Raw genomic sequence first — 56,338 nt, 5'->3', positions numbered from 1 at the left:
GGCAGACCGACACCGCGCAGCTGGCCACCAGCATGCGGGTGCTGTCGGAGGCGTTCTCCGGGACGCCGCCGGAGATCCGCGGCGCCATCGACGGCGTCGGCCGGCTGTCGGAGACCCTGGCCAAGCGCGACGAGCAGCTCAAGCAGCTGTTCGCCGCGACGAACAAGACGACCAAGGTGCTCGCCGACCGCAACGCCGAATTCGAGAAGCTACTGGCCAACGGCGGGGAGCTGCTGGCGGAGCTGAACGTGCGCCAGCAGGCGATCTCGCAGCTGCTCACGGGCGCCAAGACGGTGGCCGCCGAGCTGACCGCGCTGGTGCACGACAACGAGGAACAGATCGGCCCGGCGCTGACGAACCTCAAGAAATCCATCGATATGTTGAACGACAACCAGCAGAACATCTCCAAGACGCTGACGCTGGCGGCGCCGTTCTACGGCCTGTACGCGAGCGTGCTCGGCACCGGGCGCTGGTTCGACGCGGTGATCGTCAACCTGACGCCGCCGGCGCTGCCGGAGATCCCGGGTGATCGTCCGCCGATCCGGAATCTGGGAGGCAACTGATGGCCCGCCGCGATCCGATGACCGCGTTCCGGCAGGCCGGGCGCGGGACCAAGATGCTCATCGCCGGCGGTATGGCCGCGGTGGTCGTCGTGGCCGGTGTGCTGTGGTGGATGTTCGACCACTACAACACCACCAAGATCACCGCGTACTTCGACAAGTCGATCGGCATCTACCAGGGTTCGGAAGTGCGCATCCTGGGCGTGCCGGTGGGCAAGGTCGATTCGGTCGAGCCGGTCGGCGAGCAGGTGAAGGTGACCATGCAGGTCGACCGGAAGTACGACATTCCGGCCGACGCCAAGGCCGCGCAGATCACCCCGTCGGTGGTGTCCGACCGCTACATCCAGCTCACGCCCGTCTACAAGGGCGGTCCGAAGATGCCGCGCACCGCGACGATTCCGAAGGAGCGCACCGCGACTCCGGTCGAGGTCGACCGGCTGTACAAATCCATCGCGCAGCTGTCGGACGCGCTGGGTCCCGAGGGCGCCAACAAGGACGGCGCGCTGAACGATCTGGTGCGCTCGTCGTCGGCGAATCTGGCCGGTAACGGTGAGGCGCTGGGCAACAGCCTGGCGCAGCTGTCGCACGCGGCGCGCTACCTGTCCGACGCGCGCGGCGACATCTTCGACACCATCAAGAACCTGCAGATCTTCGTGCGCATGCTCGCCGAGAACGACGCGCAGGTCCGGCAGTTCAATACGCAGCTGGCGGATCTGGCGGGATTCCTCGCCGACGAACGCCAGAACCTCGGGCAGGCCCTGAACCTGCTGTCGGTCGGGCTCGGTGACGTGGCCCGATTCGTCGACAACAACCGGGATCTGATCGCGGACAACGCCGAGGCGCTGACCCACCTCACCCAGACCCTGTCCGACCAGCGCCAGGACGTGGCCAACCTGTTGCCGGTGCTGCCGCTGGCGCTGAGCAACCTGATCAACGTGCACAACGGCGAATCCGGCACGCTCGATATGCGCGCCAACTTCACCGATCTGCAGAATCCGTTCGGCGCGGTCTGCAAGATGCTCGACCTCGGCCAATTGCGGCCCGGGGACCCGAAATTCGACGCCATCAGCAGGCAGATGCGCCCGATCCTGGATCAGTGCAAGACGATCACCGACCAGGTCAAACAGGGTGTTGTCACCCCGTCGCTGATCCTGCCGTTCGGCATCCTCTCGGGTGAGAACGAGCAGCGCGCCCCCGTGCCCGGCACCGTCCCGGGCACCCCGTCGAACCAGCTGCCGCCGTCCCAGCAGGAAGGTGGTCCGCGATGAGTGCCGTTGCGGGATTCCGGCCGAAAGCGCGCCGGAAAAAGGGCGGCAGGGCGCGAGGTTTCGCCGCGGCCGCGGTGATCGGCATCTCGGCCGTGCTGGTGAGTTCCTGTGCCTCCGACGGCATCTACAGCGTGGCGCTGCCCGGCGGGGCGGACATCGGTGACAACCCGATGCGCATCGACGTGCGGTTCGACGATGTGCTCGACCTGGTGCCGCAGTCGGCGGTGAAGGTGGACGGTGTGGCCGTCGGGCGCGTCGACAAGATCGATGTGGCGGCCGACGGCTGGACCGCGAGCGTGCACACGCTGGTCAATTCGTCGGTGAAGCTGCCCGCCAACGCGCTTGCCGAGGTGAAGCAGTCCAATCTGCTGGGCGAGAAGTTCGTGGAACTCACCGCGCCCAAACAGGATCCGTCCGCCGACCAGCTGAGGGACGGCGCGGTCATCCCGGTCGAGCGCACCCGGCACGCCACCGAGGTCGAGCAGGTGCTCGGCGCGCTGTCGCTGCTGCTCAACGGCGGTGGCGTGGCACAGCTGCAGCCGATCGTGGTGGAGCTGAACAAGGCGCTCTCGGGCCGCGAGGACAAGGTCCGCTCGCTGCTGGACCAGGCCGACACCCTCATCACCGGCCTGAATCAGCAGGTCGATGACATCCAGCACGCGCTGGACGGGCTGGGCACGCTCTCGACGCGGGTCGGCCAGCAGACCGAGCAGATCGGCAAGATCCTCGACGAGCTGCCCGCCGGCGTGAAGGTGCTCAACGAACAGCGCCCGCAGCTGATCGGACTGCTGCAACAGCTGGATCGAGTGGGCCAGGCCGGATTCGACGTGCTCGACAAGTCCAACGCGAACCTGATCCGCGACCTGCAGGCGCTGCGCCCGACCCTCCAGGAGCTGGGCCGCTCGGCGCCGGACCTGGTGACGGCGTTCCCGCTGATCCCGACCTATCCGTTCCCGGACGAGGCGATCAAGTCCGCCATCGGCGGCTCGGTGAACACCTGGCTGTCGGTGGACTTGCAGATCGGCACCACGCTGTCGAATCTCGGTGTGGGCAAACAGGATCCGGTCTACATCCCGCCGCCCTACGGCCCGCCGGTGCCGGTGAATCCGAGCAACCCGTATTACAACGGCAACGGTCCGCGGCCCGGGTGGCCGACGGTGTCGCTGCTGCCGCTGCCGCCGACCGTCGTCGCTCCGGCCGACGGTCGACCGGGTGACCCGATCGGCTCGATCCTGGAGCAGTTGGGAGTGAAGCCGCGGTGAGGACAACGAGACAGCACCCCCGGGCGACGGCGCCGAGCGTTGGCGAGGTGACGTCGTGAGTAAATTGGTGCGGTACCAGCTGATCGCGTTCGCCGTGATCGCGGTGGTCGGCGTGGTGTTCGTCGGCGGCAAGTACATCAAGCTCGACCACATGCTGGGCTTCGGCCAGTACGACGTGCGGGTGAAGATGAAGGAGACCGGCAACCTGTCCAAGGGCGCGGAGGTCACCTACCGGGGCGTCCCGGTCGGGCGCGTCGGCGCGCAGGACATCACCCCCGACGGGGTGGTCGTCCACCTCGAGATGGATTCGGGCAAGCCGAAGGTGCCGCAGACCGCGAAGGCCTCGGTTGCCAACCGGTCGGCGATCGGCGAGCAGTTCGTCGACCTGGTTCCGTCTACCTCCGGCGGCCCGTACCTGAAGGACGGGTCGGTGATCGACGGCGCCGAGATCCCGATCCGGGTGGAGGACCTGCTGGCCAGCGTCAACCACTTCGCGAGCACCACCGATCTGCGGGCCCTCTCCAGCACCGTCACCGAACTGGGCACGGCGCTCGACGGCCAGGGCGACAACCTGCGCATCCTCATCGACTCGCTGAACAAGTTCAGCCAGACCGGTGTCGAGGCGATGCCCCAGACCCTCGACCTGATCCGCGACGCGCAGACGGTGCTCGGCACGCAGAGCGAGCAGTCGCCCGCGATCCGCCGGTTCAGCGACGGCCTGGACAAGCTGGCGATCCAGTTGCGCGCCAACGATCCCGACATCCGCCGGCTGATCGGCACGGGCGCCGACGCGGGCAACGCGATCGGGAATCTGCTGACCCAGAGCGCCGACCCGCTGACCAAGGATCTGACCAACCTGCGGTCGCTGCTGCTGGCGGTCTCGCCGAAGTACTACGCGCTGGCGCCGCTGGTGCAGATGCTGCCGCTGCTGTCGATCGGCGGCTCGGCCACCGCGCCCGGCGACAACACCAGCCACTTCGGCCTGGTGCTGGAGGTCAACAACCCGCCCGCCTGCACCGTCGGCTACGAGGGCACCCAGCGGATCCTCGAACAGATGAAGGCGCAGAACCCCAACTTCGACGACACCCGCGACGACTTCCCGTTCAACACGGACGCGAAATGCACTGTGCCGTTCGGGAATCCGACCGCGGTACGCGGTGGTGAGCGCGCGGATCTGGCCGATCCGAGCGTGCAGCAGCCGTGGGATTCGACGCCGAAGACCGACCCGGAGAAGCTGAACCTGAATCCGGTTGCCGCCCAGTTGGCTCCCCTCATCGGGGTGACCCCGAAGCGGTGACGGCGGGCACAGCTCCGACCCGGGTCTATGAACCCGGAAAACCGACGACGCTAGGGTGTCGCTGTGAGTTCTGATCTGACCACCCCGCCGGCGCAGCCCGCGCCGGAGCCCGCCACCGCGGACGCCCCGCCGACTGCGGAACGCCCGGCCGATGCCGCCTCGCGCGGACGGCTGCGGACGGTGATCACCGCAGTAGCTGCGGTGTGGCTGGTCGTGGCGGTGGTCGCGGCCGCCTGGCTCGGCGGGGGATGGGTGCGCGCGGCGCTGTTCACCGACGGCCCGCGCGCCGACGCCCGCGACACCGCGCTGGATTCGGCGCGGCAGGCCGCGATCAACCTGTCCTCGATGAATCCGGACAACGTCGACGGCTCGATCGATCTGATGAAGTCGTCGATGACCGGGGACATGCTGGCCCAGCTCGACCAGAACCGCGACCGCATCAAGCAGGCCGCGCAGAACTCCAAGACCAAGATCGAGGCCAAGGTGCTGGGCGCCTCGCTGAACTCGCTGAACAGCGAGCGCGACAAGGCCTCGGCGATCGTGGTCCTGCAGCTCACCCAGACCGCGCCGAATGTGCCGGTGCAGTCCTTCCGGGCCACCTGGACGCTTGATATGGCCAAGGCGGGTGACGACTGGAAGACCGAGCAGGCGAATTCGCTCGGGCAGATGGTCCCGCTGAACGCGCCCGAGATGACCGGCGCCCCCGGCCAGCCCGCCCCCGGCCCCAACCCCGCGCCTGCTCCCGGCGACACCCCCGCGCCGCCCGCGCCGGGCCAGCCGGGATCGTAGGAGGTAGACGTATGAACTCGCGCCGACCCGTCAACAAGGTCTCCAACCGCCTCCGGCCGACCGAGGGGGCTCCCAAGAAATCGGAAGGCTCCGAGCGGCCCGCCCGCCAGGGCGCCGTGGCCGCCCGTCGCGCCAAGCGTGCGGGTGGTGAATCCCGTTCCACGCGTTCCACGTCCGATACGCCGGCCCGGTCTGTAGCCGGAGTGTCGTCCACCCGCCCCGCCCCTGCCGCCCCCGAAACCTCTTTTTTCCGGCGCGTTTTTGGCCGGAACCCCTCGAAAACGAGTGGGCTTCGGTCGTCGTGGGGCCTGGCGGCTGGGCTGCTGGTGGCGGCTGTGCTGTTGAGTGCGTTCGCGGTGGTGGCGTTCTTCCGGCCGGGGGTGGCGGATGGGAACGAGGCGTTCGTCGATACGGAGGCGACGCAGGAGGTGACCGCGGCGGCCGATCACGCGCTGAAGACGGTCTACTCCTACGACGTCAAGACCGTGGGCGGCTACAAGGACGCCGTGCACCAGGTCGTGACGGGCAAGATGCGCGGTGACTTCGACAAGTTCGCCGACACCACCGTCTCCGCCATCCAGCAGGCCCAGTCGACCGCGCAAGCGACTCCGGAACCGATCGGTGTGACTTTGCTCACCGGTGATCGCGCCGAGTTGCTGGTGAACCTGACGGTGAGCGCGACCAAGAACAATGTCCCGCAGGAGAGCGCCTCGGGGCCGGTGGTCCTCCACATGCAGAAGATCGACGGCCACTGGCTGGCCAGTGAAATCACCGACCGCTGAGCTAACGACTGGCAATCTCCACAGCTCAGCGGTCGATTCACCAGGGCGGTAGGGGAGTTCGAAGCGGGGTCAGCAGGGGATTTGCCGCCTCCTACACTTGACGAGTTTCGTCCGACCCGTCACGCTATTCACAACAGCGGCAGCTGTCACAGGGCCTGGGGCCCGGGTGGACGCGCCGCCGAGGGCCCGCTCGCAGCCAGCGGAAAACGGGTCCCGGCGCGCCAGCCGTCCGAAACGTGGTTCGGATGGTACTTTGACACCCCTTCTGTAAGGGTGTAGGTTAGGTCTTTGCGCTGGCTGCCTCCTGTCCTTACCTTGATCGCATCTACGAAAGTTCCACCGTCGAGGTGTTACTTCCGTTTTTTGCTGTTCGGGTTTCGTTCGGGTTGTGACCAGCGGAATTCGTAGCAAAGACAAGCGACGGTCGCTGTGGTGTCACGTACGTACTGGCACCACCGCGGCCCGCGTGAGGTGCTGGAAGGACGCATCTTGGCAGTCTCCACCCAGACCAAGGCCGGTATCCCCGGAGCCCCGAAGCGGGTGTCTTTCGCGAAGATCCGCGAGCCCTTGGAGGTTCCGGGTCTTCTCGATCTACAAACCGAATCGTTCGCCTGGCTGATCGGCTCACCGGACTGGCGGGAACGGGCTAGCGCCCGCGGCGACGTCAGTCCCGTCGGCGGGCTCGAGGAGGTGCTCGAGGAGCTCTCCCCGATCGAGGACTTCTCGGGATCGATGTCCCTGTCCTTCTCCGATCCACGCTTCGAAGAGGTCAAAGCCTCCATCGAGGAGTGCAAGGACAAGGATATGACCTACGCGGCGCCGTTGTTCGTGACCGCGGAGTTCATCAACAACAACACCGGTGAGATCAAGTCGCAGACGGTTTTCATGGGTGATTTCCCGATGATGACCGACAAGGGCACGTTCATCATCAACGGCACCGAGCGTGTGGTGGTGTCGCAGCTGGTGCGTTCGCCGGGTGTGTACTTCGACGAGTCGATCGACAAGACCACCGAGAAGCTGCTGCACAGCGTTCGCGTGATCCCGTCGCGCGGCGCGTGGCTCGAGTTCGACGTCGACAAGCGCGACACGGTCGGCGTGCGTATCGACCGCAAGCGTCGCCAGCCGGTCACCGTGCTGCTGAAGGCGCTGGGCATGACGACCGAGGAGATCGCCGAGCGCTTCGGTTTCTCCGAGATCATGATGTCCACGCTGGAGAAGGACAACACCGCCGGTCAGGACGAGGCGCTGCTGGACATCTACCGCAAGCTGCGTCCGGGCGAGCCGCCGACCAAGGAGTCCGCGCAGACCCTGCTGGAGAACCTGTTCTTCAAGGAGAAGCGCTACGACCTGGCCCGCGTCGGCCGCTACAAGGTCAACAAGAAGCTGGGCGTGAACGCGGGCGAGCCGGTCACCGGTTCGGTGCTGACCCGCGAGGACATCGTCGCCACCATCGAGTACCTGGTCCGCCTGCATCAGGGCGACCGGGAGATGACCGTTCCCGGCGGCGTCGAGGTCGGCGTCGAGGTCGACGACATCGATCACTTCGGTAACCGTCGCCTGCGCACCGTCGGCGAGCTGATCCAGAACCAGATCCGGGTCGGCCTGTCGCGCATGGAGCGCGTCGTGCGCGAGCGCATGACGACGCAGGACGTCGAGGCCATCACGCCGCAGACCCTGATCAACATCCGTCCCGTCGTGGCGGCGATCAAGGAGTTCTTCGGCACCTCGCAGCTGTCGCAGTTCCTGGACCAGAACAACCCGCTGTCGGGTCTGACCCACAAGCGCCGCCTGTCGGCGCTGGGCCCGGGTGGTCTGTCCCGCGAGCGCGCCGGCCTGGAAGTCCGCGACGTGCACCCCTCGCACTACGGCCGCATGTGCCCGATCGAGACGCCGGAAGGCCCGAACATCGGCCTGATCGGCACCCTGTCGGTGTACGCGCGGGTGAACCCGTTCGGCTTCATCGAGACGCCGTACCGCAAGGTGACCGACGGCCGGGTGAGCGACGAGGTCGTCTACCTGACCGCCGACGAGGAGGACCGCCACGTCCGCGCCCAGGCCAACTCGGCCGTAGACGCGGACGGCAACTTCCTCGACGACCGCGTGCTCGCCCGCCGCGGCAACGAGGAGATGGAGTTCGTCTCCCCGCGCGAGGTCGACTACATGGACGTCTCGCCGCGCCAGATGGTGTCGGCCGCGACGGCGATGATCCCGTTCCTCGAGCACGACGACGCCAACCGTGCCCTCATGGGCGCGAATATGCAGAAGCAGGCCGTGCCGCTGATCCGCGCCGAGTCGCCGCTGGTCGGCACGGGCATGGAGCTGCGCGCGGCGGTCGACGCCGGCGATATGGTCGTGAACGAGAAAGCCGGTGTGGTGGAGGAGGTTTCGGCCGACTACATCACCGTCATGCACGACGACGGCACCCGCCGCAGCTACCGCATGCGGAAGTTCTCGCGCTCCAACCAGGGCACCTGCGCCAACCAGCGTCCGATCGTGGACGAGGGTCAGCGCGTGGAGCACGGTCAGGTGCTGGCCGACGGTCCGTCCACCGAGAACGGTGAGATGGCGCTCGGCAAGAACCTGCTCGTCGCCGTCATGCCGTGGGAGGGCCACAACTACGAGGACGCGATCATCCTGTCGCAGCGCCTCGTGGAGGAGGACGTCCTCACCTCGATCCACATCGAGGAGCACGAGATCGACGCCCGCGACACCAAGCTCGGCGCCGAGGAGATCACCCGCGACATCCCGAACGTCTCCGACGAGGTCCTCGCCGACCTCGACGAGCGCGGCATCGTGCGGATCGGTGCCGAGGTCCGCGACGGTGACATCCTGGTCGGCAAGGTCACGCCGAAGGGCGAGACCGAGCTGACCCCGGAGGAGCGCCTGCTGCGCGCGATCTTCGGCGAGAAGGCCCGCGAGGTCCGCGACACGTCGCTCAAGGTGCCGCACGGTGAGTCCGGCAAGGTCATCGGCATCCGGGTGTTCTCCCGCGATGACGACGACGATCTGCCTCCCGGTGTCAACGAACTCGTCCGCGTCTACGTTGCCCAGAAGCGCAAGATCCAGGACGGTGACAAGCTCGCCGGCCGCCACGGCAACAAGGGCGTCATCGGCAAGATCCTCCCCAAGGAGGACATGCCGTTCCTGCCCGACGGGTCGCCGGTCGACATCATCCTGAACACCCACGGTGTGCCGCGTCGTATGAACATCGGCCAGATCCTGGAAACCCACCTCGGGTGGGTCGCCAAGGCCGGCTGGAAGGTCGAGGGCAATCCGGAGTGGGCGAAGGACCTGCCGGAGGAGATGTGGGGCCAGGAGCCCGATACCAACATCGCCACCCCGGTGTTCGACGGCGCCCAGGAGGACGAGCTGACCGGTCTGCTCGGGTCCACCCTGCCCAACCGTGACGGTGAGGCGATGGTGAACGCCGACGGTAAGGCGGTGCTGTTCGACGGTCGTTCCGGCGAGCCGTTCCCGTACCCGGTGGCGGTGGGCTACATGTACATCCTGAAGCTGCACCACCTGGTGGACGACAAGATCCACGCGCGCTCGACGGGCCCGTACTCGATGATCACACAGCAGCCGCTGGGTGGTAAGGCGCAGTTCGGTGGTCAGCGCTTCGGTGAGATGGAGTGCTGGGCCATGCAGGCCTACGGCGCCGCCTACACCCTGCAGGAACTGCTGACCATCAAGTCCGACGACGTGGTGGGCCGCGTGAAGGTGTACGAGGCGATCGTCAAGGGCGAGAACATCCCGGAGCCGGGCATTCCCGAGTCCTTCAAGGTGCTCCTCAAGGAGCTCCAGTCGCTGTGCCTCAATGTCGAGGTGCTGTCGTCCGACGGCGCGGCCATCGAGCTGCGCGAGGGCGAGGACGAGGACCTGGAGCGCGCCGCGGCGAACCTGGGAATCAACCTGTCCCGCAACGAGGCTGCGACCGTAGACGATCTGGCGCAGTGAGCCGATTCGGTCCCCGAGGGCGTATTGCCCTCGGGGGCGGTGGAACTAGCGAATTTTGCTCGAAACTCAACCCGAACAGGGGAAAGGAAGTTACGTGCTAGACGTCAACTTCTTCGATGAACTCCGGATCGGCTTGGCTACCGCCGAAGACATTCGCAATTGGTCTTACGGTGAGGTCAAGAAGCCGGAGACCATCAACTATCGCACGCTCAAGCCGGAGAAGGACGGCTTGTTCTGCGAGAAGATCTTCGGTCCCACCCGGGACTGGGAGTGCTACTGCGGCAAGTACAAGCGCGTGCGCTTCAAGGGCATCATCTGCGAACGCTGTGGTGTCGAGGTGACGCGCGCCAAGGTGCGCCGCGAGCGGATGGGCCACATCGAGCTGGCCGCTCCGGTCACCCACATCTGGTACTTCAAGGGTGTGCCGAGCCGGCTCGGCTACCTGCTGGACCTGGCGCCGAAGGATCTCGAGAAGATCATCTACTTCGCCGCGTACGTGATCACCACCGTCGACGACGATCTGCGCCACAACGAGCTGTCCACGCTCGAGGCGGAGATGGAGGTCGAGAAGAAGGCCGTCGCCGATCAGCGCGACGCCGATCTCGAGGCTCGTGCCCAGAAGCTCGAGGCCGACATCGCCGAGCTGGAGGCCGAGGGCGCCAAGTCCGACGTCCGCCGCAAGGTGAAGGACGGCGGCGAGCGTGAGATGCGCCAGCTGCGCGACCGGGCCCAGCGCGAGCTGGACCGGCTCGACGAGATCTGGAGCACCTTCACCAAGCTGGCTCCCAAGCAGCTGATCGTGGACGAGGTGCTCTACCGCGAGCTGCAGGACCGCTACGGCGAGTACTTCACCGGTGCGATGGGCGCCGAGGCCATCCAGAAGCTCATGCAGAACTTCGACATCGAGGCCGAGGCCGAGAACCTGCGTGAGACCATCCGGACGGGCAAGGGGCAGAAGAAGCTTCGCGCCCTCAAGCGCCTGAAGGTCGTCGCCGCGTTCCAGACCAACGGCAACTCGCCGATGGGCATGGTGCTCGACGCCGTTCCGGTGATCCCGCCGGAGCTGCGGCCGATGGTGCAGCTGGACGGTGGCCGCTTCGCGACCTCCGACCTGAACGACCTGTACCGCCGCGTCATCAACCGCAACAACCGCCTCAAGCGACTGATCGATCTGGGCGCGCCCGAGATCATCGTCAACAACGAGAAGCGGATGCTGCAGGAGTCGGTGGACGCCCTGTTCGACAACGGCCGTCGTGGCCGGCCGGTCACCGGTCCCGGTAACCGTCCGCTCAAGTCGCTGTCGGATCTGCTCAAGGGTAAGCAGGGCCGCTTCCGGCAGAACCTGCTCGGTAAGCGCGTCGATTATTCCGGTCGCTCCGTTATTGTGGTCGGTCCCCAGCTGAAGCTGCACCAGTGCGGTCTGCCCAAGCTGATGGCCCTCGAGCTGTTCAAGCCGTTCGTGATGAAGCGCCTGGTCGACCTGAACCACGCGCAGAACATCAAGTCCGCCAAGCGGATGGTCGAGCGGCAGCGCGCCCAGGTGTGGGACGTCCTCGAAGAGGTCATCGCCGAGCACCCGGTGCTGCTGAACCGCGCGCCCACCCTGCACCGCCTGGGTATCCAGGCCTTCGAGCCGCTGCTCGTCGAGGGTAAGGCCATCCAGTTGCACCCGCTGGTGTGTGAGGCGTTCAACGCCGACTTCGACGGTGACCAGATGGCCGTCCATCTGCCGCTGTCGGCGGAGGCGCAGGCCGAGGCCCGCATCCTGATGCTGTCGTCGAACAACATCCTGTCCCCGGCGTCCGGCCGCCCGCTGGCCATGCCGCGCCTGGACATGGTGACCGGTCTGTACTACCTGACCCGCCGCGTCGAGGGCGCGAAGGGCGAGTACCGGCCCGCCACCAAGGACGAGCCGGAGTTCGGCGTGTACTCCTCGCCGGCCGAGGCGCAGATGGCGGTCGATCGCTCCGAGCTGACCGTGCAGTCGCTGATCAAGGTGCGGTTGACCGACCAGCGTCCGCCGCGCACCGTCGAGGCCGAGCTGTTCCCCGAGGGCTGGCAGCCCGGTGACGCGTGGACCACCCAGACCACGCTGGGCCGGGTGCTGTTCAACGATCTGCTGCCCGCGGACTACGCGTTCATCGACGAGATCATGCCGAAGAAGCGGCAGGCGGCGATCATCAACGATCTCGCCGAGCGCTACCCGATGATCGTGGTCGCGCAGACCGTCGACAAGCTCAAGGACGCCGGCTTCTACTGGGCCACGCGTTCGGGTGTCACCGTCTCCATGTCGGACGTGCTCGTTCCGCCGGAGAAGGCCGACATAATGGAGCGGTACGAGCAGCAGTCCGACCAGATCGAGAAGAAGTACCAGCGCGGTGCCCTCGATCACCAGGAGCGCAACAACGCCCTGGTGAAGATCTGGCAGGAGGCCACCGAAGAGGTCGGTAAGGCGCTGCGCGCGCACTACCCGGCCGACAACCCGATCATCACGATCGTCGATTCGGGCGCCACGGGTAACTTCACCCAGACTCGTACCCTCGCGGGCATGAAGGGCCTGGTGACCAACCCGAAGGGTGAGTTCATCCCGCGGCCGATCAAGTCCTCGTTCCGCGAGGGCCTGACGGTGCTGGAGTACTTCATCAACACCCACGGCGCGCGAAAGGGTCTGGCCGACACCGCGCTTCGCACCGCAGACTCGGGTTACCTGACCCGTCGTCTGGTGGACGTCTCGCAGGACGTCATCGTCCGCGAGGAGGACTGCGGCACCGAGCGTGGCATCAACGTCCGGATCGCGGAGAAGATGCCCGACGGCAGCCTGATCCGCGACGCGCACGTCGAGACCAGCACCTACGCCCGGACCGCGGCCGTCGACATCGTCGACGCCAACGGCAACGTCGTGGTCGAGAAGGGCCACGACATCGGCGATCCGGCGATCGAGGCGCTGCTCGACGCGGGCGTCACCGAGGTCAAGGTCCGGTCGGTGCTGACCTGCACCTCCGGCACCGGTGTCTGCGCGATGTGCTACGGCCGCTCGATGGCGACCGGCAAGCTCGTGGACGTCGGTGAAGCGGTGGGTATTGTGGCCGCCCAGTCCATCGGTGAGCCCGGTACCCAGCTGACCATGCGTACCTTCCACCAGGGTGGTGTCGCCGGTGACGACATCACGGGTGGTCTGCCCCGCGTGCAGGAGCTCTTCGAGGCTCGTGTGCCGAAGGGTAAGGCGCCCATCGCCGAGGTGTCGGGTCGCGTGCGGCTGGAGGACGACGACCGCTTCTACAAGATCACCATCATTCCGGACGACGGTTCGGACGAGGTGCTCTACGACAAGCTGTCGAAGCGTCAGCGGCTGCGGGTGTACAAGCACGACGACGGCTCCGAGCGCCTGCTGTCGGACAACGACCACGTCGAGGTCGGCCAGCAGCTGCTCGAGGGTTCGGCCGATCCGCACGAGGTGCTCCGCGTGATGGGTCCGCGTCAGGTGCAGATCCACCTGGTCCACGAGGTCCAGGAGGTCTACCGGTCGCAGGGTGTGTCCATCCACGACAAGCACATCGAGGTCGTCGTGCGGCAGATGCTGCGCCGCGTCACGATCATCGACTCGGGCGCGACGGAGTTCCTGCCCGGTTCGCTGGTCGAGCGCGCCGACTTCGAGGCCTCGAACCGCCGGGTCGTGGCCGAGGGCGGCGAGCCGGCCTCGGGTCGCCCGGTGCTGATGGGTATCACCAAGGCGTCGCTGGCCACCGATTCGTGGCTGTCGGCGGCCTCCTTCCAGGAGACGACTCGTGTCTTGACGGACGCGGCGATCAACTGCCGCTCCGACAAGCTGATCGGCCTGAAGGAGAACGTGATCATCGGCAAGCTGATCCCGGCCGGTACCGGTATCAACCGCTACCGCAACATCCAGGTGCAGCCGACCGAGGAGGCCCGCGCGGCCGCCTACGCGGTGCCGTCCTACGACGACACCTACTACACCCCGGACGGCTTCGGCCAGACCACGGGTGCGGCGGTCCCGCTGGACGACTACGGTTTCAGCGACTACCGGTAATCCGGTAGGAGACACCAGCATTCGGCCCCCGCTCCAAAGAACGGAGCGGGGGCCCTTTGCGTCTCCGCGCGGGGCCGGTGTATATCGTGTGGGACCTGTCGTCGCGGGACCTGTGTATATCGTGTGGGGCCTGTGGTCGCGGGACCTGTGTACGTCGTGCCGGGCCATGTGCATGCGGGCACGGCCTCAGTCCCACCACAGGCTGACCAGGCCGTGGGTGTGGTGGCCCATGCCGAGGGCGTCGGCGGCCTCCTCGTCGGTGTGGACCGTGATGTCGTCGGGGTGCCAGCGCTCCTCGACGGCGAGGCGGGCCACCGTGCGCGCCTGGTAGCGGTTGTCGGTGAGGACGAAGAGGGTGTCGGCGTTCCAGTGGTTGCCGCGCAGGTCGCGGAGTTTGATCAGGGATCCGCTGGGCAGGCGCTCCGGGTCGTGGCGCCAGGTGACGCCGAGGCGGTCCATACAGGCCGCGAGCCAGAGATCCTCGTGCCGTTCGAGACTCGCGGCCACCCGGTGACCGTCGAAGGCGTTGAAGCCGGCGCGGCGGAGCAGTTCGAGCTGGATGTGCTGGGTGGTGGCGTCGGAAAGCGGCACGGTATTCATCGAATCCCCCCTTGTCGTGGCCTGCGTGACCAGGCTCGTTCACGGTAGCGCGGGGGACCGACAAGGTGTGGTCGCGCGCTAGCCGTCCTCGCCGCGGCGGACGATGACGACGCCGGTGAGAATCAATGCGCCGCCGAGGAATTGGAGAAGGCGGGGTGTCTCGCCGAGCAGCGCCCAGGCGAAGATGAGGGCGGCCAGGACCTCGCCGAGCGCCACGAACGAGGCCAGTCGGGATCCGAGCAGGCGGGTGGCGGCGATGCCGGTGACGTAGGCGATCGCGGCGGTCACCACGCCGAGGGCGAGAATCGGGACCCACCACGGCGTCTCGAAACCCCGGAACGTCACCGGATTCGCGGTCGCGGCCATCGGCAGGATGCCGGCGGCGCCCGCCGCGAGCAGGCCGAGGCCACCGATCAGCAGGCCGCCGGTGGCGAGGACGGTGCCGGGCAGCGAGCCGTCGCCGTGCGCCGACAACAGGAAATATCCGGCCGCGCCCACCATCGCGCCCAGCGCCCAGGCGATGCCCACCCAGCTCGCCGAGAGCCCGGAGCGGAGATCGAGAACCAGGATCAGGCCCAGGATTCCGAGTATCCCGCCGCAGACCGTCGCGACTCCCGGGCGCCGGCGATGGCGCACCCACAGCCAGCCCACCACCGCGATCGGGGCGGTGTACTCGATCAGCAGAGCCACCCCGACCTGCATATGCGCCACAGCGTTGAAGTAGCCGAGCTGAGTGCCCGCGACGGCGAACAGTCCGTAGGCGAGGATCAGGGAAGTATTGCGCCGCAGCAGGTTCCAGTCTCCCCGGAGTTGGTAGAGGGCGATCGGACCGAGTACGGCCGCGGCCAGCAACACCCGCACCGCCACCACCGTCGCGGCGCTCCAGCCCGCATCCATCAACCCGCGCGCCAGCGGCCCGGACAACCCGAACGACGAGGCCGACGCTCCCGCGAGAATCAGGCCGAGCCCAGTGCGCGCCCGTACCGGCCTGTCATTGGTCAACGTCGCCATGGCTAATGACGCTAAGACGGCCTTGGTAATCTGTCAACATGGCATTTGATCATGACACCGTGGATTCGATGGCCGCGGCGGTGGAGCTGGTGAATTCGGCGGAGGAGCCGGACACGCTGACCGAGATCGCCCAGCTCGACGCGTTCTTCGTCCGGCATGCCTACACCGGCGTCCACACCGGGACCGAAGCCGAGTTCGCGGAGGTCCGCGCGCTGCGCGCCCCGCTGCGCCGGCTGCTCACCAGCGACCGCGATACGGCGGTCCGGCTGGTGAACGGCATCCTCGCCGAGCATCGCGCGATACCGCAGCTGGTCCGCCACGGCGACGTCGACTATCACGTGCATGCCGTGACGCCGGACGCGCCGCTGGCCGTGCGCATCGCCGTGGAAACGGCCATGGCCATGATCGACCTCATTCGCAGCGACGAATTGAGCCGCCTCGCGATCTGCGCCGACTCTTCTTGCGCCGGAATAGTTTTCGATATCTCCCGCAATCGCTCCCGTCGTTACTGCAGTACCGCCTGCGGCAACCGGAACGCCGTCGCCGCCTACCGCGCCCGCAGGAAGTGAGCCCCGGCGCAGGAGTTCGCGCGGAGTTCAGAAGCGTGTCACCGCGACGACGATCGCCGCCGAGCACGATGGGCGCATGCGACGTATGCGAGCTCTCGGCATCGTGGCGGTGCTGGCGGCGGGGGCCGTGACCGCGGGATCGGCCACGGCCGACGGCCCGCGACCGTTCGATCTCCAGGCCCACCGCGGCGGGCTCGGGCTCGCGGTGGAGAACACCCTGCCCGCCTTCGCCAATGCCCTCGAGCTGGGGGTGAGCACGCTGGAGCTGGACGTGCAGATCACCGCCGACGGATTCCCCGTGGTCACCCACGATCGGGATCCTAGCCCGGCGAAGTGCGTGGATACCGTACCGGCCTTCCCCGGCGACCCGAGATTCCCGTACGTGCCGGGCACCGTGTACATCAAGGATCTGACGCTGGCGCAGGTGCGCACCATCGACTGCGGGGGTGCTCGAATGCCTGTGCTCTCCGAGGTTTTCGATCTGGTGCGGCGGTATCGCGCCGACGGGGTGATGATGAATATCGAGACCAAGGTGGAGGCCGGCGCACCCGGGCAGACCGCGCCGCGAGAGCAGTTCGTGCAGGTAGTCGCGCGGGAGATCCGCCGGGCGGGGATCGGGCGGCAGGTCACCGTCCAAAGCTTCGACTGGGGTTCGCTGATGCGGATGCGCGAGGTGGCGCCCGAACTGCCCCTGGTCGCGCTGACCAGCGGGCAGGATTTCTTGCGGGCGGGGGAGCCCGGGGCGTCACCGTGGCTGGGCGGGCTCGATATCGATGACTTCCCGGGTCTCCTCCAGGAGAAATTCGTCGCCGCGGCAGCGTCTTTCGGCGCCGCGGCGGTGTCCCCGGTGCACGGTGATCCGCAGGACGGCAAGATCGGCGACCCGGGCTGCCGGCCCTTCACGACCCCCGATCTGGTGCGCGCCGCACACCGGCGCGGTATGCGCGTAATCCCTTGGACGGTCGACGATCCGGCGACCATGACGGCGCTCCTGGATCTCGGCGTGGACGGGATGATCACCAATCGTCCGGACGTGCTGCGAAATGTGCTCTCCGACCGTGGGTCTCGGTTGCCTCCCTCCTATCCTCGGCCGTGAGAGTCGTTCCGGGACAACAGTGTGTCGACCACCTCGGTCAGTACGCCGGTATCGGCGGCAGCGTCGGTGCGCCAGGCGATGAAGCCGTCCGGTCGCACGAGGATTGCGCCGCGGTCGCCGATATGAACGGCCGCCGCCGCGGCATCGTTCAGGCAGGCGGCGCGCAGGTCGAATTCCATGGCGGCGGCCGTCTTTCGCGCCGCCTCACACCAGTCCTCGCCGCGTGGCCCGGCCAATACCGCGAACCGGGAGTCGTTGAGGTCCAGAGTGGATACGCCGGGAGCGATCCAGAGATGGGGCATGCGTGACCCCGGCGCGCCGTCCAGGGCGGCGGCGACGTCCTCGGTGGACGGAAGCGCGAGAACCGGATCGATCACCGCGGCCGACGCGTACCGGTAGCCCATGGTCACCATCGGCGCATTCCACACCCCGGCCGCCGCACGCTCGGCCACCGCGTCCGAATCCCAGTGCAGGCGTGGGTTGTCCAGGCGGAGCAGGGCCTGGCGAGTGACCAGTTCGGCGATCGCGTGCCGCTCGGTGTGATAGGTGTCCAGCAGCCCGTCGCCCGCCTCGCCACGCAGCACGGCGGCCAGTTTCCAGGCCAGGTTGTGGGCGTCCGCCACGCCGGTATTGAGCCCGAAAGCGCCGAGGGGAGAGACGGACCGGGCCGCGTCACCGACCAGAAAGCTTCGCCCGCTGCGGAATTCGTCGGCCATGCGCACCGTCGCCCGCCACGGTATCGCGCTGACGAGGCGCGCCGGCACGTCCGCGCCGATCGCGGTGCGCATCACGTCGGCGCAGTGCCGGTCCGGCATGGTCGTCTCGCCGGGCGGCAGCTGGACGTGCAGGGCCCAGCGCTGTTCGCCGACGGCAAGCAGGACTCCGGGCGCGTCCGGGTGGTCGATCTGAGTCATCACCGGCATCGAGCCGAAATGGGCGACCAGATCCGCGTCGAACAGGATGTTCATATTGGTGGGTCCGATCTCGCCGGGGCCCGTAGTGGTGATGTCCAGTTTCCGGCGGACCGTGCTGTTCACCCCGTCCGCGCCGATCAGGTAGTCGGCGTGGACCACTCGTCCGTCGGACAGCGTGACGGCGACCGAGTCGCGGTCCTGGGCGACCTCGGTCACCTCGACCCCGAATTCGACGGTGGCCCCGCGCTCGCGGGCGGCGGGTAGCAACGCCGAATCGAGCCTGTTCTGCGGGTAGTGCCCGCTCGGCGACTCGGGTGAGAAGTCCAGGCCCGCCGGAGGTTTCGGTTGCCGTGCCGTGCCCCGGTCGATCTCCGCGACGGTGCGTGCCTCCGCTCGCCACGGCTGCGCCGACCGGACGGCGACCCGGGCCAGGTCCTCGCGCAATCCGGCCTCGCGGAAGAACTCCAGCGTGCGCGGGCTGATGCCGAGCGCGCGCGGATGGATCGAGGGCCGTTCGCGGCGCTCGACCACCAGCGATCGCACCCCGTGCTGCCCGAGAAAGACGGCGGCGGCCAGGCCAACCGTTCCACCCCCGGCGATGACGACCGGCACATGAGACATGAGAACTCCTAACCGGGAACGCTGTTCCCTATATGGGAACACTGTACCCGACGCGTACGCTGTGCCCATGCCGACTCCGTCTCAGCCCGCGACGCTGGTGTGGATGCGCGACCGCGCGCGCGGTGGCCGCCCGGTCATCACCGAGGAGAAGATCGTGGCCGCCGCCATCGCGCTCGCCGACGCCGAGGGCATCGACGCGCTGTCCATGCGGCGCATCGCGGCGGAGATGGGCTCCGGCACGACCTCGCTCTACCGCCACATCGCCAACAAGGACGAGCTGATCGAGTTGATGGTCGACGCGGTGTACGCCGAAATCCCGCTGCCCGAGCCCGCCGGCGACTGGCGCGCGGGAACGGCCGCCCACGCCCGCGACTTCCGGGCACTGCTGCTGCGGCATTCGTGGCTGGCGCAGCAGGCCACTCGCCGTCCGGCGCTCGGCCCCAATGTGATCCGCCAGGCCGATCACGCGCTCGGCCTGGTGGACGCGGCCGCGAACGATGCCACCCGCGCCGCGTTGGTCGTGCACGCCGTCAACACCTACGTGATCGGTTCCGTCGCCACCGAATTGGCCGAACTGGAGGCCCAGCGCAGCACGGGCATGACCGAGGACGAGTGGCGAATGTCGGTCGGGCAATACGTCAGCCAGGTGGTCGACTCCGGCCGCTACCCGTACTTCAACCGCCGCGTCCTCGAGGCCGAGGACCCCGACGCCGAAGCCCGCTTCGAATTCGGCCTCACCGCGCTGCTCGCGGGCCTCGCGGCAACTCTCACCGCCGAATAGCTCTCCCTGTAGACGGCGCTGCGATGGACAGGGGTGGGGTGGCCCGGGTATGAAACTAGAACGTGTTTCAACTTGGAGGGAGTGGCGATGGGCAACGCGGCGCTGGGTGAACTGGGCGAGCTGGTGATGGCCGGGTTCAAGAAGCTCGGGTTCCTGCAGTACGCGGGGATAGACGGCGTCGAGTATCGGCCCGGTCGCAATGTGGTGGGGATGGAACCGAAGCCGGAGCATCTGAACCACAACGGCGATGTGCACGCCGCGATCCTGTTCGGACTGGCGGAGACCGCGGCGATGGGCGCCTCGATCTCCGGAATCGTGGATCTGATGGGGGAGACGTTCATCGTCGCCCGCGACGGCCGGATCGAATATCTGGCCCGCGCCAAGGGCACGGCCGGACCCTTCCACGCGACCTCCGAGCTGTCGGCGGAGACCATCGAACGGACGCGCGCCGATATCGCGGCCCGCACCCCGATCGAACTGGACGTACCGGTCGACATCACCGACAGCACCGGGAAATCCGTGGCCGCGGCCTCGTTCACCGCGGTGATCCGGCCGCGCCGCTGACCGGTCAGCGCTCGCTGTCGAGCATCTCCATCTGCGGCGCGGCGTAGCGGGTCCCGGCCACGCGGTCGGCCGGGGCGGCGGCCTCGACCTCCGCCAGCTCGTCGTCGGACAGCCGGATGTCGAGCGCCGCGGCGGCCTCGGTCCAGCGCTCGACGCGGCGGGCCCCGACCACCGGGACGATATCCGCGCCCCGCGACAGCACCCAGGCGATGGCGAGCTGGGCCACGCTGACCCGGCGCTGCTCGGCGATCTTCGCCAATGCCTCCACCAATTGCAGGTTGGCCGTGAGGTTCTCGCCCTGGAAGCGCGGGCTGTGCGCGCGGAAGTCGTCGGAGGCGAAGGTGGTCCGGCCGCCGCGCAGCGAATCGCTGAGCAGCCCGCGCGAGAGCACGCCGTAGGCGGTGATCGCGGTGCCGAGCTCGCGGGCCGTCGGCAGGATCCGGTCCTCGATGCCGCGGGAGATCAGGGAGTACTCGATCTGCAGGTCCGCGATCGGGTGCACGGCCGCCGCGCGCCGCAGCGTCTCGGCGCCGACTTCCGACAGGCCGATGTGGCGCACGTACCCGGCCTCGACCATCTCCGCGATCGCGCCGACGGTGTCCTCGATCGGGACGTCCGGGTCCAGGCGGGCCGGGCGGTAGATATCGATGTAGTCGACGCCCAGGCGTTGCAGGGAGTACCCCAGGAAGTTGCGCATCGCCGTCGGCCGGGCGTCTATGCCGCCCCAGCTCCCGTCCGGACCGCGCATCGCGCCGAACTTCACGCTGAGTAGGTAGTCCTCGCGTTTGCGGTCGGCGAGCGCGCGCCCGACGAGCGACTCGTTGTGGCCGAACCCGTAGAAGTCGCCGGTGTCGACCAGATTCGCGCCGGCGTCGAGGGCGGCGTGCACGGTGGCGACGGACTCCGCCTCGTCGGCGGCGCCGTAGGGTCCGGACATGCCCATGGCGCCCAGGCCGATGCGGCTGGTGACGGGCCCCGTGGCCCCGAGCTGAGTTTTCTCGATGGTCGTCATGCCGACATCGTGCGCGCCGGATCCCGGAGTCCGGGAGAGATCGCCTATCGGGGGATCGGCGATCCCTGGCTCGGTATCCGTCCGGAGAGGACAGTGGAGACATGGACCGCGACGATCTTGCCGACTTCCTGCGCCGCCGCCGCGAGCAGTTGCAGCCGGCGGACGTCGGCCTGCTCCCCGGCCTGCGCCGGCGCACCCCGGGGCTGCGCCGGGACGAGGTCGCGCTGCTCGCGGGCATGTCGACCGACTACTACACCCGCCTGGAGCAGGCCCGCGGCCCGCGCCCGTCGGTGCAGGTGCTGACCTCGCTCGCGCGCGCCCTGCGCTTCACCGACGACGAGCGCGACCATCTGTTCCACCTGTGCGGGCATCCCGCGCCCGATCGCCGCGGCGGCGACGGGCACGTCGGGCCGGGCCTGCTCTACCTCCTCGACAAGCTCGACGACACCCCGGCCTGCGTGGTGTCGGATCTCGGCGAGATCCTGGTGCAGAACCGCATGCACATCGCCACGGTGGGCGACTGCACGAGCTTCACCGGGATGGATCGCTACCTGCTGTGGCGGTGCTTCACCCACCCGCGGGACCGGAGGCGGTTCCCCGCGGAGGACTGGGATCGCATGTCCCGCAAGCACGTCGCCGACCTCCGAGCCACCGCCGCCCGCCGCGCGGGCGACCCCGACGTCGCCGAACTGGTCTCCCGCCTGCGCGCCGCCAGCCCCGAATTCGAGCGCCTGTGGACCGAACACGAAGTGGCCGTACGCGTCAGCGACGCCAAACGCATCGACCACCCCCAGGTCGGCTCCCTGGACCTGGTCTGCGAAACCCTGGTAACCCCGAACGCCTCCCAGTACCTCCTGATGTACTACCCCCGCCCCGGCACCGACGCCCAGGAGAAACTGAACCTCCTGCGAGTAATCGGCACCCAATCCATGGACGCCGAAACCTCCTCGGACGCAGCGACTCTCGACAGCCCCTAGAGCGCCGACTCTGTCATTCCAGCGTGCGCACCACCCATTTCCCGGCGTGCGCTCTACTCATTTCCCGGCATGCACACGACTCATTTCCCGGCACGCTTTTGGCCGGGATCCCTTGCCGCCGCAGTGGATTCCGGCCAAAAGCGTGCCGGAAAAAAGGGGGCGGCCCGGGCGCGCCGAAAATAGGCTCTGCGGAAGCGTGCCGGGCCGGGGTGCCGGGCTGATCAGCTGCCGAGGCGGCGCTTGCGGGGCTTCAGGCGGAGGTTGGGGAGGGGTGGGGCGGGGATGCGCTGGTCGGGGGTGTGGCCTGCGATATCGGGGAAGCGGGTGAGATCGTGGTTCTCCCAGTCGTTTCGGGCCGCGAGGATCTCGTCGTGGCTGCGGCCGACGAAGTTCCACCACATCACCAGGTCTTCGCCGAACGGCTCGCCGCCGATCAGCACCGCGTGCGCCCTGGACGCGCTGGTGAGGCGCAGCTCGTCGCGGCCGCTGCCCAGATACAGCAGGGGGCCGGGGCGTGTGGTGTTGCCCGCGGCGTCGACCTCGCCCTCGATCACCAGCAGGGCGTGCTCGAATTCGGTTCGCAGCGGGAGGATTACGTCGGCGCCCGGATCGATGCGCAGGTCCGCTCCCACGATCGGGGTGTAGGTGACGGCCGGCGAGGTCGCCGTGCCCAGCGAGCCCAGCAGCACCGTGGCGCGCAGGCCCGGCAGCTCCAGCACCGGCAGGTCGCGATGCTGTTCGAAGTGCGGGTCTATCTCGGTCCGGTTGCCGGGCAACGCGATCCAGAATTGCAGGCCGTGGCCCGCGGGCGCGCCCGGCACCGTGTACTCGGAATGGTCGATGCCGCGCCCGGAGGTCATCAGATTCAGCTGGCCGGGTGCGATCTCCACATCGGAGCCCAGGCTGTCGCGATGGCGGATCCGGCCCTCGAACGGCCATGTGACCGTCTGCAATCCGATGTGCGGGTGCGGATCGATATCCGGCGGCAGCTCGGCGCTCGCGGCGGGGGAGCCGAAGTGGTCGAGAAAGCACCACGCCCCCACGGTGGGCAGGTCGCGCTGGGGAAGTACACGCTCCACCGTGACGCCCCGCACGCCGCCCAGCGGTACCACCCGCGCCGGGTAGGAATCGGCGCGCGGACCGGGTGCGGGAGATGCCTCGCACAGCGCTTCGTCCGGATGAACCTCCAGGTCGCTCACGGTGCCACGATACCGGGGCCTACCGCTGGATGCCCTTTCCGACCACGTGCTCGTCGAACTCCGGATGCTTGTCGAGCCAGCTCTTGATGAACGCGCAGCGGGGCACCACGGCGCGGCCACGCGCGATCACGTCCGTGATCGCGTCGCGGGCCAGGATGCTGCCCAGTCCCTTGCCGCCGAACGCGCTGTCGATTTCGGTGTGGATGAAGACGGTGTCGGTGTCGCGCTCCCGGTATTCGGCGAATCCGGCCAGCTTGTCCCCGTACCACACCTCGTAGCGATGCTGCGCGTCGTTGCGGACGACGGCCGTGGTCACGGCCTGCTCGGTCATTGCCTCAGTTCTCCTTCCGCGCCCGGCACCGGCTGCCCGCTACTCGCGCCGCGTCTCGATCCGGATGCGGGGCATCGGCGTCGGGAGATTGCATATCGGGGGAATCGTAACCGGGTGTTGCACGGTTCGCTCGAGTCGTGTGGCCGGTCAGCGGCCGGTCGACAGCCGCCTGTTGACCTGGCTCAGACCGTCGGCGATCGCGCTCAGCTGGTCCGGCGTCAGCACGTCGAAGAACAGCTCACGAACGGCGGCGACATGTCCCGGCGCGGCCCGCTCCAGCGCGCGCTGCCCGGCCTCGGTGAGCACGGCGTAGACCGCGCGCATATCGGTCGGGCACTGCCGCCGCCGGACCAGCCCGGACTGCTCGAGCCGATCGATCTGATAGGTGAGTTTGCTCCGCGAATCCACCAGGGCGGAGGCGAGTTCGCTCATCCGGAGTTCGCGGTCGGGGGCGTCCGCGAGCCGGACCAGGATCTCGTACTGCAGGTGCGACAGCCCGGCGTCGCGCTCGAGCTGCTGATCCAGCCGCCGGTTCAGCGATCCGGCGGCGGTGAGAAAGGCCATCCACGCCCGCCGCTCCTCCTCGTCGAGCCAGCGCGGATCAGCCATCATCCCAGGTTACCGGGATTCCTTCGAAGTGGAATAACCGTCGCCCGCCTGCTGTTCAAATTTGAACATGAACGGCAGTCACAGTGGCGGCAGCGTACGCACCCGCGTCCGGATACCGCTCACCTTCGGCGACGGTTACTCGACCACCGCCGAGGCGGTCACCTTCGCCGGGCTCGACGACGGCAGGGAACATCTCGCCCTGATTCTCGGCGAGCTGTCACTCGATCGCACGCCGCTGGTCCGGCTGCATTCGGAGTGCCTCACCGGCGACGTCTTCGGATCGGCCCGCTGCGACTGCGGACCGCAACTGCGCGAGGCGGTGGAGCGCATCGAGGGCGTCGGCGGGGTCCTGCTGTATCTGCGCCAGGAGGGCCGGGACATCGGCCTGTACAACAAGCTCGACGCCTACGCGCTCCAGGACGCGGGCCTCGACACCTACCAGGCCAATACCGCGCTGGGCCTGCCCGAGGACGGCCGCGACTACACCGCCGCCGCCCAGATGCTGACCGGCCTCGGCCTCGTCGAGGTGGATCTGCTGACCAACAATCCGGACAAGCCGCGCCAGCTGCGGGCGCTGGGCATCCGGGTGCGCGAGACGCTGCCGACGGGAGTGCACGCGACTCCCGACAACGTGCGGTACCTGCGCGCGAAGGCCGACCACACCGGGCACACCATCCGGTTGATCGGCTGACCGCACCCGCCGCCGGCAGGCGGCCGTCGTCGAGGAGGAATCGTGCCGCATACCGAGGCGGCGGGCCGGATGCCCGCCCTCTACGTCAGCCACGGCGCTCCGCCGCTGGCCGACGATCCGCTGTGGCCGGGCCAGCTCGCCGCATGGTCGGCCGAATTGCCCAGGCCCACGGCCGTTCTCGTGGTGTCGGCGCACTGGGAGGACGCGCCGGTCACGCTCGGCGCGACGACCACGGTGCCGCTGGTCTACGACTTCTGGGGATTCCCCGAGCACTACTACCGCGTGCGCTACCCCGCGCCGGGCGCGCCGGATCTGGCCGCGAAGGTGCGCACACTGCTCGGTGATGCCGTGCACGAGGCGCCGGACCGGGGTCTCGATCACGGCGCCTACGTGCCGCTGGTCGAGATGTACCCGGGCGCGGACATTCCCGTGCTGCAACTGTCGATGCCCACGCTCGATCCGGTGGGCCTGTACGAACTGGGCCGCAGGCTGGCCCCGCTGCGGGACGAGGGCGTGCTGATCCTCGGCAGCGGCTTCTTCACCCACAACCTGCGGGAGATGACACCCGGCGCGGCCGTCGACGAGGCGCCGAACTGGTCGCGGGAGTTCGACGAGTGGGGACGCGAGGCGGTGGCCGCCGGTGACGTGGACGCGCTATTGAACTTCCGGCGCACCGCGCCCGCCGCGGACCGGGCGCATCCGCGCATCGAACATTTCGCGCCGCTGTTCGTCACGCTCGGCGCGGGCGAGGCGGACCTGTCGTCGCGCCGGACGGTGATCGACGGCTTCTGGTACGGGCTGGCGAAGCGGTCGATCCAGCTGGGCTGAGCGCCGCCGCGGCTCAGACGCCCTGGACGACCGGCTCGCTCGCGACGGTCATCTCGGTGACCCGGCCCTCGTACATCGTGATCTTGCGGTCCAGGACGGCCAGGGTCTGATTCAGCTCGTCGATGCGGTCCAGGACGTCGGCGCGGGTCTTGCGGAACATCTGCAACCGCTGCGGCGTGGTCGCGTCCCCGGCCCGCACCAGCTCGGCGTAGTGCAGCATGTCGGCGACCGACATGCCGGTCAGGCGCAGGCAGCTGATCAGGTGTAGCCAGCCCAGGTCGCGGTCGCTGAACCGGCGCTTGCCGCCGGAATCGCGGCCGACGTAGTCCATCAACCCGATCCGCTCGTACCAGCGCAGCGTGTCGCGGCTCAGCCCCGATCGCTCGGCGGCCTCGCCGATCGAATAGCGCGGCCGCTCGTACTCGATCGGGTCGATGTCCTGCTGTACGGGAGCACCCATCGGTATCGCCTCCTGTTGATCCCCTATGACGGTACCGACCTGGAGTGCACTCCAAGCAAGTGCTGTGTCAGTTCCGCGCGGGCAGCTCCTGGACGGCCCACTTGTTGCCGTCGGGGTCGGCGAAGTAGGTGAACAGGCCCCAGCCCTCGTCCTTCACCGGCGTGGCCTCGACGCCCGCGGCGACCAGCTGCCGGTAGGCGTCCTCGGCGCTGGGGACGACCATCTGCATGCCCACGACGCTGCCCGGCGCGGCCGGGGTGATGCCGCGGCCGATGCAGATCGAACAGCCCGAACCCGGGGGCGTGAGCTGGACGAAACGGATGTCCTCCGTGGGGCTTTGGTCGTGGTCGGCGTTGAAGCCGATACGGGTGTAGAACTCCTTGGCGCGGTCGACATCCGTGACCGGGATGGCGACGAGTTCGATTTTCCAGTCCATGGGTAGAGCCTCCCACCGAGCACCGACAGAAACGGGCGAACCGGCCTACCCTGAACGTATGGCCAAAGAGATCGACCGGATGAGGGCGCGTTCTGCCCTGGAGACGGTCAAGGAGAACCCGGTGATCGCCGCGATCGCCGCGGTACCGGTGCTCATCGTGCTGGGCGTGGTGTGGGCGCTGACCAACTGGTTCGTCGCGCTCGTGCTGCTCGTCCTGTTCGGCGCCGTGATCGTGGTGCGGGGGAAGCTGCTGCGCTAGCGCGGCACGTGGAAGCGCACCAGCTCGCCCGTGCCCGGATCGGCCCGCACCCACGGCCGATCGAACTCCAGGACGGCCAGCGCCGAGGTCGGGAACTTCCGGCTCAGTTCGGTGGCCGGCGCCGAGTCGCGGTTGGCCGCCAGTTCCCAGGCCGTCCACGGCATTCCGGGGGCGTGGCCGATCACCAGCAGGGTCTGCACGTCGTCGTCCACGAGTTGCACGAGGTCGATCAGTGCGTGCGGGGGCGCGTCGTAGATCGAGCGCTCGTACTCCACCGGCGCCGTGATACCGGTGGCGGCCAGCGTCTCGCGGGTGCGCACCGAATCCGAGCATCGCACCGCGTCGATCGGTGGCTGCGTATCGCGTAGCCAGTCTCCGGCCAGGCCCGCCTCGCGCCGGCCGCGCGGAGCCAGGGGTCGCTCATGGTCGTCGACGCCCGGCGGATAGCTCGATTTACCGTGCCGCATGAGGATGAGAGTCCGCACCATAGGCCTACCGTAGGCCGCAACCCGGCTAGTGGTGTGTTGCACGACACCCTCCTGAGCGGAGATGCAGCTCACTCTCGAGGCACACTGATGGGTGGTGTCACATCATCGGCTCGTGGCCGACACGTGTGACACGGCCCCCGTTCTACCCCGGGCGGGGGAAGACCATGGATGTTTCGAGGATCTGCGAGATATGGCCTATGTGATCACGCAGCGTTGTTGCAACGACGCCAGCTGCGTACCCGAGTGCCCGGTCGATTGCATTCGTCCCACTCCGGAGCAACCCGAGTTCGCGACGACCGAGCAGCTCTACATCGACCCCGATACCTGCATCGACTGCGGGGCGTGCGTGGATGCCTGCCCGGTGGAGGCCATCTTCTCCGAGGACGATCTGACGGCCTCGCTGGCCCGGTTCCGCGATATCAACGCCACGTACTTCGAGCGGCACCCGCTCGAGTCGAACTTCGACCCGCTGGTGACGCCCGTGCGTCCGCCGAAGGACCTCGGCACCCTGCGCGTGGCGATCGTCGGCGCGGGCCCCGCGGCCTGCTACTCGGCCGACGAGCTGTTGCGCCGGGCCGACGTCGAGGTGGAGATGTTCGACCGGCTGCCGACGCCCTGGGGGCTCGTGCGCGCCGGCGTGGCGCCCGACCATCCCGGCACCAAGACGGTGTCGGGCATGTTCGAGAGCGCGTTCCGCCGCGAGACCCTGCAATACCACCTGAATGTCGAGGTGGGCGAGCACATCTCGCACGACGAACTGCTGGCCCACCACCACGCGGTGATCTACGCCGTCGGCGCCTCCACCGACCGGCAGCTGAACGTGCCCGGTGAGGATCTGCCCGGCAGCCACTCCGCGACCGAGTTCGTGGCCTGGTACAACGGCCATCCCGACTACGCGGACCGCACCTTCGACCTGTCGGGCGAGCGTGCGGTCATCGTCGGCAACGGCAACGTGGCCCTGGACGTGGCGCGGGTGCTGACCCTGGATCCGGACGATCTGGCCAAGACCGATATCGCCGACCACGCCCTGGACGCGTTGCGCGCCAGCAATATTCGCGAGGTCGTGGTGCTGGGCCGTCGCGGTCCGCTGCAGGCGGCCTACACCTCGCCGGAATTCCTGGCGCTCGGGTATCTGAAGGGGATCGATGTGATCATCGATCCGGCCGAGCTGGAACTGGATCCGGAAAGCCGTGCGCTGCTGGACGATCCGGATATCGAGCCGTCGCTGCGGCTGAAATACGAACTCGCGCAGGAGTACGCGGCCAAGACGCCGAATCCGGAGAACAAGCGCATCGTATTCCGGTACCTCGCCTCGCCCACGGCCGTCACGGGTTCCGAGCACGTCGAGGGCGTGGAGTTCGTGCACAACGAGCTGTACTCGGACAACGGCCGCCTGGCCGCCCGCGCCACCGACCGGACGGAATCGGTGCCGGCCTCGCTGGTGCTGCGGTCCATCGGCTACCGCGGTGAGCCGGTCGCCGATCTGCCCTTCGACGATGCCGCCGGGGTGGTCCCGAACGAGCACGGCCGGGTGGTCGCCGACGCGGCCCACGTCCCCGGCGTGTACGTCTCGGGCTGGATCAAGCGCGGCCCGCGCGGAGTCATCGGCTCCAACCGGATCGATGCCCAGGAGACCGTCGAGCGCCTGATCGACGACTTCATCGCCGGGAAACTGGCCGCCCCCGAGGGCGACCGAGCCGCCCTCAAGGCCCTCCTGGCCGAACGCCAGCCCGACCTGGTCGGCCGCGAGGGCTGGAAGGCCATCGACACCGCCGAACGCTCGGCCGGCAAGTCCGGCGGCCGCCCCCGAGTAAAACTCACCACCCGCGAGGACCTACTCAAGGCCGCCCGGGGCTAGCACCCCCGAAGCCGCCCGGGGAGTACCTCCGAAGGCCGTACGGGGGGAGCGCCTCTGAAGGTCGTACGGGGGAGCGCCTCCGAAGGCCGCACAGGGGTAGCACCTCCGAAAGGCCGCAAGGCCCAACCCTTTCCCTGTGTCGGCCGCCTATTTCCTTTCCCTGCCTCGGCCGCCTCGCGGCCGGGGCAGGGATCAGGCAGTCAACGGCCCAACGCGCACGACCGTCGTCGTAACCCCTCCGACCACGAACCACAGCCGCAACACCGGACTCCCCGTCCGGTCACCCGGCTCGTAGCGGCTGCGCACGCTGATGTGCTGGCGCGACAGCACGGGCGCGTTGTACTCGATGACCGCCCGGTGCGGCCCGGCCACGAGCTTCGGGAAGTCGACCAGGAAGTGCTCGACCGCCTGCCAGTACACGGCGTTGTTGACGTGGTTGTACTCGTCGATATCCGTGGTGCGCACCGGAAACGGCAGGTCGGTATCCGATTCCGGCGGGGTGGCGTCGGTGAGCCACGGCCGCCAGCGCAGGCGGTGCTCACCGGTGGTGCGGGCCAGGTAGGCCATGCCCTCGTCGCTGATCCGGGTGGGCATATTGGTCGACTCGTTGATCTTGATCCAGAAGCCCTCGGTCTCGATCAGGCCGCCGTTGTCGCTGGTGATCTGCACCCGCATATTCGTCCAGCGGGTCGACAGCGCCGAGCACCAGCGCAGCAACCGGACGCGGTCGGGCCACACGATCGGCCGCACCACATCGATCACGGTGCGGCGCACGATCCAGCTCGGATCGGTGCGATGGAAGAAGCTCGCCTGCAAGTCCTCCCAGGCGATGTCCTGCAGATAGCGGGCCGCGGCATCCAGGCGCAGCCGGCTGTACGGATCTACGTCGCCAGCCCGCACGGGCCACGCCGAAGCGAAGCCCAAGCCCTCCTGGGGAAGCGGGGCGAGTGGCTGATCGAGTGACACTGGTGCTCCTCGCGCTGCACGGTGTGCCGCGTTCTCTTGCGTGCTGTCTGTGACATGACTTTACGGGTCTCATGTCACACCGCGACGCCGAGATGGTTCTACTCACACGTAACGGACGACCTGTCCGACCACACCGACCGACGTCGTGCGGCAGGTATGCCGGTCAGTAGCCGACGTATCCGCCACCCCCGCGCATCGCCGCGATGCCCGGGACGCTACTGAGGGAGCCGTACCGGTCGATGGAGTAGCGGGAGGCGGCGATGATGTTGTCCACAGGGTTCCAGATATCGTCGTGACCGGCGACTTTGTAGCTGTTGAAGGTGCTGTCGATGGTTTGCATGAGGCCCTTGGACGGGTGGCCCGCGGCGGCGTTGCTGTCCCAGTTGTTGATCGCGTGCGGGTTGCCGCCGGACTCGTGCTCGATGATGGCCGCGATGATCGCGGCGTCGGAGTCCTTGACGTCGTAGCCCTGTTCGCGCAGGACCCGGATGGCCTCCTTGATCCACTCCGCCTGGGTGCCGGTGGGCATCGGGCCGACCGGTCCGCCCGAGGATCCACCCGACATCGAGGTCCCGCTGTGCGAACTGCCGGAGTAGCTGGTGCCACCGCCGTGCGAGTTGCTCACCGGCTGGTAGGCGGGGCTGCCCGAGTGCGGCCGCGGCGTGTCCGCGGCGGGCGGGGCGGAGACCGCGGCGGGAGCGACGGGTGCGGGTGCGGGCGTGACGCCGCCGGCGCCGGTCACCGGGTCGCCGAGCCCGGCGTAGGCCTGATCCACCTTCCCCTTCGCGGTGTTCACCGCCAGTACCGCCGCCTCGGCCACGATTTCGGCCTGTTTGAGGGCGTTGGTGATCTCGCTCTGGTGAATGCCCGCCTTCACGTCCTCGTCGAGCTTGTTCTTGTCCTTCTCGTCCTGTCGCAGGCCGGATTGATTGTCCCAGTAGGCTTTTCGGGCGTTCGCCGTCACCACGCCGTTGTCCGCGACCTCGAAGCCGTCGGGCGGCGGGGTCTCGGCGGGATGCAGGGCCCGGTCGCGGGCATCGGTGACGGCCTTCTTGGCGTTGTTCAGGTTCTCGACCTGCTGGCTCAGGGCTGTCTGCAGTTCGAGCAGGGCCTGGCTGACCGCGGAGGCGCGTGACTTCTCGGTATTCATCCGGTCGTTGGCGGCGCCCGCGGCGGCCCCGTCCCACTTGTTCTCGTCGCCGAGTTGCTGGGTCTTGGTGACGCCGTCGAGGATCGCCTGATCGAGGTCGGTGCTCAGCTTGCCGACGGCGGTGGACGAGGTGGTCAGCTGATCGGGCTGCCAGCTCGCGACATCGGGGATCGACAGTGTCATGACCGGAGTCCGATCTTCGCCAGCTTGTCGCGGAGTTCCTGATCGGTGAGTTCGAGCGCCTTGCCGGCGTTCTGCACGCTGTCGGCGACCTTCGTGAGGCGGTCGCCGATGCGGTGGAGCGCGTTGTCGACGCTGTCCTTGGCCTGACCGCAGGTGGCGCTCCACTGGGTGCCGGGTAGCGCACCGGCGGCGTCGGCGAGGCCGGACTGCAGGCTGCCGATACTCGTCGCCTCACCACGCAGGTTGTTCGCGAACGTTTGTAGCGCACCGACATCCACGCGCATCGCGGGCGCCTGCGGATCGTTCGGTCCGGCCATGAGTCCCCCTCACCAGCTCAGCTCAGCGGCCCTGAGCTTAGCAAAGACCGGTCCCGTGGACAGGCACATGCGAAGACCGGTTAACTTGTTGGCGAGAGCCCCGACAGGAAGGTCGATTCATGCGTGCAGCCCAGGTGAGCAAGCTCGAGGGGCCGGAAGCCATCGAGGTCGTGGAGATCCCGGAACCGGTGTCCTATCCGGGCGGCGTGGTCATCGATGTCCACGCGGCAGGGGTGGCGTTCCCCGACGTGCTGATGACGCGCGGGCAGTACCAGATGAAGCCCGATGTGCCGTTCGTCGTGGGCGGCGAGGTCGCCGGCGTGGTGCGGTCGGCGCCCGAGGACGCGCACGTGCGGCCCGGTGATCGCGTCATCGCGCTGACGATGCTGGGCAATGCCGTAGCCGAGGTGGCGGTGACGACTCCGCAGATGGTGTTCAAACTCCCGGACAACATCTCGCTCGAGGCCGGGGCCGGAATCGTGTTCAACGATCTGACCGTGCACTTCTGCCTGCGCAACCGGGGCCGCCTGGCCGAGGGCGAAACGGTGCTGGTGCACGGCGCGGCCGGCGGCGTCGGGACCTCGACGCTGCGGATGGCGCGGGCGCTGGGCGCGGGCCGGGTGATCGCGGTGGTGAGCACCGAGGAGAAGGCGGAGGTCGCGCGGGCCAACGGCGCCACCGACGTGGTCCTCACCGAGGGCTGGCTGGCCGCGGTCAAGGAGCTGACCGAGGGCCGCGGGGTCGACATCGTGCTCGATCCGGTCGGCGGCGACCGCTTCACCGACAGCATCCGTTCGCTCGCGCCGGCGGGCCGCCTGCTGGTGGTCGGCTTCACCGCGGGCGAGATCCCGACGGTGAAGGTGAACCGGCTGCTGCTGCGCAATGTCGAGGTGGTCGGCGCGGCCTGGGGCGAATGGGTCCTGACCCACCCCGGCTACCTGCAGGAACAGTGGGCCGAGGTGGAACCGCTGCTCGCCTCGGGCAAGATCGCCCCGCCGCGGCCGGAGATCTACCCCCTCGAGCAGACCGCCGCCGCGGTGTCCTCCCTGGACAACCGCACGGCGAAGGGCAAGGTCGTCGTCGCCGTTCGGTGAGTGCGGTGGTGTAGGGATCCCGGCCAAGAGCATGCCGGGAAATGTGGTTGGGCCCGCCGGTGAGTACGTGGTTGGGTCGCCGGTGAGTAGATGGGCGGCGAAAACTGTTACGTAGCTGTCGGACCGCCGACCTATGCTGCGAGGCATGTTGACGCCGCCCGATTTGCCCGAGGACGCGTTGGTTGCTGTGCTGGGCGCGCAGTGGGCGATCGAGGTGGCGGCGCTGGAGTACGTGCCGCTGGGGTTCGGCAGCCATCACTGGCGGGTTGCCGGGCCGGACGGTCAACGCTGGTTCGTGACGGTGGACGAAACCGGGGATCCGGCGCAGGAATTCGAGCGTTTGCGAGCGGCGCTGGGGACCGCCCGGGGTCTGCGGGACGCGGGGCTGGATTTCGTGGTCGCGCCGATTCGGGGTATCGATGGCGAGGTGATCGCCTGTGCCGGAGAGCGATTCGCGGTGGCCTGCTACCCGCTGCTCGAGGGACGCCAGTTCGACTGGGGTGAATTCCGCGACGAGGAGCATCGGCAGGCGGTCTTCGACATGATCGTCGCGGTCCACCGGGCACCCCCTCCGGACGCGGCGCTCACCGACGACTTCGGCATCGCCTACCGCGACGAGTTCGCCTGCGCCCCGAGGGCGGACGCCGGACCGTACGCCGCGGCGACGGCCGACCTGCTGGCGGACAACGAGCAGGCGATCCAGGCGGCGTGGGCGCGCTACGACGACCTGGTCGCCGCGGCCCGCAGGAGTCGTCCACGCCTCGTCGTCACCCACGGCGAACCTCACGCGGGCAACACCGTGCGGACGGCCGGGGGATGGCGGCTCATCGATTGGGACACAGCACGTCTCGCCCCGCCGGAACGTGATCTGTGGGACCTCGATCCGGGCGACGGATCGCTCTGGCGCGCCTACGCGGCGGCCACCGGCGTGACCCCCGACCCCGCTCTGATCGAGTTGTACCGCAGGCGCTGGGATCTCACCGACGCCGCCGAGTACGTCCACCGCTTCCGCCGCCCGCACACCGGCTCCGCCGACGACACCGAATCCTGGAACGGCCTGTGCGAGGTCGTCTCCCGCATGGCCACCACCGCGCCGCTCTCCGAAAGGCCGTCATGACAGCCGATGTCGTCTCGAATCGAACGCTGAACCGGACGCTGCTGGCCCGTCAGCACCTGCTGGAACGGTCGGCGCTGACGGTGCCGCGGATGTGCGAGTACCTGGTCGGCCTGCAGGCCCAGGATGTACCGCCGCCGTTCATCGGATTGTGGAGCCGGATAGCGGATTTCGACCACGACGCGGTGTCCTCCGGTCTGCTGGACCGGTCGCTGGTGCGAATCACGCTGATGCGCGGCACGATTCACCTCGTGACGGCCGCCGACGCCGTGCGCATCGCCCCGCACATCCAGCCCGAACTCGAGAAGGCGCCCTTCCGTAAGGGTTTCAACTACGGCGCGATGGTCGGCCTCGACCCCGAGACGGTGCGCCGCAGCGGGGAGAAGGCGCTGGGCGACGAGCCGATGTCGGCGGCGGACCTGAGAATCCGTGCGGCCGAGGAGTTCCCCGACCGCGATCCGGGCGCGGTGACGCAGACCTGGCTGTACCAGCTGCCCGTCCTCCAGACGCCGCCGCGCGGCCTGTGGAAGAACAACAGCCGCCCGGTCTGGTCCCGCATCGAACCCTGGCTGGGCACGCCGCTCGATCCCGGATATCCGCTGGAAGAGTTGGTCATTCGCTATCTGCGCGCCTTCGGCCCGGCCGCCACCATGGACGTGCAGACCTGGTCCAGACTGCTGGGCATCAAGGAGGCGGTCGACCGGCTCGGCGATCGCGTCCGCACCTACACCGACGAGCGCGGTCGCACCCTCTACGACGCCGCCGACGCCGAACTCACCGACCCCGACGTGCCCGCGCCCGTCCGCTTCCTCGGCTGGTACGACAATCTCTACCTGTCCCACCAGGACCGCGCCCGGATCATCCCGGACGGCGCCCCGGCGCCGCTGCAGCGCATGGCGACCCAGGTCTCGCCGGTCCTGGTCGACGGTTACCTCGCGGGCGTCTACAAGATCTTCACCGACCGCGAGCGAGCCCGGCTGCGCCTCGTGCCCCGCCGCGCGTGGACCGCGGCCGAGCGATCGGCGGTGGAGGCCGAGGGCGCTGCCCTGCTGGCCTTCCTGGAACCGGACCGCGCCCCGAGCGTCGAGATCCTCCCGGTCGACGCGGATCTCAAACCCTGACACGACCGGAACACGGCGTAACCGCGGCGAAATACGCCGTTATTAGGCTCTGCGCCACGTCGTTCATGGCTGAAACGGACGACAGGCACCGCTGATCCGGCGGGCGAACCAGCCGCGTTTCCGAGAGGAATGCCGCATGGTGCGCAACCGCCCGCAGTCCGTCGTCGTCTCCGACACCACCGTCTACGCCGCCACCGATACGGGTCCGCGCTGGCTGCCCGGCTGCGATGTCGTCGTCGAGGACGGCATCGTCACCGCTATCGGTCCCGGCGCGGGTTCCGGATCGCCACTGCCGATCGTCGACGGCCGCGGCGGCCACCTGCTGCCCGGCTTCGTGAATACCCATACCCACCTGCAACAGTCGATCCTGCGCGGCGCCGGTGAGGGGCTGCCGCTGCTGGACTGGCTGCGCTGCGTGGGCGAGCACACCGTGGCCGCCACGCCCGAACAGACCTATCTGGCCGCGCTCGCCGGCGGGCTGGAACTGCTGCGCGGCGGGGTCACCACGGTCGTGGAACACATGTGGCCGAACCCCTCCGAGGACGTGCACGAGGCGGCGCTGAGCGCGCTGGCCGAACTCGGTATCCGGGTGATCTTCGGGCGCGGCGTCGCCGATCGCGCCGACGCCACCCGGCGCTGGGGCCTCGATCCGCGTCTGATGCAGCCGCTGCCAACGGTTTTCGATCACATCGACGCGCTCGACCACCGCCTCGACGGGACGCGGATCACCACCGCCCTGGCCGTGCCGAATCCGCGCTGCCTGACGCCCGACGGCATGACGGCGGTCGCGGACTACGCCCGGCGCACCGGGAAGACGATCTCGATCCACCTGTCGGAGACCACGACCGACGACGACATGTGCCGGTTGCACACCGGCCGCCCGGCGGTCGACTACCTCGATCAGGGCGGCCTGCTCGGCCCGCGCACGCTAGCGGTGCACTGCTGCCACCTCGACGAGTACGCCCGCCACCTGCTCGCGGATCGGGACGTGGCGGTCTCCTACAACCCGCTGAGCAATATGCGTCTCGGCAGCGGCGTCGCGCCGGTGCCGCAGCTGCTGCGCGCGGGCGTGGACGTGGGTCTCGGCGTCGACGGCGCGGCGAGCAACGACACCCAGGACATGCTGCTCGCGCTGCGAATCGGCGCCTACCTGCAACGCGTCGCGCACACCAGCGCCGACGTGCTGGGGTTCGAGGACATGATGCGGATGGCGACCCGGGGCGCCGAGGTCGCGCTGGGCCGGCCCGAGGCGCCGACCGGGCTGGCGGACGGCGATCTCGGGGATCTGACGCTCATCCGCTTCGATCGCGACTTCGCCTGCCTGCCGGTGCGCGATCCCGGTGCGGTGCTGCTGACCGCCGCGTCCGCGCGGGTGGTGGACACAGTGTGGGTGGCCGGGGAGGCCGTGATCCGCGACGGGCGCAGTACCCGGATCTCCGAGGCGGATCTGGTCAAGCAACTGAGCAACATGCAATAGCTCGTAACTAATTGGAAATCTCCCTTCGACTGCATGTAATCACTCGGCGAGATACTGAGTTCAAGCCGACGTATGCACGTAAGTTGGCTCGAAAGTAGGTGAACGATGCTTCTGCACGACCCCCTCCACGCGACCCGGCCGGGCGATCCGGCGGCGGGCGCCGCCGTCTCCCTCTCGGGAGTCCACAAGCGCTTCCCGGATCGCGGCGGCGACGGCGTGACCGCGCTCTCCGGCATCGACCTCGATATCGGGACCGGTGAATTCGTCACCGTCGTCGGCCCGTCCGGATGCGGGAAGTCGACGCTGCTCCGGATGGCCGCCGGGCTGGACCGGCCGACCGCGGGAACCGTTGCGGTGCACGCGGAGTCGATCGGCTTCATCTTCCAGGAGGCGACCCTGCTGCCGTGGCGGAAGGTGCGCCGCAATGTGGAACTGTCCGCCGAACTGCGCGGCGTCGACCGGGCGACCCGGCGGGGCCGCGCCGATCGGGCGCTCGCCGCCGTCGGACTCGCCGATGTCGCGCACCGGCTGCCGAATCAGCTGTCCGGCGGGATGCGCATGCGGGTGTCGCTGGCCCGCGCGCTGGCGCTGGAACCCGATCTGATGCTGCTGGACGAGCCCTTCGGCGCCCTGGACGAGATGACCCGGCTCGAGATGCAGGAGGAACTGCTGCGCCTGTATCGGGACAACGCCTTCACCGCGCTGTTCATCACCCATTCGGTGTCCGAGGCGGTATTCCTCGGTGCGCGGGTGGTGGTCATGTCTGCCCGGCCGGGCCGCGTGCACGAGGTGATCGATATCGGCCTGCCCTACCCGCGCGATCGCTCGGTGCGATTCGATCCGGCCTTCACACACCAGGTTTCGCGCATCTCCGAATCGCTGCGGGAGGCGTGCTGATGGTAGGACTAGCCGCACCCGCGCGGGCGGGCCTCGTCCGCGCGGCCACCCGTCGCACCCCGCGACCGCGCTCGATGCTGACCGGTATCGGCGCGCCGGTGCTCTCTTTCGGGATCGTGCTCTCGCTGTGGTACCTGGTCTCGCTGGTGCTGCTGGCGCCGGATCGCCGCTTCCTGCTCCCGCCGCCGCATGTGGTGCTCACCGAATCGCTGATGAAACCGGCCAAGCTCGAGGTGATGCTGGAGGCGCTCACGGTCACCGCCCGGGTGGCCGTGACCGGGCTGGCCGTGTCGGTCGCGCTCGGCGTCGGCATCGGCGTCCTGATGAGCCAGGCCCGGGTGCTCGAACGCATCGTGTACCCGCAAACCGTTGTGCTGCAAGCTGTTCCGGTGCTGGCCGTGGTGCCGCTGATCGGTCTGTGGTTCGGCTACGGGATTACCGCGCGCACCATCGTCTGCGTACTCATCGCCGTGCATCCGATCATCGCGATGACGCTGTTCGGGATTCGCTCCGTCGACCCGAACCTGCGGGAGCTGTTCCTGCTCGGCCGCGCGAGCCGCGCGCGGCGGCTCGTCTCCCTGGAACTGCCGGCCGCCCTGCCGTCGATCCTGACCGGACTGCGCACCGCCGCGGGCCTGTCGGTGACCGGCGCCATCGTCGGCGACATGTTCTGCGCGCAGGGCCGTCCGGGCATCGGCACCCTGCTCAACACCTACCGGGCCCGGCTGCAATCGGAGGATCTGCTCGCCGCGCTGCTGCTGGCCGCCCTGTTCGGCGTCGCGGTCTTCGCGATCTTCACCCTGGCGCAACGCCTCACCGTCGGCCGCTGGCACGCCTCGGGCCGCTGACCCACCGTTCGGAGAACCTCATGTCATTCACACCGCGCCGCGCCGGCGTCGCCGCCCTGGCCGCCTTGGCCGCCGTCGCCCTCACCGCCTGCGGCGGATCCGATTCCGGCACGGCGCCGATCAGCCTGCCCGCCGCGCCGCCGGAGCAGCAGCTGTCCGGGATCTGCCCGGGAACCGTTGTGGCGCAGCTGCAATGGGAGCCCGAAACGGACGCGGGTCCGCTCTTCGGCCTGCTCGGCCCGGGATACCGGGTCGATGCCGAGCACAACAGCGTCACCGGGCCGCTGGTCGTCGACGGCAAGGACACGGGGGTGAAGCTGGAGATTCGCGCGGGTGGCGCGGCCATCGGATTCCAGACCGTGCCCTCGCAGATGTACGTCGATCCGAGTATCACCCTCGGGCTGGCCCACTCCGAGCAGGCGATCGCGGCCGCCGGGCAGCAGCCGATCGTCGCGGTGACCACGCTGCTCCGCTACAGCCCGCAGCTGCTCATGTGGGATCCGAAGACCCATCCCGACTGGCACGGCATCGCGGATATCGGCAGATCCGGTGCGCCGGTGGTGGTTTCGCAGGGCCAGCTGTATCCCGACTGGCTGGTGTCGCGCGGCCTGCTGAAGCCCGCGCAGATCGACGCGTCCTACGACAACTCGCCGTCGCGCTTCGTCTCCGATCCGTCCTTCGCGCAGCAGGGGTTCCTCAACTCCGAGCCGTACGTGTACGAGCACGAACTACGCGCCTGGGGCAAACCCGTTGCGTACCAGACGCTTCGGGACGTCGGCTACGAAGGCTACGCGCGCACGGTCAACGTTCGCGCCGACCGGCTGAACGAGCTGCGACCGTGCCTGCGGCGGCTGGTCCCGATGATCCAGCGCTCCACCGCGCAGTTCCGCGCCGATCCCGGCCGGGTGAACGACATCGTCACCGATGTGGTCGCGCAGAGCCCCAATTTCACTCCCTACAGCGCCGACCTGGCCGCCTACGCCTCGAAAGCGCTGATCGACGGCGGGCTGATCGGCAACGAGACCGACGGTGTGCTGGGCAGTTTCGATCCGGCGCGGGTGCAGCGGGTGATCGACGAGTTCGCCCCGATCCTGCGCCGCGGCGGCGCCACCGTGCCGGACGGGCTGCGCGCCGCCGACCTGGTGACCACCGAATTCCTCGATCCGACCGTCAACGTCGGCAGCTGATCCACCGAAGAAAGGACGATGATGACCGCCAGTTACGACCTGTCCGAGGTGTCCCGGGAACAACAGATGGGCGGGCTCGGCAGCGAGACCGACGATCGCGAGATCCGCGTGATCGATCTGACCGACTTCGACGCGCGCCGCGCCGAGATCACCGACGAACTGTGGACCGCCGCGACCGAGATCGGGTTCTTCCAGCTGTCGGGGCACGGTATCGCCCAGGAGACGATCGACGGCGTATTCGACCTCACCGCACGGTTTTTCGCGCTCCCGGACGCGGTGAAGGCGCACTATCCGCTGGTCAAGGCGAACAATGCCGGGTGGGAGAGTATGAGCCAGGTCCGCCCGTCCATCGGCGTGCCGGATCAGAAGGAGTCCTACCAGATCACTCGCCCGCATATGGCCGGGCTGTGGCCCAGCGAGAGCGAGCTGCCCGGATTCGTCTCGGCCGTACGGGATTTCGAGTCCCGGTGCTGGGCCGTCGCCATGCGGGTGCTGTCGTGTTTCGCCGACCGGCTCGGCCTGCCCCGCGACCATTTCACCACCGCCCATAACCCGGCGTCCGAGGAGTATCAGAGCACGCTGCGGCTGCTGCACTACTTCGCCGTTCCCGCGGAACTGCGCGGGGTGCCCGGCCGGTGGCGGGCCGGTGCGCACACCGACTTCGACTGTCTGACACTGCTTTTCCAGCGCGACGGTCAGGGCGGCCTGCAGGTGTGTCCGGGCAAGGAGATGCGGGACCAGCGCTGGACGCCCATCACGCCGTCCTCGGCGCTGATCACCTGCAATATCGGCGACATGCTGACCCGCTGGAGCGATGATCTGCTGCCGTCCAATTTCCACCGGGTCCGCGGTCCGGGGCCCGAGGAATACCAGGGTGACCGCTACAGCATTGCCTATTTCGCCCAGGCGGATCGGGACGCCGTGATCGCCGGGCCGCGCGGGACCTATCCGCCGGTGACGGCGGCCGACTTCCTCGCTCAGCGGGTGCGCGCCAACTACCGTCCCGAACAGTAGCGTTGTCGCCGACAGGGAAGGAAGCGCGATGACCGACGCGGCCGCGGACGGCGCGCTGCTGGGCGAGTCCGTCCACCGGCAGCTGCGGCAACTGGTGCTGTCGGGGGAGTTGGGGCCGGGCACGGCGCTGAGCGTGCCCGGCCTGTCGGCCCGGCTCGGCGTCAGCCGCAGCCCGGTGCGGGAGGCGGTGCAGCAGCTCATCTACGAGGGGCTGGCCGTGGCCGTCCCGCATGCTGGCGCCCGCGTCGCCACCATCGACGACCGGCAGGTGTGCGACGTGCTCGCGGTGCGGGCGGTGCTCGACGGTCTCGCGGCCGCCACGGCCGCCGTCCGCGTCACGGCCGCCGAGCTGGCCGAACTGAACGCGATGCTGAGCGCACAGGAGGCCAATCTGCGCGCCGCCGCCGACGCCGCCCGCGACACCGAACTGGACCTGGAATTTCACGCCTTCATCCGGGACCGCTGCGGAAACCGCACGCTCGCCGACGAACTCGCCCGCATGGAAGCACAGGCCCACCTCTACCGAGGCGACCTCTGGCGCTCGGAATCCAACCGCCGCACCGCACTCCGCGAACACCGCCGCATAGTCGAAGCCCTGGAATCCGGCCACCCCGACGACGCCCGCGCAGCCGCCGAGGCCCACGTCCGCGGCCTGATCACGAGGCTCGGCCGTCGGTAACAGTGCTCAGCTGTGGTTGCGGTAGGCCGGGGCCTTGCTGGTGCCGGCGGGGGTGAGGGTGCGGAGGAGGGGGAGGGTGCGGTGGGTGACGACCGTGGACAGGACGATCACGCTGTGCGAGCGGACGACCGCCGAGCTGCGGTCGATGCTCAGGAGGACCGATTGCAGACCGGCGTGCGAATCCGCGCCGAGGCGGCACAGTACGTCGCCGGAGCCGGTGGTGGCGTAGGCCTCGAGCACGCCGGGGATGGCCTCCAGATCGGCGGCCACGGCGTCCAGCGCGCCCTGGGCGATCTCCAGGGTGACGAATGCCTGCACGTCGAATCCCGCCGCGGTGACGTCGATCTGCGGATCATAGGAGGAGATCACCCCGGACTCCTCCATGCGGGCGATGCGCGACTGCACCGTCGCACGCGCGACGCGAGTACGCCGCGACAGCTCGAGAATGCCCGCCTTCTGGTATTCGTGCATGGCGGACAGGATCGCGAGATCCAGCTCGTCCAGCCGGGCGGCAGTGCGTGCCATCGTCGTCTCCATCCGTGCTCGTGATCTATTCAAATTGTCCAGCATCGACCCCGCCTTGGTGGCGCAATTCGCCATGATGTCTACCGAATTTTGCCGATATTGCTCAGTCGAGCGATCGGGCGATTACCTAGGTGCATGACTGTCGAGCAGATGAACGTCGCGGCCCGCCCGGAGCCCTCGGAGACCCACCTGGTCGGGCTGGTCGACCACGATGCCGCCGCCGACCCTTTCCCCGTCATCGGCTGGGACGCGCTGGTGTGGGTGGTCGGCAACGCCACGCAGTTCGCGCACTATCTGGAGTCGGCGTTCGGGATGCGGCTGGAGGCGTACTCGGGCCCCGAGACCGGCGACCGCGACCGCAAGTCGTTCGTCCTGCGCAGCGGCGGCGCGCGATTCGTCGTGACCGGTGCGGTCGATCCGGCCAGTCCGCTTGTCGCACATCATGATCGGCACGGCGACGGCGTCGTCGACATCGCGCTCGAGGTCCCCGATGTCGACAAGTGCGTCGAGTGGGCGCGGGCGCACGGCGCCACCGTCCTCGTCGAACCGCACGACGACACCGACGAATTCGGCACCGTCCGCTCCGCCGCGCTGGCGACCTACGGCGAGACCCGGCACACGCTGGTCGACCGGTCGCGCTACGACGGGCCGTACCTGCCGGGCTTCGTCGCCAGGACGTCCGGCTTCGTCCCGCGCGAGGGCGCGCCGCGGCGGGTGTTCCAGGCGATCGACCACGTCGTCGGCAATGTCGAACTCGGGCAGATGGACGAGTGGGTCGAGTTCTACCGCCGCGTCATGGGTTTCGAGAACATGGCCGAATTCGTCGGCGACGATATCGCCACCGAGTACTCGGCGCTGATGAGCAAGGTCGTGGCCAGCGGCAACCACCGGGTGAAGTTCCCGCTCAACGAGCCGGCGGTGAGCCGCAAGAAGTCCCAGATCGACGAGTACCTGGAGTTCTACCGCGGTCCCGGCGTGCAGCACATCGCCCTGGCCACCGGCGACATCCTCACCACCGTCGACGCCCTGCGCCGCGAGGGCGTCGAATTCCTCGACACCCCGGACGCCTACTACGAGGATCCGGAGCTGCGCGCCCGCATCGGCCGGGTCCGAGTCCCGGTGGAGGAGCTGCGGTCTCGCGGCATCCTGGTCGACCGCGACGAGGACGGCTACCTGTTGCAGATCTTCTGCAAACCGCTCACCGACCGCCCCACCGTCTTCTTCGAACTGATCGAACGCCACGGTTCCCTCGGCTTCGGCAAGGGCAACTTCAAGGCCCTGTTCCAGGCCATCGAGCGCGAGCAGGAGGCCCGCGGCAATCTGTGAGGCCGCGCGGCGACCAGTACAGTCTGGGGCATGCGGATCACGTCGGCGATCGTCACGGGGACGGCCATCGCAGCGCTGCTGACGGCGTGCGGGTCGGGCGACAATGCGGACAGCGGGACGCCGCTCGTGCGCCCGCCGCTGAAGGTGGCCGCGCTGGGCCCGTTCACGGGGGAGTGCGGCGGTGCCACCGACGACGAGGTGCGCGATCTCGGCCAGCTGGGGCAGATCTCGCGGTCGTTCAAGAATTCCGTCGGCTGTAACTGGCAGTCGGCCGGCGCCTCCTCGCCCAGCGTCACCTTCGCCTCCTACCGCGGCAGTCCCATCGAGCGCGAGCGGGCGTGGGTGACCGCGCAGGGTCGCAATCCCGAGAGCATCGAGGTCGCCGGGCATCCGGGCTTCCAGGACGCCACCGCCGACGGCAGCATCTGCGATCTGGCGGTGCAGCTTGGCGACGACTTCTTCGAATGGTCGACCTCCAGCGGGTTGTTCGGCACGATCGGCGGCGATCCGTGCCTGAAGAACCGCAAGCTGGCCGAGCTGACAGTGCAGCGGCTGAAGTGAGAGCGGCGACCGACGTGAGGGGCGAGATGCGTACGCGAGCAGCGAGGACGCGGGCGGCGGCGATCGCGGCCGTCGCCGTGGCGGTGGCGATGACGGCCGGCGGCTGCGGCCGCACCGTCACCGGATCCGCGCAGCCGGCGGGCGGGGGCAGCTCGGTCAACATGAACTTCGACAAGTTGCTGCGTGAATGCGAGGTCGTCCAGCAGGACGAGATCGCCAAGGCGACGGGCGCGCAGTACGCGCAGAGTTCGTTCAACGGCGCGGTGTGCATGTGGGACCTGCAGGGCACGCCGGGCGGCGACGGGATGGCGACGCTCAACTGGTACGAGATGGGCTCGCTGCCCAACGAGAAACAGAACAACGATCGGCTCGGCTACACCACGACGGACATCAACGTGCAGGGCCGGCGGGCACTTCAGGTGCACCGGCCCAACGATCCGGACGCCTGCGGCGTGATGGCGCCGGCCGCGGATACCGGGGTAATCGGCTGGTGGGTGAACTACCGTGCGGGATCCGGTCATCCGGATCCGTGCGAGGGAGCCCAGAAACTGGCAGAGTTGACACTGAACCTGGCCCGCTGACGACACGCTCCACAACCGGATACCGCCTTCCGGCGCCGTGGCCCCGCTACCACGGGGTACCCGCTTTTGCTCCCCGCCGCGCCGACGGGTATCGTGGATCGCTGTGCCCGGAAGCTGCGGGCAGGTTTGTGTGCAGGACGTAAGCCAGCGAAAGCGGCCGACCGTTTCAGCGTGCCCGGAAAAGTAGGTATGTACTGCGCGCGACACGCCCGACCTCGGGACGCGGGGAACGCGGTCCGGGTGGACGGGTGACAGCTCGAGAACACAGACGTGAAGACATTCCAGACACCTGGTTACTGAATAAAGAAAGCCGGTATATGCCAACCATCAACCAGCTGGTCCGCAAGGGTCGCAGCGACAAGGTCGCGAAGACGAAGACCGCGGCTCTCAAGGGGAGCCCGCAGCGTCGTGGCGTGTGCACCCGCGTGTACACCACGACCCCGAAGAAGCCGAACTCCGCGCTGCGTAAGGTCGCGCGTGTTCGCCTGACCAGCGCGGTCGAGGTCACGGCCTACATCCCGGGTGAGGGCCACAACCTGCAGGAGCACTCGATGGTGCTCGTGCGCGGTGGTCGTGTGAAGGACCTCCCCGGTGTGCGCTACAAGATCATCCGCGGTTCGCTCGACACCCAGGGTGTGAAGAACCGCAAGCAGGCCCGCAGCCGCTACGGCGCCAAGAAGGAGAAGAGCTGATATGCCGCGCAAGGGCCCCGCTCCCAAGCGTCCGCTGATCAACGACCCGGTCTACGGGTCGCCGCTGGTGAGCCAGCTGGTCAACAAGATCCTGCTGGACGGCAAGAAGTCCACCTCCGAGCGGATCGTCTACGCCGCGCTGGAGCAGGCGCGCGAGAAGACCGGCACCGATCCGGTCGTCACCCTCAAGCGCGCGCTCGACAACGTGAAGCCCTCCCTGGAGGTCAAGCCCCGCCGTGTCGGTGGCGCCACCTACCAGGTGCCGGTCGAGGTGCGGCCGGGCCGCGCCAACACCCTGGCGCTGCGCTGGCTGGTGAACTTCTCCCGGCAGCGTCGTGAGAAGACCATGGTCGAGCGTCTGGCGAACGAGCTGCTGGACGCCAGCAACGGTCTGGGCGCTTCGGTGAAGCGTCGCGAGGACACCCACAAGATGGCCGAGTCGAACCGGGCCTTCGCGCACTACCGCTGGTGAATCGGTTCCCGGATCGCCGAGGAACGGCGCCGGGAGGCGAGTCACAGTCGGGCGTGGCACTCCGGCGCCACGCCCGACGTTGAAAAAGTGATGGCCTCTGGGCCTCCGAACGGAGCCAGGGTCGTTCCCGAAAATCCCAACTAGCTACGAGCGGGGAAGATTTCCGTGGCACAGGACGTGCTCACCGACCTCAACAAGGTCCGCAACATCGGCATCATGGCGCACATCGATGCCGGTAAGACCACCACAACCGAACGCATCCTCTTCTACACCGGCATCACCTACAAGATCGGTGAGGTCCACGACGGCGCGGCCACGATGGACTGGATGGCCCAGGAGCAGGAACGCGGCATCACGATCACGTCGGCCGCGACGACCTGCTTCTGGAAAGACAACCAGATCAACATCATCGACACGCCGGGTCACGTCGACTTCACCGTCGAGGTGGAGCGATCGCTGCGCGTACTCGATGGCGCGGTTGCGGTCTTCGACGGAAAAGAGGGCGTTGAGCCGCAGTCCGAGCAGGTCTGGCGGCAGGCCGACAAGTACGACGTCCCGCGCATCTGCTTCGTCAACAAGATGGACAAGCTGGGCGCCGACTTCTACTTCACGGTCCAGACCATCAAGGACCGCCTCGGTGCCAAGCCGCTGGTCATCCAGCTGCCGATCGGCGCGGAGAACGAGTTCGAGGGCATCATCGACCTGGTCGAGATGAACGCGAAGGTCTGGAAGGGCGAGACCAAGCTCGGCGAGTCCTACGAGACCATCGAGATCCCGGCCGATCTGGCCGAGCGCGCGGAGCAGTACCGCCAGGAGCTGCTCGAGACCGTCGCCGAGTCGGACGAGGCCCTGCTGGAGAAGTTCTTCGGCGGCGAGGAGCTCTCGATCGAGGAGATCAAGGGCGCGATCCGCAAGCTGACCGTGAACTCGGAGCTGTACCCGGTGCTCTGTGGTTCGGCGTTCAAGAACAAGGGCGTGCAGCCCATGCTCGACGCCGTCATCGACTACCTGCCGACGCCGCTGGACGACGGTGGCACCGACGGTCACGTCCCCAACAAAGAGGACGAGATCATCCACCGCAACCCGGACACCACCGAGCCGTTCGCGGCCCTGGCGTTCAAGGTCGCGACGCACCCGTTCTTCGGCAAGCTGACCTACGTCCGCGTGTACTCGGGCAAGGTCGCCTCCGGCGCCCAGGTCATCAACTCGACCAAGGGCAAGAAGGAGCGTCTGGGCAAGCTGTTCCAGATGCACTCCAACAAGGAGCAGCCGATCGATGAGGCCCAGGCGGGCCACATCTACGCGGTCATCGGCCTGAAGGACACCACCACCGGTGACACCCTGTGCGATCCGCAGAACCAGATCGTGCTGGAGTCCATGTCCTTCCCGGACCCGGTCATCGAGGTGGCCATCGAGCCGAAGACCAAGGCCGACCAGGAGAAGCTGGGCACCGCCATCCAGAAGTTCGCGGAGGAGGACCCCACCTTCAACGTGAAGCTGGATCAGGAGACCGGCCAGACCGTCATCGGCGGCATGGGCGAGCTCCAGCTCGACATCTACGTCGACCGGATGAAGCGCGAATTCAAGGTCGAGGCCAACATCGGCAAGCCGCAGGTGGCCTACCGCGAGACGATCACCAAGGTCGTCGAGAAGCACGAGTTCACCCACAAGAAGCAGACGGGTGGCTCCGGCCAGTTCGCGCGCGTGATCATCGCCCTGGAGCCCTTCGTGGGCGAGGACGGCGCGACCTACGAGTTCGAGAACAAGGTCACCGGTGGCCGCGTGCCGCGCGAGTACATCCCCTCGGTGGACGCCGGCATCCAGGACGCCATGCAGTACGGTGTCCTCGCTGGTTACCCGCTGGTCAACCTGAAGGCCAAGCTGCTCGACGGCGCCTACCACGAGGTCGACTCCTCGGAAATGGCGTTCAAGATCGCGGGTGCGCAGGCCCTGAAGGAAGCGGCCCGCAAGGCCGGTCCGGTGATCCTCGAGCCGCTGATGGCCGTCGAGGTCACCACGCCCGAGGAGTACATGGGCGACGTGATCGGCGACCTGAACTCCCGCCGTGGCCAGATCCAGGCCATGGAGGAACGCAGTGGTGCCCGTGTCGTCAAGGCGCTGGTTCCGCTCTCGGAGATGTTCGGCTACATCGGTGACCTGCGGTCCAAGACCCAGGGCCGGGCGAACTTCTCCATGGTGTTCGATTCGTACGCGGAGGTTCCGGCCAACGTGTCGAAGGAGATCATCGCCAAGGCGACCGGCGAGTAGTCGACCGGCCTCCGGGCCGCTCGGCTACCCGATCGGCCCCGGCCGGTTGTCCCCGCAACGCTTTTGGCGGGGACCGGTCACCGCACGACCAGAAATTACAAACCGCACTGCTGCATAGAGCAAGCACCAACAAGTCCAGGAGGACATCAAGTGGCGAAGGCGAAGTTCGAGCGGACGAAGCCCCACGTCAACATCGGCACGATCGGTCACGTCGACCACGGCAAGACCACGCTGACGGCGGCTATCACCAAGGTTCTGCACGACAAGTACCCGGACCTGAACCAGAGCTTTGCGTTCGACCAGATCGACAAGGCTCCGGAGGAGAAGGCTCGTGGTATCACGATCAACATCTCCCACGTCGAGTACCAGACGGAGAAGCGGCACTACGCCCACGTCGACGCGCCGGGCCACGCCGACTACATCAAGAACATGATCACGGGCGCGGCCCAGATGGACGGCGCCATCCTCGTGGTCGCCGCCACCGACGGCCCGATGCCGCAGACCCGCGAGCACGTGCTGCTCGCGCGTCAGGTCGGCGTGCCCTACATCCTGGTCGCGCTGAACAAGTCGGACATGGTCGACGACGAGGAGATCCTCGAGCTCGTCGAGATGGAGGTCCGCGAGCTGCTGGCCTCGCAGGAGTTCGACGAGGAGGCTCCGGTCGTCCGCGTTTCCGGCCTGAAGGCGCTGGAGGGCGACGAGAAGTGGGCCGAGTCGATCCTCGAGCTGATGAACGCGGTCGACGAGTCGATCCCGGACCCGGTTCGTGAGACCGACAAGCCGTTCCTGATGCCGATCGAGGACGTCTTCACGATCACCGGTCGTGGCACCGTCGTCACCGGTCGTGTCGAGCGTGGCGTGGTCAACGTCAACGAGGAAGTCGAGATCGTCGGCATCCGTCCCGACAAGACCAAGACCACCATCACCGGCATCGAGATGTTCCGCAAGCTGCTGGACCAGGGCCAGGCGGGCGACAACGTCGGTCTGCTGGTGCGTGGCATCAAGCGCGAGGATGTGGAGCGCGGCCAGGTCGTCATCAAGCCGGGCACCACCACCCCGCACACGGAGTTCGAGGGCCAGGCGTACATCCTGTCGAAGGACGAGGGCGGCCGCCACACCCCGTTCTTCAACAACTACCGCCCGCAGTTCTACTTCCGCACCACCGACGTGACCGGCGTCGTGACCCTCCCCGAGGGCACCGAAATGGTCATGCCGGGCGACAACACCGAGATGAGCGTCAAGCTGATCCAGCCCGTCGCCATGGAAGAGGGCCTGCGCTTCGCGATCCGCGAGGGTGGCCGCACCGTCGGCGCCGGCCGGGTCACGAAGATCATCAAGTGATCTCGCTCCGCGAGATCACCCCGGCACGCTTTTAGCCGGGGTCCCGCAAGCCAGCTCGCGGAGATGACCACAAAGGGCCGTTCCCCCAAGGGGAACGGCCCTTTTCACGTCTTCATACCCCCGGTACACCCAAAAGCATCAGGTCTGCTCGGTAGCGGCTAATAGGGCCTCGGCGAATTGGCGCATCTGGTCGGTGCCGCCGAACCAGGCGGAGACGAGGTCGACGGCTACCGTGCGGGTGCGGTGGGCGGCCTGGATGAATTCGGTGAGGGAGACCTCGCCGGCTTCTGCTTTCTTGGCGATGGTTTCGAGGTTGCTGCTGGTCAGCAGGAGTCGCATGATCAGGTGGACGTCGACCGTGGTGGGGGAGTCCTCCAGGGGCGTGGTGTGGCGGGCGGCGCGGCGGGCCGGGGCGAATTCGGGTGTGGGGCGCGAGAGTTCGCTGTTGTTGCGAGGGGTCTCCGTGCGCGAGCGCAGACCCCCTTGCGGGCGTCGCGTGGGCTCGGTGGGGGACGTGGTGGCCGCACGAGGGCCGAAGGATTCGTGTGTCGTAGTCGCCGGTTCACCGGGTGCGGTGCCAGGTTCACCGTGCCGGCCGGAAGCCCCGGAGTGCGGGATTGCCGAATTGTTCCGCGGCGAGCCGGAATCGCGGTGCGCGGAGAGTGAATCGTTGCGTGGTGTGGCGGAATCGCGGTGCGCGGAGAGTGAATCGTTGCGTGGTGTGGTGGAATCGCGGTGCGTGGAGAGTGAATCGTTACGCGGAATGGTGGAATCGCGGTGCGCGGAAAGCGAGTCGTTACGCGGAATGGTGGAATCGCGGTGCGCGGAAAGCGAGTCGTTGCGTGGAGCGGTGGAATCGCGGTGTGTGGAAAGTGATTCGTTGCGCGGTGTGGCGGAATCGTGATGTGCGGGGAGTGAATCGTTCCGCGCCGCGGTGGATTCGCCACGGGGAAGAAGAGATTCGTTCCACGAAGCGATGGATTCGCTGTGGGAGGCGGCCGAATCATGCAGCGGAGTAACGGATTCCGCGCGCGAAGTATCGGAAAGGTTCGCGTCGTTGCGCGGGGGAACGGATTCGGCCCGCGGCAGGATCGCGTCGTTTCGCGGAGTAATGGTCTCGCCGGGAGGGACGACCGATTCGGTGCGCGGAGTAATGGATTCGGTGCGCTGGACGGGTGCGTCGATGCGCGGGTTCAGGGATTCGAACGAATTCGGCGCGGTATCGGTGGAGAATCCGCCTGCGCCGTTACGAAACCCACCGGTATCCGCCCGGAACGGGCCGGTGTCGGCCGACGAGAGCGCGGACGAATCGGGCCGGATCGCCACGGAGTCGGGTGCGGAGGTGAAGGATTCCGCCCGGGGGGCGGGCTCGGGCGGCGGGGTCGCCGAGGGCGTCGCCGCATTGGCCCACTGGGTGGCGAAATCCGGCTGATTCCACTGCATCTCGGGACCGAAAGGGCTGTGCGAATTCAGGTCGATGCCGGTCAGCGAGTTGGTCGGGGCCGGACCCGAGTTGTTGACCTGGGTCAGGCGAGATCCCTCCGGTCGTGCACGCTGGGGTTCCCCGAAACTGGCGAAATCGGCATCCGTCATAGTCGCCATGCTAACGCCGAGCCATCGCGACTTCAGTCCGTGCCCGCCGAGGTCAACTCAACAGTTCGACGGCGCGGGCTCGCCGCGGAACCGGGCATCCAGCCAGTTGACCATCCACGGCACGCCGAGTACGGCCGCCGAGAGATGCTCCGGCGAGGGGACGAGATCTGCCTGTAATCGCACGCCGGCGGCGCAATACCGGCGGTTGGTGTTCACGATCGCGTCGATCGGGATCAGCGGATCCGACGGCGAATGCCACTCGAACACAGGCATTTCGGGAATTCCGTCGAACAGTTCCAGGCTGTTCTCCTCGACCACGGCCCAGGCGTCGGGGCTGTCCACCAGATCCGTGCTCGTGGCGAATTCGCGGGCGCTGCGCCCCGCCCCGGCGGCCAGGATCTCGTTGGTGCAGCCGTTGGCCATCGCGTTGCGCGCGACGATGCCCCGCGGGTTCAGATAGTCACTGATGGGCAGCCGGTCCGGATACTCCCGCTCCAGCCCGATCGCCGCGGCCATCGCGAGCCCGAACGCCGGATGCGAGTTCATGCCCAGGGCCCTGACCATCGTGACCATGTTCATCGGCACGCCGCCCGTGGCCGCCCCGGCGATATCCAGCTCCGGCGCGTACTTCGGCTGCATGGCGGCGGCCCACGCGGTCGCCATGCCGCCGCCGGAGTAGCCGGCCATGGTCACCCGGCTGCCGCCGACCCGGAGTTCGGGCACCCGCTTCACCGCGCGAATGCCGTCCAGGGTGATCTGCCCGCCCAGACGCGCGGCGCCGTAGGCGAACTGCGGGCCCAGATGATCCGGCAGCGCGACGCTCCAGCCGCGGAGCAGGAGCGCGTTCAGGGCCGGGGCCTCGCGCACCTGAAGATTCGGGTCGGCCGTGTACAGCACGTGCGAGACCGCGCAGTCCGCGCCGAGCCCGTTGATGATGTGCTGGTACGACACCAGCGGATCGTCGGGGCGATGGTTGGCGGGCGTCAGCACGGTGGTGGTGGCCGCGATCGGCCGGCCGTGGGAATTGGTGGAACGGAACTTGACCAGCGAGACCGTGGTGCCCGGGAAGATGAGCAGCGGCGGCATAGGCCGAACCTCGAGCACCGCGCCGGGCTCGTACCGGTCGATATCCGCGGGCACGGCGAAGAACGGATCGGGATCGGGCCGCGGGTAGAGGGGCTGTGCCGTCGCCGTCGCGGCGAGCGCGAGGCCGACGGCCGCTCCGAGTGCGGCACCGATCAGTCGTCGAAGTCCCTGACGTGCACCGATTCGGGTGATGCGGGCCTGACGGATCAAGTCCATGACCTCCACGGGTGTGCGGAACCTGGAAGACCGGGCAGTTGGTATTCAAGAGGTCGGGGACGGGGAAGGCGGGGAGACACGCCGCGTGCCGGAGCAGGGATTTTCCTGGGCAAACGCCCGGAAAACAGGAGGTGAACCGGTCGCGCGGCTCAGCCGAGGTGGGTCATCCCGGCCGCGACGACCTGGGAGAGGTTGAGAATCTCGTCGGCCGTCGGCAGCGCTAGTCCGTCGAGCGCGTGCAGGCGATCGGTCGTGGTGATGGCGAGGACGCCGGAGACCCAGGCGGTGGCGCACGCGCTGAGGGTGCCCGGCCGGACCGGGCCGGGAGCGCTGGCCTGCAGCACCCTGGCGGTGATGTCGAGCAGTTGGTCGCGCATGCGCCGCAACTGCTTCCGGACGTCCGGATGGGTGTCGGCCTCGCGCCACATGATCACGCGCAGGACGGAGGAGTGGTGGTCGCGCAGATTGAGCGCGGCGTCCAGGTTCACGAGGCTCCTGGCCGGATCGCCGGGGGACACGACGGTATCGATGTCGGCGAGCGGCCGGGCGGGCACGCGCTCGGCCATCAGCGCCGACAGGATCGAATCCTTGGTGGGGAAGTAGTAGAAGACCAAACCCTTCGGGACGCCGGCCGTGGTGGCGATCGCCGCCGTCGCGGTCGCGTCGAATCCGTGTGTCGCGAAGAGGTTCTCGGCGGCATCCAGGATGAGCTGACGGGCGTCGCCATCGACCTTCTTGCTCCGGCGACGCCCGGCTCGGGGTTTGGGCATGTGCATCAGTGAGCAGTATGCAGCCGTGCCGTCACTTGCGGAAGGGCCGCCACCGCGGCGACGACGGTCAGTACGCCCACGATCCACGCGGTCCACGAGGCGCCGGTGAAATCGTGGAAGTTCATCACCCAAGGGGAGACGAACAGCAGCACGCCCAATACGCCCATCGCGTAGTCCATGCCCGCCATCGCCGGCCGTGCCAGCTGTGCCAGACCGGTCAGGGCGATGAGCACACCCAGGACGATCAGCGTCCACGCGGCTCGGGTGCTGGTGTCCACCCAGAGGGGTGACAGCGCGGTGAAGACGCCGAGTACGACGGCTACGAAATCCTGTGCGCGACTCTCGCTGAACATTGTTGCCTCCTCGAGGGCTGGGGATATGTTCTCCTCTCGGTATAACTCTGATTGACCGCCCGATCAATACCTGTCGGAACAAGATTGTGCAGCATTGTGCGTGCGGGTGCTGTGACGGCTCTCACCGTATAATTAGAACGAGTTCTAGAATAATGTTGATGGTCGTGCAGCTACGCGTATCCATGACGTCGAATCGGGGAGCGATGCGATGACCAGGCCGATCGTGATCGTCGGCGCCGGGCTGGCCGGGCTGCGGACCGCAGAGGAACTGCGCCGCGACGGGTACTCCGGCGAGTTGGTTCTAGTCGGCGACGAGCCGCGGCTGCCCTACGATCGCCCGCCGCTGTCGAAGCAGTTCGTCCGCGGGGAGACCGACGATACGACGTTGCGGCCCGCGGAGTTCTTCACCGAGAAGGACATCCGGCTGCGGCTGGGCGCGGCCGCGACGGGCGTGGACACCGCCGCGCGGCGGGTATCACTCGACGACGGCAGCGCGATCGACTACGACCAGCTGATCATCGCGACGGGCCTGCGCCCCCGGCGGATTCCGGGCCTGCCCGAGGCGTCGGGCGTGCACGTCCTGCGCAGTCACGCGGATGCCACCGCGCTGCGCGACGAACTGTCCGGTGCGGCCCGCGCGGTCGTGGTGGGCGCGGGATTCATCGGGTGTGAGGTCACGGCCAGCCTGCGGTCGCGCGGTGTGGAGGTGGCGCTGGTGGAGCCGCAACCCGTGCCGCTGGCGGCCGCGCTGGGCGAGCAGGTCGGGGGGCTCGTCGGGCGGCTGCATCGGGCCGAGGGCGTCGATGTGCGCTGCGGCGTCGGGCTGGAATCGCTTGTGGTCGAGAACGGTTCGGTGCGTGGGGTGCGGCTGTCCGACGGCAACGAGGTGGCGGCCGACCTGGTGGTGATCGGCGTCGGTTCGGTGCCGGTGACCGAGTGGCTCGCCGACTCCGGCATCCCGCTCGCACCGCCGCGCGAGGGTGGCGGCGTCCTCGCCGACGAGTCGGGCCGCACCTCGGTCGACGGCGTCTGGGCGGTCGGTGACGTGGCGGCCTGGCGGCACGAGTCCGGCGGCCACAAGCGCGTCGAGCACTGGACCAACGCCGGCGAGCAGGCCCACCTGCTGTCGAACGCGCTCCTGGGCACCGACGCCCCCGCCGCCGCCCGCGTCCCCTACGTGTGGAGCGACCAGTACAACCTCAAGATCCAGGTACTCGGCACCCCCTCCACCGCCGACGAGGTCCGCGTCCTGGACGACGACGGCCACAAATTCCTCGCCCACTACTTCTCCGACGGCACCCTCACCGCCGTCGTCGGGGCAGGCAAAACCGGCGCGGTCATGAAAATGCGCGCCCAACTCTCCGGCGCGGCCGCCCCCGCCCGCTGACCCGCCCGCGCACGCCTTTCGTACTCCCGCACCCCGTCCAGCGCGCTGGACGGGGTGCGGGAAGCCGCAGTGGTGCGGGAAGCCGCAGTGGTGCGGGAAGCTGCAGTGGTGCGGGAAGCTGCAGTGGTGCGGGAAGCTGCAGTGGTGCGGGAAGCTGCAGTGGTGCGGGAAGCCGCAGTGGTGCGGGATGGTTGGGTGGGTGGGTTTCGGGGTGGTCGTGAGTGGGAACCGGGTGCGTGTGAGTGGGGGTGGTGGGCGCGAATAAGGTGGCTGTGTGATCGTCGCGCTCATCGATTCCGGACTGGGGATGTTGCCGACGGGGGCGTGGTTGCGGAAGTTGCGGCCCGATCTGGACCTGCTGCTGCAGACCGACCCCGACGGCGCCCCGTGGGGTCCGAAGCCGGAGCAGTGGGTCGTGGACCGGGTGCTGGAGGCGGCGCGGCGCGCGCTGGCCTCGGGCGCGGAGGTCATTGTGCTGCCGTGCAATACGGCCAGCGTGACCGCGCTCGAACACGTCCGGGTCGAGGTGGGCCCGGAGGTTCCGGTCATCGGCACGGTCCCGGCCATCAAACCGGCCGCCGCGGCGTGCGGGCGGGTCGCCGTCTGGGCGACGGCCGCGACCACCGCCAGCCGGTACCAGGCCGACCTGATCGAACGCTTCGGCGGTGACGCCGAGGTGACGGGGGTGGCCTGCCACGGCCTGGCCGACGCCATCGACCGCGGGGATCTGGCGGCGATCGAGGACGCCATCGCGCGGGCCGCCGAGCGCACACCCGCCGGGACCGAGGGCGTGGTGCTCGGCTGCACCCACTACCCGTTGGTGCTGGATACGATCGTGGCCGCGCTGCCCGCCGGCGTCCGGCTGTTCGACAGCGCGGAAGCCGTTGCGGCCCAGACCCTTCGGCGGATAGACGCGCTCGGCCGCCCGGCCTCCGGTTCCGGCGCGGTCACGGTATTCACCAGTGGCCGCCCGGGCGCGCTGCCTGCCGCCGCGGCCGCCTACGAATCCGGCCGGATCCTGGGCGCGCGCTCCGCCGCGTATCAGCACCTCGACGCGGGCTCCCGGACACGATGACCGCGGAGGCGGTGCGCGCCGCGCTGGCGGAGATCGCCGACGCGGCCGACGCCATTCACCTCCAGCGGTTCTTCAAGACCGGCCCCGGCGAGTACGGCGAGGGCGATGTCTTCATCGGGGTGCGGGTGCCGCAGACCCGTGCGGTGGCGAAACGGTTTGCGGCACTGCCCCTGCCGGAGATCGACGCGCTGCTGGACAGCCCCGTCCACGAGCACCGGCTGGCGGGCCTGGTCGTACTCAACACCGCCATGGCGAAGGCGATGAAACCTCGCACCTACGACGCCGCCGCCCAGGAGGAAATCGTCGAGCTGTACCTGGCGGCGGTGCGGCGGGGCCGGGTGAACAACTGGGACCTGGTCGACGTCTCGGCCGAGAACGTGCTCGGCCCGTGGCTCCTGGACCGGCCCCGGGACCTGCTCTTCCAACTGGCGCACCAGGATTCGCTGTGGGAGCGGCGAGTGGCCCTGCTGAGCACCTTCGCTTTCATCAAGGCCGGCGATGCCTCCACCACATTCGAACTGTCCGAGCTACTCCTCACCGACCGCCGCGACCTGATCCAGAAGGCGGTCGGCTGGATGCTGCGCGAGGTGGGCAAACGCGTCGACCGCGACCTGCTGACCGCCTTCCTCGACCGCCACGCCGCCGAGATGGGCCGCACGGCACTGAGTTACGCCACAGAGCATTTCGAACCCGAAGTGCGGCGGGGGTATCGGCGCATGCGGTGAGTGCCCCTCAGAACTGGATCTTGAGGTGGTCCGTCACCGGATGTGCCTGGCAG

Annotated in this window: 54 protein-coding genes (1 of these 54 cut by a window edge); 36 read left to right on the top strand and 18 right to left on the bottom strand. The window is 68.4% G+C overall.

The features are described from left to right. The 8 genes from ON41_RS28240 to ON41_RS28205 form a co-directional block, all read left to right on the top strand. Positions 1–563, top strand: the 3' portion of a protein-coding gene (locus ON41_RS28240; RefSeq protein ID WP_083905696.1) for an MCE family protein. Its footprint begins 448 nt before the window's first position; only the last 563 of its 1,011 coding nucleotides appear in the window; its start codon lies off the left edge, out of view; it ends in the stop codon at positions 561–563. A gap of 17 nt (positions 564–580) precedes the next feature. Continuing rightward, positions 581–1,828 carry an MCE family protein gene (locus tag ON41_RS28235; RefSeq protein WP_040751110.1) on the top strand — a complete coding sequence of 416 codons (1,248 nt, stop codon included), beginning with the start codon at positions 581–583 and terminating at the stop codon, positions 1,826–1,828. Next, the gene (locus ON41_RS28230; RefSeq protein ID WP_083905695.1) at positions 1,825–3,090 is read left to right on the top strand and encodes an MCE family protein; all 1,266 of its coding nucleotides are present in this window, start codon (positions 1,825–1,827) and stop codon (positions 3,088–3,090) included. Before ON41_RS28235 ends, ON41_RS28230 begins: the two co-directional genes overlap by 4 nt. Before the next feature lie 55 nt (positions 3,091–3,145). Continuing rightward, positions 3,146–4,387 carry an MCE family protein gene (locus tag ON41_RS28225; RefSeq protein ID WP_040750980.1) on the top strand — a complete coding sequence of 414 codons (1,242 nt, stop codon included), beginning with the start codon at positions 3,146–3,148 and terminating at the stop codon, positions 4,385–4,387. Between the two features lie 63 nt (positions 4,388–4,450). After that, on the top strand, positions 4,451–5,176 hold the full coding sequence (locus ON41_RS28220) for a hypothetical protein (protein ID WP_051162668.1): 726 nt from the start codon (positions 4,451–4,453) through the stop codon (positions 5,174–5,176). A 335-nt stretch (positions 5,177–5,511) separates the two neighbouring features. Then, the gene (locus tag ON41_RS43195) at positions 5,512–5,958 is read left to right on the top strand and encodes a hypothetical protein (RefSeq protein WP_246460980.1); all 447 of its coding nucleotides are present in this window, start codon (positions 5,512–5,514) and stop codon (positions 5,956–5,958) included. Between the two features lie 471 nt (positions 5,959–6,429). Next, positions 6,430–9,915, top strand: a complete 3,486-nt coding sequence (gene rpoB / locus ON41_RS28210) for a DNA-directed RNA polymerase subunit beta (RefSeq protein WP_040750977.1) — start codon at positions 6,430–6,432, stop codon at positions 9,913–9,915. 94 nt (positions 9,916–10,009) lie between these two features. Continuing rightward, on the top strand, positions 10,010–13,963 hold the full coding sequence (locus ON41_RS28205; protein WP_040750975.1) for a DNA-directed RNA polymerase subunit beta': 3,954 nt from the start codon (positions 10,010–10,012) through the stop codon (positions 13,961–13,963). Between the two features lie 186 nt (positions 13,964–14,149). On the opposite strand, the gene ON41_RS28200 is transcribed toward ON41_RS28205, so the two are convergent. Both ON41_RS28200 and ON41_RS28195 read right to left on the bottom strand, forming a co-directional pair. Beyond that, positions 14,150–14,563, bottom strand: coding sequence for a hypothetical protein (locus ON41_RS28200; RefSeq protein ID WP_040750974.1), 414 nt, complete (start codon positions 14,561–14,563; stop codon positions 14,150–14,152). Positions 14,564–14,641: 78 nt separating this feature from the next. Further along, entirely contained in the window at positions 14,642–15,574 is a 933-nt protein-coding gene (locus tag ON41_RS28195) for an EamA family transporter (protein WP_040750972.1), read from the bottom strand. Positions 15,575–15,612: 38 nt separating this feature from the next. Between ON41_RS28195 and ON41_RS28190 the strand changes: the two genes are divergently transcribed. Both ON41_RS28190 and ON41_RS28185 read left to right on the top strand, forming a co-directional pair. Continuing rightward, positions 15,613–16,143: a CGNR zinc finger domain-containing protein gene (locus tag ON41_RS28190; protein WP_040750971.1), complete on the top strand. Its 531-nt coding sequence runs from the start codon at positions 15,613–15,615 to the stop codon at positions 16,141–16,143. A 76-nt stretch (positions 16,144–16,219) separates the two neighbouring features. Then, the gene (locus ON41_RS28185) at positions 16,220–17,239 is read left to right on the top strand and encodes a glycerophosphodiester phosphodiesterase family protein (protein ID WP_063709967.1); all 1,020 of its coding nucleotides are present in this window, start codon (positions 16,220–16,222) and stop codon (positions 17,237–17,239) included. On the opposite strand, the gene ON41_RS28180 is transcribed toward ON41_RS28185, so the two are convergent. Continuing rightward, positions 17,224–18,774, bottom strand: coding sequence for an FAD-dependent monooxygenase (locus tag ON41_RS28180; protein ID WP_040750967.1), 1,551 nt, complete (start codon positions 18,772–18,774; stop codon positions 17,224–17,226). The two genes, ON41_RS28185 and ON41_RS28180, sit on opposite strands and share 16 nt — an antisense overlap. Positions 18,775–18,841: 67 nt before the next feature. Between ON41_RS28180 and ON41_RS28175 the strand changes: the two genes are divergently transcribed. Together ON41_RS28175 and ON41_RS28170 are read left to right on the top strand one after the other, a co-directional pair. Then, positions 18,842–19,555: a TetR/AcrR family transcriptional regulator gene (locus ON41_RS28175; protein WP_040750965.1), complete on the top strand. Its 714-nt coding sequence runs from the start codon at positions 18,842–18,844 to the stop codon at positions 19,553–19,555. A gap of 87 nt (positions 19,556–19,642) precedes the next feature. Further along, complete coding sequence (locus tag ON41_RS28170) at positions 19,643–20,119, top strand: PaaI family thioesterase (protein WP_040750964.1); 477 nt, start codon at positions 19,643–19,645, stop codon at positions 20,117–20,119. Between the two features lie 4 nt (positions 20,120–20,123). Here ON41_RS28170 and ON41_RS28165 read toward each other — a convergent pair whose 3' ends face one another. Then, complete coding sequence (locus ON41_RS28165) at positions 20,124–21,131, bottom strand: aldo/keto reductase (protein ID WP_040750962.1); 1,008 nt, start codon at positions 21,129–21,131, stop codon at positions 20,124–20,126. Between the two features lie 101 nt (positions 21,132–21,232). Between ON41_RS28165 and ON41_RS28160 the strand changes: the two genes are divergently transcribed. Continuing rightward, positions 21,233–22,108, top strand: a complete 876-nt coding sequence (locus tag ON41_RS28160; RefSeq protein WP_040750960.1) for a helix-turn-helix transcriptional regulator — start codon at positions 21,233–21,235, stop codon at positions 22,106–22,108. A gap of 221 nt (positions 22,109–22,329) precedes the next feature. Here ON41_RS28160 and ON41_RS28155 read toward each other — a convergent pair whose 3' ends face one another. The 3 genes from ON41_RS28155 to ON41_RS28145 form a co-directional block, all read right to left on the bottom strand. After that, the gene (locus tag ON41_RS28155) at positions 22,330–23,307 is read right to left on the bottom strand and encodes a pirin family protein (RefSeq protein ID WP_040750958.1); all 978 of its coding nucleotides are present in this window, start codon (positions 23,305–23,307) and stop codon (positions 22,330–22,332) included. Positions 23,308–23,326: 19 nt separating this feature from the next. Next, positions 23,327–23,638, bottom strand: a complete 312-nt coding sequence (locus ON41_RS28150) for a GNAT family N-acetyltransferase (protein ID WP_040750956.1) — start codon at positions 23,636–23,638, stop codon at positions 23,327–23,329. Between the two features lie 147 nt (positions 23,639–23,785). After that, on the bottom strand, positions 23,786–24,247 hold the full coding sequence (locus tag ON41_RS28145) for a MarR family winged helix-turn-helix transcriptional regulator (protein ID WP_040751108.1): 462 nt from the start codon (positions 24,245–24,247) through the stop codon (positions 23,786–23,788). Positions 24,248–24,314: 67 nt separating this feature from the next. On the opposite strand from ON41_RS28145, the gene ON41_RS28140 reads away from it, so the two are divergent. Both ON41_RS28140 and ON41_RS28135 read left to right on the top strand, forming a co-directional pair. Continuing rightward, on the top strand, positions 24,315–24,938 hold the full coding sequence (locus ON41_RS28140) for a GTP cyclohydrolase II (RefSeq protein ID WP_040751107.1): 624 nt from the start codon (positions 24,315–24,317) through the stop codon (positions 24,936–24,938). Between the two features lie 69 nt (positions 24,939–25,007). After that, the gene (locus tag ON41_RS28135; RefSeq protein ID WP_040751106.1) at positions 25,008–25,766 is read left to right on the top strand and encodes a dioxygenase family protein; all 759 of its coding nucleotides are present in this window, start codon (positions 25,008–25,010) and stop codon (positions 25,764–25,766) included. 13 nt (positions 25,767–25,779) lie between these two features. On the opposite strand, the gene ON41_RS28130 is transcribed toward ON41_RS28135, so the two are convergent. Continuing rightward, a complete protein-coding gene (locus tag ON41_RS28130; protein ID WP_051162666.1) occupies positions 25,780–26,226 on the bottom strand; it encodes a MerR family transcriptional regulator in 447 nt (148 codons plus the stop codon). Positions 26,227–26,293: 67 nt separating this feature from the next. Further along, positions 26,294–26,662, bottom strand: coding sequence for a VOC family protein (locus ON41_RS28125; protein WP_040750953.1), 369 nt, complete (start codon positions 26,660–26,662; stop codon positions 26,294–26,296). A 58-nt stretch (positions 26,663–26,720) separates the two neighbouring features. On the opposite strand from ON41_RS28125, the gene ON41_RS28120 reads away from it, so the two are divergent. Continuing rightward, entirely contained in the window at positions 26,721–26,921 is a 201-nt protein-coding gene (locus ON41_RS28120) for a hypothetical protein (RefSeq protein ID WP_040750951.1), read from the top strand. Here the strand turns inward: ON41_RS28120 and ON41_RS28115 are convergent. After that, positions 26,918–27,409 (bottom strand): SixA phosphatase family protein, encoded by a 492-nt coding sequence (locus ON41_RS28115; protein ID WP_040750949.1) that lies wholly within the window; start codon positions 27,407–27,409, stop codon positions 26,918–26,920. The genes ON41_RS28120 and ON41_RS28115 overlap by 4 nt on opposite strands. A gap of 190 nt (positions 27,410–27,599) precedes the next feature. On the opposite strand from ON41_RS28115, the gene ON41_RS28110 reads away from it, so the two are divergent. Continuing rightward, positions 27,600–29,267 (top strand): FAD-dependent oxidoreductase, encoded by a 1,668-nt coding sequence (locus tag ON41_RS28110; protein WP_040750948.1) that lies wholly within the window; start codon positions 27,600–27,602, stop codon positions 29,265–29,267. A 192-nt stretch (positions 29,268–29,459) separates the two neighbouring features. On the opposite strand, the gene ON41_RS28105 is transcribed toward ON41_RS28110, so the two are convergent. The 3 genes from ON41_RS28105 to ON41_RS28095 all read right to left on the bottom strand — a co-directional run bounded on the left by ON41_RS28105 (position 29,460) and on the right by ON41_RS28095 (position 31,883). Further along, the gene (locus tag ON41_RS28105; RefSeq protein ID WP_040750945.1) at positions 29,460–30,233 is read right to left on the bottom strand and encodes an acyl-[acyl-carrier-protein] thioesterase; all 774 of its coding nucleotides are present in this window, start codon (positions 30,231–30,233) and stop codon (positions 29,460–29,462) included. A 163-nt stretch (positions 30,234–30,396) separates the two neighbouring features. Next, positions 30,397–31,566, bottom strand: coding sequence for a lytic transglycosylase domain-containing protein (locus ON41_RS28100; RefSeq protein ID WP_040750944.1), 1,170 nt, complete (start codon positions 31,564–31,566; stop codon positions 30,397–30,399). Next, positions 31,563–31,883 (bottom strand): WXG100 family type VII secretion target, encoded by a 321-nt coding sequence (locus ON41_RS28095; protein ID WP_040750942.1) that lies wholly within the window; start codon positions 31,881–31,883, stop codon positions 31,563–31,565. Before ON41_RS28095 ends, ON41_RS28100 begins: the two co-directional genes overlap by 4 nt. Before the next feature lie 119 nt (positions 31,884–32,002). Between ON41_RS28095 and ON41_RS28090 the strand changes: the two genes are divergently transcribed. From ON41_RS28090 to ON41_RS28050, 9 genes are all read left to right on the top strand, one after another. Continuing rightward, positions 32,003–32,977, top strand: coding sequence for an NADPH:quinone oxidoreductase family protein (locus tag ON41_RS28090; RefSeq protein WP_040750940.1), 975 nt, complete (start codon positions 32,003–32,005; stop codon positions 32,975–32,977). A 145-nt stretch (positions 32,978–33,122) separates the two neighbouring features. Continuing rightward, positions 33,123–34,094: a phosphotransferase enzyme family protein gene (locus ON41_RS28085; RefSeq protein WP_157185649.1), complete on the top strand. Its 972-nt coding sequence runs from the start codon at positions 33,123–33,125 to the stop codon at positions 34,092–34,094. Continuing rightward, complete coding sequence (locus ON41_RS28080) at positions 34,091–35,212, top strand: winged helix DNA-binding domain-containing protein (protein WP_040750938.1); 1,122 nt, start codon at positions 34,091–34,093, stop codon at positions 35,210–35,212. The genes ON41_RS28085 and ON41_RS28080 overlap by 4 nt, the downstream gene beginning before the upstream one ends. 136 nt (positions 35,213–35,348) lie before the next feature. After that, on the top strand, positions 35,349–36,689 hold the full coding sequence (locus ON41_RS28075) for an amidohydrolase family protein (protein WP_040750936.1): 1,341 nt from the start codon (positions 35,349–35,351) through the stop codon (positions 36,687–36,689). Between the two features lie 105 nt (positions 36,690–36,794). Beyond that, the gene (locus ON41_RS28070; protein WP_040750934.1) at positions 36,795–37,586 is read left to right on the top strand and encodes an ABC transporter ATP-binding protein; all 792 of its coding nucleotides are present in this window, start codon (positions 36,795–36,797) and stop codon (positions 37,584–37,586) included. Next, positions 37,586–38,434 (top strand): ABC transporter permease, encoded by an 849-nt coding sequence (locus ON41_RS28065; protein ID WP_040751104.1) that lies wholly within the window; start codon positions 37,586–37,588, stop codon positions 38,432–38,434. Before ON41_RS28070 ends, ON41_RS28065 begins: the two co-directional genes overlap by 1 nt. A 20-nt stretch (positions 38,435–38,454) precedes the next feature. Beyond that, on the top strand, positions 38,455–39,621 hold the full coding sequence (locus ON41_RS28060; RefSeq protein WP_040750932.1) for a hypothetical protein: 1,167 nt from the start codon (positions 38,455–38,457) through the stop codon (positions 39,619–39,621). A 21-nt stretch (positions 39,622–39,642) separates the two neighbouring features. Next, positions 39,643–40,635, top strand: coding sequence for an isopenicillin N synthase family dioxygenase (locus tag ON41_RS28055; protein ID WP_174411371.1), 993 nt, complete (start codon positions 39,643–39,645; stop codon positions 40,633–40,635). Positions 40,636–40,663: 28 nt separating this feature from the next. After that, positions 40,664–41,314, top strand: coding sequence for a GntR family transcriptional regulator (locus ON41_RS28050; RefSeq protein ID WP_040750929.1), 651 nt, complete (start codon positions 40,664–40,666; stop codon positions 41,312–41,314). Positions 41,315–41,320: 6 nt separating this feature from the next. Here ON41_RS28050 and ON41_RS28045 read toward each other — a convergent pair whose 3' ends face one another. Further along, a complete protein-coding gene (locus tag ON41_RS28045; RefSeq protein ID WP_040751103.1) occupies positions 41,321–41,839 on the bottom strand; it encodes an Lrp/AsnC family transcriptional regulator in 519 nt (172 codons plus the stop codon). 135 nt (positions 41,840–41,974) lie between these two features. Here ON41_RS28045 and hppD point away from each other — a divergent pair, with 135 nt between their 5' ends. The 7 genes from hppD to tuf all read left to right on the top strand — a co-directional run bounded on the left by hppD (position 41,975) and on the right by tuf (position 49,080). Next, positions 41,975–43,165 (top strand): 4-hydroxyphenylpyruvate dioxygenase, encoded by a 1,191-nt coding sequence (gene hppD, locus ON41_RS28040; protein WP_040750927.1) that lies wholly within the window; start codon positions 41,975–41,977, stop codon positions 43,163–43,165. 30 nt (positions 43,166–43,195) lie between these two features. Further along, positions 43,196–43,726, top strand: a complete 531-nt coding sequence (locus ON41_RS28035) for a DUF3558 domain-containing protein (protein WP_040750925.1) — start codon at positions 43,196–43,198, stop codon at positions 43,724–43,726. 26 nt (positions 43,727–43,752) lie between these two features. Next, complete coding sequence (locus tag ON41_RS28030) at positions 43,753–44,307, top strand: DUF3558 domain-containing protein (RefSeq protein ID WP_040750923.1); 555 nt, start codon at positions 43,753–43,755, stop codon at positions 44,305–44,307. Between the two features lie 317 nt (positions 44,308–44,624). Beyond that, complete coding sequence (rpsL, locus tag ON41_RS28025; RefSeq protein ID WP_040750922.1) at positions 44,625–44,999, top strand: 30S ribosomal protein S12; 375 nt, start codon at positions 44,625–44,627, stop codon at positions 44,997–44,999. A gap of 1 nt (position 45,000) precedes the next feature. Next, complete coding sequence (rpsG, locus tag ON41_RS28020) at positions 45,001–45,471, top strand: 30S ribosomal protein S7 (protein ID WP_040750920.1); 471 nt, start codon at positions 45,001–45,003, stop codon at positions 45,469–45,471. Between the two features lie 165 nt (positions 45,472–45,636). Next, on the top strand, positions 45,637–47,739 hold the full coding sequence (gene fusA / locus ON41_RS28015; protein ID WP_040750919.1) for an elongation factor G: 2,103 nt from the start codon (positions 45,637–45,639) through the stop codon (positions 47,737–47,739). A 150-nt stretch (positions 47,740–47,889) separates the two neighbouring features. Continuing rightward, complete coding sequence (gene tuf / locus ON41_RS28010; protein ID WP_040750916.1) at positions 47,890–49,080, top strand: elongation factor Tu; 1,191 nt, start codon at positions 47,890–47,892, stop codon at positions 49,078–49,080. A gap of 138 nt (positions 49,081–49,218) precedes the next feature. Here the strand turns inward: tuf and ON41_RS28005 are convergent, their stop codons facing one another. From ON41_RS28005 to ON41_RS27990, 4 genes are all read right to left on the bottom strand, one after another. Next, a complete protein-coding gene (locus ON41_RS28005) occupies positions 49,219–50,673 on the bottom strand; it encodes a hypothetical protein (RefSeq protein ID WP_040750915.1) in 1,455 nt (484 codons plus the stop codon). Between the two features lie 57 nt (positions 50,674–50,730). After that, the gene (locus ON41_RS28000; protein ID WP_085995837.1) at positions 50,731–51,975 is read right to left on the bottom strand and encodes a lipase family protein; all 1,245 of its coding nucleotides are present in this window, start codon (positions 51,973–51,975) and stop codon (positions 50,731–50,733) included. A gap of 149 nt (positions 51,976–52,124) precedes the next feature. Further along, positions 52,125–52,751: a TetR/AcrR family transcriptional regulator gene (locus ON41_RS27995; protein ID WP_040750913.1), complete on the bottom strand. Its 627-nt coding sequence runs from the start codon at positions 52,749–52,751 to the stop codon at positions 52,125–52,127. Continuing rightward, complete coding sequence (locus tag ON41_RS27990) at positions 52,751–53,098, bottom strand: SPW repeat protein (RefSeq protein ID WP_040750912.1); 348 nt, start codon at positions 53,096–53,098, stop codon at positions 52,751–52,753. Before ON41_RS27990 ends, ON41_RS27995 begins: the two co-directional genes overlap by 1 nt. A gap of 208 nt (positions 53,099–53,306) precedes the next feature. Here ON41_RS27990 and ON41_RS27985 point away from each other — a divergent pair, with 208 nt between their 5' ends. The 3 genes from ON41_RS27985 to ON41_RS27975 all read left to right on the top strand — a co-directional run bounded on the left by ON41_RS27985 (position 53,307) and on the right by ON41_RS27975 (position 56,285). Next, positions 53,307–54,485 (top strand): NAD(P)/FAD-dependent oxidoreductase, encoded by a 1,179-nt coding sequence (locus tag ON41_RS27985; RefSeq protein ID WP_040750910.1) that lies wholly within the window; start codon positions 53,307–53,309, stop codon positions 54,483–54,485. A gap of 274 nt (positions 54,486–54,759) precedes the next feature. Continuing rightward, on the top strand, positions 54,760–55,560 hold the full coding sequence (locus tag ON41_RS27980) for a glutamate racemase (RefSeq protein WP_051162658.1): 801 nt from the start codon (positions 54,760–54,762) through the stop codon (positions 55,558–55,560). Continuing rightward, on the top strand, positions 55,557–56,285 hold the full coding sequence (locus ON41_RS27975; protein ID WP_040750908.1) for a DNA alkylation repair protein: 729 nt from the start codon (positions 55,557–55,559) through the stop codon (positions 56,283–56,285). The genes ON41_RS27980 and ON41_RS27975 overlap by 4 nt, the downstream gene beginning before the upstream one ends. The last annotated feature ends 53 nt before the right edge of the window (positions 56,286–56,338 follow it).

The sequence above is a fragment of the Nocardia transvalensis NBRC 15921 genome (assembly GCF_000308875.1).
Classification (GTDB): Bacteria; Actinomycetota; Actinomycetes; order Mycobacteriales; family Mycobacteriaceae; genus Nocardia; species Nocardia transvalensis.
The sequence above is the reverse complement of the archived record's forward strand: the minus strand, read 5'-3'. Positions and strand labels throughout refer to the sequence as shown.

Excerpts from the sequence above, each read along its gene's own strand:
- ON41_RS28235 (WP_040751110.1), top strand. The coding sequence starts at position 581 with ATGACCGCGTTCCGGCAGGCCGGGCGCGGGACCAAGATGCTCATCGCC.
- ON41_RS28230 (WP_083905695.1), top strand. The coding sequence starts at position 1,825 with ATGAGTGCCGTTGCGGGATTCCGGCCGAAAGCGCGCCGGAAAAAGGGC.
- ON41_RS28200 (WP_040750974.1), bottom strand. The coding sequence starts at position 14,563 with ATGAATACCGTGCCGCTTTCCGACGCCACCACCCAGCACATCCAGCTC.
- ON41_RS28195 (WP_040750972.1), bottom strand. The coding sequence starts at position 15,574 with ATGGCGACGTTGACCAATGACAGGCCGGTACGGGCGCGCACTGGGCTC.
- ON41_RS28190 (WP_040750971.1), top strand. The coding sequence starts at position 15,613 with ATGGCATTTGATCATGACACCGTGGATTCGATGGCCGCGGCGGTGGAG.
- ON41_RS28185 (WP_063709967.1), top strand. The coding sequence starts at position 16,220 with ATGCGACGTATGCGAGCTCTCGGCATCGTGGCGGTGCTGGCGGCGGGG.
- ON41_RS28180 (WP_040750967.1), bottom strand. The coding sequence starts at position 18,774 with ATGTCTCATGTGCCGGTCGTCATCGCCGGGGGTGGAACGGTTGGCCTG.
- ON41_RS28175 (WP_040750965.1), top strand. The coding sequence starts at position 18,842 with ATGCCGACTCCGTCTCAGCCCGCGACGCTGGTGTGGATGCGCGACCGC.
- ON41_RS28170 (WP_040750964.1), top strand. The coding sequence starts at position 19,643 with ATGGGCAACGCGGCGCTGGGTGAACTGGGCGAGCTGGTGATGGCCGGG.
- ON41_RS28165 (WP_040750962.1), bottom strand. The coding sequence starts at position 21,131 with ATGACGACCATCGAGAAAACTCAGCTCGGGGCCACGGGGCCCGTCACC.
- ON41_RS28160 (WP_040750960.1), top strand. The coding sequence starts at position 21,233 with ATGGACCGCGACGATCTTGCCGACTTCCTGCGCCGCCGCCGCGAGCAG.
- ON41_RS28150 (WP_040750956.1), bottom strand. The coding sequence starts at position 23,638 with ATGACCGAGCAGGCCGTGACCACGGCCGTCGTCCGCAACGACGCGCAG.
- ON41_RS28145 (WP_040751108.1), bottom strand. The coding sequence starts at position 24,247 with ATGGCTGATCCGCGCTGGCTCGACGAGGAGGAGCGGCGGGCGTGGATG.
- ON41_RS28140 (WP_040751107.1), top strand. The coding sequence starts at position 24,315 with ATGAACGGCAGTCACAGTGGCGGCAGCGTACGCACCCGCGTCCGGATA.
- ON41_RS28135 (WP_040751106.1), top strand. The coding sequence starts at position 25,008 with ATGCCCGCCCTCTACGTCAGCCACGGCGCTCCGCCGCTGGCCGACGAT.
- ON41_RS28130 (WP_051162666.1), bottom strand. The coding sequence starts at position 26,226 with ATGGGTGCTCCCGTACAGCAGGACATCGACCCGATCGAGTACGAGCGG.
- ON41_RS28125 (WP_040750953.1), bottom strand. The coding sequence starts at position 26,662 with ATGGACTGGAAAATCGAACTCGTCGCCATCCCGGTCACGGATGTCGAC.
- ON41_RS28120 (WP_040750951.1), top strand. The coding sequence starts at position 26,721 with ATGGCCAAAGAGATCGACCGGATGAGGGCGCGTTCTGCCCTGGAGACG.
- ON41_RS28115 (WP_040750949.1), bottom strand. The coding sequence starts at position 27,409 with ATGGTGCGGACTCTCATCCTCATGCGGCACGGTAAATCGAGCTATCCG.
- ON41_RS28110 (WP_040750948.1), top strand. The coding sequence starts at position 27,600 with ATGGCCTATGTGATCACGCAGCGTTGTTGCAACGACGCCAGCTGCGTA.
- ON41_RS28100 (WP_040750944.1), bottom strand. The coding sequence starts at position 31,566 with ATGACACTGTCGATCCCCGATGTCGCGAGCTGGCAGCCCGATCAGCTG.
- ON41_RS28095 (WP_040750942.1), bottom strand. The coding sequence starts at position 31,883 with ATGGCCGGACCGAACGATCCGCAGGCGCCCGCGATGCGCGTGGATGTC.
- ON41_RS28090 (WP_040750940.1), top strand. The coding sequence starts at position 32,003 with ATGCGTGCAGCCCAGGTGAGCAAGCTCGAGGGGCCGGAAGCCATCGAG.
- ON41_RS28085 (WP_157185649.1), top strand. The coding sequence starts at position 33,123 with ATGTTGACGCCGCCCGATTTGCCCGAGGACGCGTTGGTTGCTGTGCTG.
- ON41_RS28080 (WP_040750938.1), top strand. The coding sequence starts at position 34,091 with ATGACAGCCGATGTCGTCTCGAATCGAACGCTGAACCGGACGCTGCTG.
- ON41_RS28075 (WP_040750936.1), top strand. The coding sequence starts at position 35,349 with ATGGTGCGCAACCGCCCGCAGTCCGTCGTCGTCTCCGACACCACCGTC.
- ON41_RS28070 (WP_040750934.1), top strand. The coding sequence starts at position 36,795 with ATGCTTCTGCACGACCCCCTCCACGCGACCCGGCCGGGCGATCCGGCG.
- ON41_RS28065 (WP_040751104.1), top strand. The coding sequence starts at position 37,586 with ATGGTAGGACTAGCCGCACCCGCGCGGGCGGGCCTCGTCCGCGCGGCC.
- ON41_RS28060 (WP_040750932.1), top strand. The coding sequence starts at position 38,455 with ATGTCATTCACACCGCGCCGCGCCGGCGTCGCCGCCCTGGCCGCCTTG.
- ON41_RS28055 (WP_174411371.1), top strand. The coding sequence starts at position 39,643 with ATGACCGCCAGTTACGACCTGTCCGAGGTGTCCCGGGAACAACAGATG.
- ON41_RS28050 (WP_040750929.1), top strand. The coding sequence starts at position 40,664 with ATGACCGACGCGGCCGCGGACGGCGCGCTGCTGGGCGAGTCCGTCCAC.
- ON41_RS28045 (WP_040751103.1), bottom strand. The coding sequence starts at position 41,839 with ATGGCACGCACTGCCGCCCGGCTGGACGAGCTGGATCTCGCGATCCTG.
- hppD (WP_040750927.1), top strand. The coding sequence starts at position 41,975 with ATGACTGTCGAGCAGATGAACGTCGCGGCCCGCCCGGAGCCCTCGGAG.
- ON41_RS28035 (WP_040750925.1), top strand. The coding sequence starts at position 43,196 with ATGCGGATCACGTCGGCGATCGTCACGGGGACGGCCATCGCAGCGCTG.
- ON41_RS28030 (WP_040750923.1), top strand. The coding sequence starts at position 43,753 with ATGCGTACGCGAGCAGCGAGGACGCGGGCGGCGGCGATCGCGGCCGTC.
- rpsL (WP_040750922.1), top strand. The coding sequence starts at position 44,625 with ATGCCAACCATCAACCAGCTGGTCCGCAAGGGTCGCAGCGACAAGGTC.
- rpsG (WP_040750920.1), top strand. The coding sequence starts at position 45,001 with ATGCCGCGCAAGGGCCCCGCTCCCAAGCGTCCGCTGATCAACGACCCG.
- ON41_RS28005 (WP_040750915.1), bottom strand. The coding sequence starts at position 50,673 with ATGACGGATGCCGATTTCGCCAGTTTCGGGGAACCCCAGCGTGCACGA.
- ON41_RS28000 (WP_085995837.1), bottom strand. The coding sequence starts at position 51,975 with ATGGACTTGATCCGTCAGGCCCGCATCACCCGAATCGGTGCACGTCAG.
- ON41_RS27995 (WP_040750913.1), bottom strand. The coding sequence starts at position 52,751 with ATGCACATGCCCAAACCCCGAGCCGGGCGTCGCCGGAGCAAGAAGGTC.
- ON41_RS27990 (WP_040750912.1), bottom strand. The coding sequence starts at position 53,098 with ATGTTCAGCGAGAGTCGCGCACAGGATTTCGTAGCCGTCGTACTCGGC.
- ON41_RS27985 (WP_040750910.1), top strand. The coding sequence starts at position 53,307 with ATGACCAGGCCGATCGTGATCGTCGGCGCCGGGCTGGCCGGGCTGCGG.
- ON41_RS27975 (WP_040750908.1), top strand. The coding sequence starts at position 55,557 with ATGACCGCGGAGGCGGTGCGCGCCGCGCTGGCGGAGATCGCCGACGCG.